Annotated in this window: 54 protein-coding genes (1 of these 54 cut by a window edge); 47 read left to right on the top strand and 7 right to left on the bottom strand. The window is 74.1% G+C overall.

Translation table 11 applies throughout. The features are described from left to right. On the top strand, positions 1 to 2,832 hold the 3' portion of the coding sequence (locus tag R2737_16870; GenBank protein ID MEZ5117937.1) for a PAS domain S-box protein. 6 nt of this gene lie to the left of the window's left edge; only the last 2,832 of its 2,838 coding nucleotides appear in the window; its start codon lies beyond the left edge, outside the window; its stop codon occupies positions 2,830 to 2,832. Positions 2,833 to 2,862: 30 nt separating this feature from the next. On the opposite strand, the gene R2737_16875 is transcribed toward R2737_16870, so the two are convergent. Beyond that, entirely contained in the window at positions 2,863 to 3,606 is a 744-nt protein-coding gene (locus R2737_16875; GenBank protein ID MEZ5117938.1) for a hypothetical protein, read from the bottom strand. Between the two features lie 41 nt (positions 3,607 to 3,647). Here R2737_16875 and R2737_16880 point away from each other — a divergent pair, with 41 nt between their 5' ends. The 12 genes from R2737_16880 to R2737_16935 all read left to right on the top strand — a co-directional run bounded on the left by R2737_16880 (position 3,648) and on the right by R2737_16935 (position 15,180). Continuing rightward, the gene (locus R2737_16880; protein MEZ5117939.1) at positions 3,648 to 4,577 is read left to right on the top strand and encodes a Ppx/GppA phosphatase family protein; all 930 of its coding nucleotides are present in this window, start codon (positions 3,648 to 3,650) and stop codon (positions 4,575 to 4,577) included. Then, positions 4,574 to 6,919, top strand: coding sequence for an HAD-IC family P-type ATPase (locus R2737_16885; GenBank protein ID MEZ5117940.1), 2,346 nt, complete (start codon positions 4,574 to 4,576; stop codon positions 6,917 to 6,919). The genes R2737_16880 and R2737_16885 overlap by 4 nt, the downstream gene beginning before the upstream one ends. Next, positions 6,916 to 7,719, top strand: a complete 804-nt coding sequence (locus R2737_16890; GenBank protein MEZ5117941.1) for a sugar phosphate isomerase/epimerase — start codon at positions 6,916 to 6,918, stop codon at positions 7,717 to 7,719. Before R2737_16885 ends, R2737_16890 begins: the two co-directional genes overlap by 4 nt. A 10-nt stretch (positions 7,720 to 7,729) precedes the next feature. Then, the gene (locus tag R2737_16895) at positions 7,730 to 8,311 is read left to right on the top strand and encodes a TetR family transcriptional regulator (GenBank protein ID MEZ5117942.1); all 582 of its coding nucleotides are present in this window, start codon (positions 7,730 to 7,732) and stop codon (positions 8,309 to 8,311) included. 9 nt (positions 8,312 to 8,320) lie between these two features. Further along, positions 8,321 to 9,250, top strand: a complete 930-nt coding sequence (locus R2737_16900) for a proline dehydrogenase family protein (protein MEZ5117943.1) — start codon at positions 8,321 to 8,323, stop codon at positions 9,248 to 9,250. Further along, positions 9,247 to 10,086 (top strand): pyrroline-5-carboxylate reductase, encoded by an 840-nt coding sequence (gene proC / locus R2737_16905; GenBank protein ID MEZ5117944.1) that lies wholly within the window; start codon positions 9,247 to 9,249, stop codon positions 10,084 to 10,086. The genes R2737_16900 and proC overlap by 4 nt, the downstream gene beginning before the upstream one ends. A gap of 46 nt (positions 10,087 to 10,132) precedes the next feature. Beyond that, positions 10,133 to 11,329, top strand: a complete 1,197-nt coding sequence (locus R2737_16910) for an acetoin utilization protein AcuC (GenBank protein MEZ5117945.1) — start codon at positions 10,133 to 10,135, stop codon at positions 11,327 to 11,329. 302 nt (positions 11,330 to 11,631) lie between these two features. Further along, the gene (locus tag R2737_16915; GenBank protein ID MEZ5117946.1) at positions 11,632 to 11,838 is read left to right on the top strand and encodes a helix-turn-helix domain-containing protein; all 207 of its coding nucleotides are present in this window, start codon (positions 11,632 to 11,634) and stop codon (positions 11,836 to 11,838) included. Positions 11,839 to 12,032: 194 nt separating this feature from the next. Continuing rightward, positions 12,033 to 12,131, top strand: coding sequence for an AURKAIP1/COX24 domain-containing protein (locus R2737_16920; protein ID MEZ5117947.1), 99 nt, complete (start codon positions 12,033 to 12,035; stop codon positions 12,129 to 12,131). Positions 12,132 to 12,136: 5 nt separating this feature from the next. After that, on the top strand, positions 12,137 to 13,204 hold the full coding sequence (locus tag R2737_16925) for an NAD-dependent epimerase/dehydratase family protein (GenBank protein ID MEZ5117948.1): 1,068 nt from the start codon (positions 12,137 to 12,139) through the stop codon (positions 13,202 to 13,204). Then, complete coding sequence (locus R2737_16930) at positions 13,197 to 14,342, top strand: lysophospholipid acyltransferase family protein (protein MEZ5117949.1); 1,146 nt, start codon at positions 13,197 to 13,199, stop codon at positions 14,340 to 14,342. Before R2737_16925 ends, R2737_16930 begins: the two co-directional genes overlap by 8 nt. A 97-nt stretch (positions 14,343 to 14,439) precedes the next feature. Beyond that, positions 14,440 to 15,180, top strand: a complete 741-nt coding sequence (locus R2737_16935) for a hypothetical protein (protein ID MEZ5117950.1) — start codon at positions 14,440 to 14,442, stop codon at positions 15,178 to 15,180. A gap of 79 nt (positions 15,181 to 15,259) precedes the next feature. Here the strand turns inward: R2737_16935 and R2737_16940 are convergent, their stop codons facing one another. Then, positions 15,260 to 16,135, bottom strand: coding sequence for an HAD-IB family hydrolase (locus R2737_16940; GenBank protein MEZ5117951.1), 876 nt, complete (start codon positions 16,133 to 16,135; stop codon positions 15,260 to 15,262). A 92-nt stretch (positions 16,136 to 16,227) separates the two neighbouring features. On the opposite strand from R2737_16940, the gene R2737_16945 reads away from it, so the two are divergent. From R2737_16945 to ccsB, 13 genes are all read left to right on the top strand, one after another. After that, complete coding sequence (locus R2737_16945) at positions 16,228 to 17,769, top strand: AMP-binding protein (protein ID MEZ5117952.1); 1,542 nt, start codon at positions 16,228 to 16,230, stop codon at positions 17,767 to 17,769. After that, positions 17,766 to 18,014, top strand: a complete 249-nt coding sequence (locus R2737_16950; protein MEZ5117953.1) for a glutaredoxin family protein — start codon at positions 17,766 to 17,768, stop codon at positions 18,012 to 18,014. Before R2737_16945 ends, R2737_16950 begins: the two co-directional genes overlap by 4 nt. 133 nt (positions 18,015 to 18,147) lie before the next feature. Then, the gene (locus R2737_16955; protein ID MEZ5117954.1) at positions 18,148 to 18,861 is read left to right on the top strand and encodes a redox-sensing transcriptional repressor Rex; all 714 of its coding nucleotides are present in this window, start codon (positions 18,148 to 18,150) and stop codon (positions 18,859 to 18,861) included. Beyond that, positions 18,858 to 20,180 carry a glutamyl-tRNA reductase gene (locus R2737_16960; GenBank protein ID MEZ5117955.1) on the top strand — a complete coding sequence of 441 codons (1,323 nt, stop codon included), beginning with the start codon at positions 18,858 to 18,860 and terminating at the stop codon, positions 20,178 to 20,180. Before R2737_16955 ends, R2737_16960 begins: the two co-directional genes overlap by 4 nt. After that, entirely contained in the window at positions 20,177 to 21,148 is a 972-nt protein-coding gene (hemC, locus tag R2737_16965; protein ID MEZ5117956.1) for a hydroxymethylbilane synthase, read from the top strand. The genes R2737_16960 and hemC overlap by 4 nt, the downstream gene beginning before the upstream one ends. Beyond that, on the top strand, positions 21,145 to 22,752 hold the full coding sequence (locus R2737_16970; protein ID MEZ5117957.1) for a bifunctional uroporphyrinogen-III C-methyltransferase/uroporphyrinogen-III synthase: 1,608 nt from the start codon (positions 21,145 to 21,147) through the stop codon (positions 22,750 to 22,752). The genes hemC and R2737_16970 overlap by 4 nt, the downstream gene beginning before the upstream one ends. A 1-nt stretch (position 22,753) precedes the next feature. Further along, positions 22,754 to 23,752: a porphobilinogen synthase gene (gene hemB / locus R2737_16975; GenBank protein ID MEZ5117958.1), complete on the top strand. Its 999-nt coding sequence runs from the start codon at positions 22,754 to 22,756 to the stop codon at positions 23,750 to 23,752. Positions 23,753 to 23,754: 2 nt separating this feature from the next. Next, entirely contained in the window at positions 23,755 to 25,107 is a 1,353-nt protein-coding gene (gene hemL / locus R2737_16980; GenBank protein ID MEZ5117959.1) for a glutamate-1-semialdehyde 2,1-aminomutase, read from the top strand. Next, entirely contained in the window at positions 25,108 to 25,749 is a 642-nt protein-coding gene (locus tag R2737_16985; protein ID MEZ5117960.1) for a histidine phosphatase family protein, read from the top strand. 2 nt (positions 25,750 to 25,751) lie between these two features. Further along, entirely contained in the window at positions 25,752 to 26,345 is a 594-nt protein-coding gene (locus R2737_16990) for a TlpA disulfide reductase family protein (protein MEZ5117961.1), read from the top strand. After that, positions 26,342 to 27,175 (top strand): cytochrome c biogenesis protein CcdA, encoded by an 834-nt coding sequence (locus tag R2737_16995; protein ID MEZ5117962.1) that lies wholly within the window; start codon positions 26,342 to 26,344, stop codon positions 27,173 to 27,175. The genes R2737_16990 and R2737_16995 overlap by 4 nt, the downstream gene beginning before the upstream one ends. Continuing rightward, a complete protein-coding gene (locus R2737_17000) occupies positions 27,172 to 28,749 on the top strand; it encodes a cytochrome c biogenesis protein ResB (GenBank protein MEZ5117963.1) in 1,578 nt (525 codons plus the stop codon). The genes R2737_16995 and R2737_17000 overlap by 4 nt, the downstream gene beginning before the upstream one ends. A 26-nt stretch (positions 28,750 to 28,775) precedes the next feature. Then, a complete protein-coding gene (gene ccsB / locus R2737_17005) occupies positions 28,776 to 29,780 on the top strand; it encodes a c-type cytochrome biogenesis protein CcsB (protein ID MEZ5117964.1) in 1,005 nt (334 codons plus the stop codon). Between the two features lie 30 nt (positions 29,781 to 29,810). Here ccsB and R2737_17010 read toward each other — a convergent pair whose 3' ends face one another. Beyond that, positions 29,811 to 30,245 (bottom strand): VOC family protein, encoded by a 435-nt coding sequence (locus R2737_17010; GenBank protein MEZ5117965.1) that lies wholly within the window; start codon positions 30,243 to 30,245, stop codon positions 29,811 to 29,813. Positions 30,246 to 30,256: 11 nt separating this feature from the next. Continuing rightward, positions 30,257 to 30,751: a PLD nuclease N-terminal domain-containing protein gene (locus R2737_17015; GenBank protein ID MEZ5117966.1), complete on the bottom strand. Its 495-nt coding sequence runs from the start codon at positions 30,749 to 30,751 to the stop codon at positions 30,257 to 30,259. Between the two features lie 671 nt (positions 30,752 to 31,422). Between R2737_17015 and R2737_17020 the strand changes: the two genes are divergently transcribed. Beyond that, positions 31,423 to 31,995 (top strand): Lrp/AsnC family transcriptional regulator, encoded by a 573-nt coding sequence (locus tag R2737_17020; protein ID MEZ5117967.1) that lies wholly within the window; start codon positions 31,423 to 31,425, stop codon positions 31,993 to 31,995. A 20-nt stretch (positions 31,996 to 32,015) separates the two neighbouring features. After that, positions 32,016 to 32,363, top strand: coding sequence for a DUF4229 domain-containing protein (locus tag R2737_17025; protein MEZ5117968.1), 348 nt, complete (start codon positions 32,016 to 32,018; stop codon positions 32,361 to 32,363). 18 nt (positions 32,364 to 32,381) lie between these two features. Here R2737_17025 and R2737_17030 read toward each other — a convergent pair whose 3' ends face one another. Next, positions 32,382 to 33,257: a 1,4-dihydroxy-2-naphthoate polyprenyltransferase gene (locus R2737_17030; protein MEZ5117969.1), complete on the bottom strand. Its 876-nt coding sequence runs from the start codon at positions 33,255 to 33,257 to the stop codon at positions 32,382 to 32,384. A 25-nt stretch (positions 33,258 to 33,282) separates the two neighbouring features. Next, on the bottom strand, positions 33,283 to 34,470 hold the full coding sequence (locus R2737_17035) for an AMP-binding protein (protein ID MEZ5117970.1): 1,188 nt from the start codon (positions 34,468 to 34,470) through the stop codon (positions 33,283 to 33,285). A gap of 60 nt (positions 34,471 to 34,530) precedes the next feature. On the opposite strand from R2737_17035, the gene menB reads away from it, so the two are divergent. From menB to R2737_17055, 4 genes are all read left to right on the top strand, one after another. Then, the gene (menB, locus tag R2737_17040) at positions 34,531 to 35,451 is read left to right on the top strand and encodes a 1,4-dihydroxy-2-naphthoyl-CoA synthase (protein ID MEZ5117971.1); all 921 of its coding nucleotides are present in this window, start codon (positions 34,531 to 34,533) and stop codon (positions 35,449 to 35,451) included. Between the two features lie 17 nt (positions 35,452 to 35,468). Continuing rightward, positions 35,469 to 36,545, top strand: a complete 1,077-nt coding sequence (locus R2737_17045) for an o-succinylbenzoate synthase (GenBank protein ID MEZ5117972.1) — start codon at positions 35,469 to 35,471, stop codon at positions 36,543 to 36,545. Then, the gene (gene menD / locus R2737_17050) at positions 36,542 to 38,383 is read left to right on the top strand and encodes a 2-succinyl-5-enolpyruvyl-6-hydroxy-3-cyclohexene-1-carboxylic-acid synthase (GenBank protein MEZ5117973.1); all 1,842 of its coding nucleotides are present in this window, start codon (positions 36,542 to 36,544) and stop codon (positions 38,381 to 38,383) included. The genes R2737_17045 and menD overlap by 4 nt, the downstream gene beginning before the upstream one ends. Positions 38,384 to 38,485: 102 nt before the next feature. Then, complete coding sequence (locus R2737_17055) at positions 38,486 to 40,126, top strand: GNAT family N-acetyltransferase (GenBank protein ID MEZ5117974.1); 1,641 nt, start codon at positions 38,486 to 38,488, stop codon at positions 40,124 to 40,126. Positions 40,127 to 40,348: 222 nt separating this feature from the next. Here the strand turns inward: R2737_17055 and R2737_17060 are convergent, their stop codons facing one another. Continuing rightward, complete coding sequence (locus R2737_17060; GenBank protein MEZ5117975.1) at positions 40,349 to 41,623, bottom strand: isochorismate synthase; 1,275 nt, start codon at positions 41,621 to 41,623, stop codon at positions 40,349 to 40,351. Positions 41,624 to 42,113: 490 nt separating this feature from the next. Here R2737_17060 and R2737_17065 point away from each other — a divergent pair, with 490 nt between their 5' ends. The 15 genes from R2737_17065 to R2737_17135 all read left to right on the top strand — a co-directional run. Continuing rightward, the gene (locus R2737_17065) at positions 42,114 to 42,809 is read left to right on the top strand and encodes a demethylmenaquinone methyltransferase (GenBank protein MEZ5117976.1); all 696 of its coding nucleotides are present in this window, start codon (positions 42,114 to 42,116) and stop codon (positions 42,807 to 42,809) included. Further along, on the top strand, positions 42,806 to 44,119 hold the full coding sequence (locus R2737_17070; GenBank protein ID MEZ5117977.1) for a geranylgeranyl reductase family protein: 1,314 nt from the start codon (positions 42,806 to 42,808) through the stop codon (positions 44,117 to 44,119). The genes R2737_17065 and R2737_17070 overlap by 4 nt, the downstream gene beginning before the upstream one ends. A 131-nt stretch (positions 44,120 to 44,250) precedes the next feature. Further along, positions 44,251 to 44,610, top strand: coding sequence for an NADH-quinone oxidoreductase subunit A (locus R2737_17075; protein MEZ5117978.1), 360 nt, complete (start codon positions 44,251 to 44,253; stop codon positions 44,608 to 44,610). A 32-nt stretch (positions 44,611 to 44,642) separates the two neighbouring features. Further along, on the top strand, positions 44,643 to 45,197 hold the full coding sequence (locus tag R2737_17080; GenBank protein MEZ5117979.1) for an NADH-quinone oxidoreductase subunit B family protein: 555 nt from the start codon (positions 44,643 to 44,645) through the stop codon (positions 45,195 to 45,197). After that, entirely contained in the window at positions 45,194 to 45,922 is a 729-nt protein-coding gene (locus R2737_17085; protein ID MEZ5117980.1) for an NADH-quinone oxidoreductase subunit C, read from the top strand. Before R2737_17080 ends, R2737_17085 begins: the two co-directional genes overlap by 4 nt. After that, the gene (locus R2737_17090; protein ID MEZ5117981.1) at positions 45,922 to 47,286 is read left to right on the top strand and encodes an NADH-quinone oxidoreductase subunit D; all 1,365 of its coding nucleotides are present in this window, start codon (positions 45,922 to 45,924) and stop codon (positions 47,284 to 47,286) included. The genes R2737_17085 and R2737_17090 overlap by 1 nt, the downstream gene beginning before the upstream one ends. Before the next feature lie 91 nt (positions 47,287 to 47,377). After that, positions 47,378 to 48,052 (top strand): NAD(P)H-dependent oxidoreductase subunit E, encoded by a 675-nt coding sequence (locus tag R2737_17095; GenBank protein ID MEZ5117982.1) that lies wholly within the window; start codon positions 47,378 to 47,380, stop codon positions 48,050 to 48,052. A 4-nt stretch (positions 48,053 to 48,056) separates the two neighbouring features. After that, complete coding sequence (gene nuoF, locus R2737_17100) at positions 48,057 to 49,358, top strand: NADH-quinone oxidoreductase subunit NuoF (GenBank protein ID MEZ5117983.1); 1,302 nt, start codon at positions 48,057 to 48,059, stop codon at positions 49,356 to 49,358. Then, a complete protein-coding gene (locus R2737_17105; protein ID MEZ5117984.1) occupies positions 49,355 to 51,862 on the top strand; it encodes an NADH-quinone oxidoreductase subunit G in 2,508 nt (835 codons plus the stop codon). Before nuoF ends, R2737_17105 begins: the two co-directional genes overlap by 4 nt. Next, positions 51,859 to 53,274, top strand: coding sequence for an NADH-quinone oxidoreductase subunit NuoH (gene nuoH, locus R2737_17110; protein MEZ5117985.1), 1,416 nt, complete (start codon positions 51,859 to 51,861; stop codon positions 53,272 to 53,274). The genes R2737_17105 and nuoH overlap by 4 nt, the downstream gene beginning before the upstream one ends. Continuing rightward, positions 53,267 to 53,854, top strand: coding sequence for an NADH-quinone oxidoreductase subunit NuoI (nuoI, locus tag R2737_17115; GenBank protein ID MEZ5117986.1), 588 nt, complete (start codon positions 53,267 to 53,269; stop codon positions 53,852 to 53,854). Before nuoH ends, nuoI begins: the two co-directional genes overlap by 8 nt. Next, a complete protein-coding gene (locus R2737_17120) occupies positions 53,851 to 54,732 on the top strand; it encodes an NADH-quinone oxidoreductase subunit J (protein MEZ5117987.1) in 882 nt (293 codons plus the stop codon). The genes nuoI and R2737_17120 overlap by 4 nt, the downstream gene beginning before the upstream one ends. Then, a complete protein-coding gene (nuoK, locus tag R2737_17125) occupies positions 54,729 to 55,028 on the top strand; it encodes an NADH-quinone oxidoreductase subunit NuoK (protein MEZ5117988.1) in 300 nt (99 codons plus the stop codon). Before R2737_17120 ends, nuoK begins: the two co-directional genes overlap by 4 nt. A gap of 65 nt (positions 55,029 to 55,093) precedes the next feature. Further along, the gene (nuoL, locus tag R2737_17130) at positions 55,094 to 57,025 is read left to right on the top strand and encodes an NADH-quinone oxidoreductase subunit L (protein MEZ5117989.1); all 1,932 of its coding nucleotides are present in this window, start codon (positions 55,094 to 55,096) and stop codon (positions 57,023 to 57,025) included. After that, positions 57,022 to 57,327, top strand: a 306-nt coding sequence (locus R2737_17135; protein MEZ5117990.1) for an NADH-quinone oxidoreductase subunit M, incomplete at its 3' end; no start/stop codon positions are given. The genes nuoL and R2737_17135, both read left to right, overlap by 4 nt.

Here is a 57,327-nt window from a genome sequence, read left to right on the forward strand (position 1 = left end):
CAAGGGCCGTCGTCGGGGGGCGACGCCTCGCTGCGCGCGGCGGTGGAGTCGCTGCTCGACCCTTGGGTGCTGCTCGCGCCGGTGCGCGACGACGCGGGCACCGTCGTCGACTTCGAGTTCGCCGACGCGAACGCCGCGGCGTGCGACTACAACCGCAAGCCCCGGGCCGAGCTGGTGGGGGCCCGGCTGCTCGACCTGCTGCCCGGCCACGCGGCCACCGGACTGCTGGGCCAGTACGCCGCCGCAGTGGAGACGGGGCAGGCCCTCGACCTCGACGATCTGACGTACGCCCAGGAGCTGCTCGGCAGTCTGCCGCGCCGCTATCTGGTGCGGGCGGTCCCGGTCGAAGACGCGCTCAGCTGTACCTGGCGTGACGTCACCGGACGGTACGAGGAGCAGGAACGGCTGGCCGCGAGCGAGGAGCGCTTCCGCCGCGCGTTCTCGGAGTCCGCGATCGGGATGTGCCTGGTGTCGCCGGACGGGCGGTTCCTGGAGGTCAACGCGGCCCTGTGCGCCCTGTTCGACCGCGACATCGACGAGATGGCCTCGCTCACCTGGCAGGAGCTGACCCATCCGGACGACCTGGACGACGACCTCGCCCTGGTCGCCTCCGTGGTGGCCGGGGAGCGGGACCACTACCACCTGCGCAAGCGCTTCCTGCGGCCCGACGGGACCGTGGTGCACGGTGTCCTCACCGTCAGCGGGATCCGCGATCACAGCAGCCGACTGGCCTACTTCGTCTCCCAGATCGTCGACGTCACCGAGGAGGTGCTGGCCCAAACCGCGCTGGAGCGCGCGTTGTGGGAGCGTCGTCGGCTCCTCGACCAGCTCCCGGTCGGCGTCTACGCGATGCGGATGACCGCGCAGGGGGACGTGGGGTTCGACTACGTCAGCCCTGCGCTGTGCCGCCTCGTCGGCATCAGCGAGGAGGCGCTGATGGCCGACGTCCGGCTGGCCTTCGACGTCGCCCACCCCGACGACCGGCCCGGACTCCTGGCGGCGAACGAGGCAGCGGTCGCCGCCGTCGAGCCGTTCACCTGGGAGGGCCGGTTCCTGGTGTCGGGGCAGGATCGGTGGGTGCGCCTGCACTCGGTGCCGGACCGCGAGCGGTCCGGGGACCTGGTCTGGCACGGAGTCATCAGCGACGTCACGGACGAGGTCCGGGCCCGGGAGCAGGCCGTCGACGCGGCCCGGGAGTTCCGCCTGCTGGCGGAGAACTCGTCCGACGTGGTCTACCGGACCGGGCCGGACGGCCGGTGCGTGTGGGTGTCGCCCTCGGTGCGGGAGGTCCTCGGCTGGGAGGCCGCGGACTGGGTCGGCCGCAGGATGGCCACCCTCGTGCACCCGGACGACCTCGCCGAGGCCGAGCGCCTGCGGGCCGCCGCTGTCAGCGACCCCGAGGCGTACGTGCCGAGCCGGATCGAGCTGCGCTACGCCGACGTGGATGCGCACTGGCGCTGGATGTCGGCACGAGGCCGCCCCGTCACCGGGGCGGAGGGCACCGTCACCGGCGGTGTCACCGCGCTGCGCGACGTGCACGACGAGGTCACCGCCCGCGAGGCGCTGCGCGAGCGGGAGGAGCAGTACCGCGCGGTTGCCGAGCACTCGTCGGACGTGGTCCTGCGCAGTCGGTCAGGGATCGCCGACTGGGTGTCGCCGTCAGCGGTCGACGTCCTGGGGCTGGAGCCCGAGGAGCTGGTCGGGACCGACCTGACCCGGCGGGTCCACCCCGAGGACCTGGACCGGCTGCTGGCCGCTCGGTCCGAGCTCGAGCCGGGGTCGGTCAGCGTGCTGCGGTTCCGGGTCCTGCGCGGGGACCGGTCCTGGCGCTGGTTCGAGGCGCAGACCCGGCTGTGGATCGATGCCGACGGGGAGGCCCAGGGAGCGGTCATGGCCCTGCGGGACGTCGACGAGGCCGTCGTCGCGCAGCAGCAGCTCGAGGAGTCCCGGCAGCTGCTGCGCACCACCCTCGACGCGATGGTCGACCCGTGGGTCCTGCTGGCCGCCGTGCGCGCGGACGACGGCCGGATCGTCGACTTCGAGTACGCCGACGCCAACCCCGCGGCCTGCGCTGCCAACGGGCTGCCCCGTGAGCGGCTGCTCGGCCGGCGGCTGCTGGACCTGTTCCCCGAGCACGGGCCGAGCGGTCTGCTCGCCTCCTACGTGCGCGTGCTCGACACCGGCGAGCCGCTCTCGATGGACGACGTGCCGTTCCCCTCCCGCCTGCACGGAGGCGCGACCCGGTGGTTCGACAACCGCGCGGTCCAGGTCGGGCCGGATCGCCTCAGTTTCACCTGGCGGGACGTCACCGAGCGCTACGAGCTGCGCCAGCGCGACGCGCTTGCGGCCCGGCGTGACTCGCTCACCGGGCTGCCCAACCGGATCGAACTGGTCGAGCGGATCCAGGGCTTCCTGGCCCGCGCCGCGCGCACCGGCACCGAGCGAGCGGTCCTGTACTGCGACGTCGACCACTTCAAGCAGGTCAACGACCGCTACGGGCATGCGATGGGTGACCAGGTGCTGCGGACCGTCGCGCTGCGGATCGCCGGCTCGGTGCGCGCCCAGGACCTGGTGGCGCGCATGGGCGGCGACGAGTTCGTCGTCGTGCTCGACGGGGTGCACGACCGGGACGAGGCGGCCGCGGTGGCCGAGAAGGTGCGACGGGCGGTCGGAACCCCACTCCCGATGTGGGACGACGAGACCACCGTGACGATGAGCATCGGCGTGACCCTGGTCAGCGACTGCGGGGACCCCGAGTCGTGCCTGCACGCAGCCGACGTCGCGCTGTACCGGGCGAAGGCGGAGGGCCGGGACCGCGTCGCCGTTGCGTGAGACGGAACCGCTCGCCGACGGTGCCGGACGCTACCGGGGGTCCGCCGGGTGTGGCGCCGTCCGTCGCCCGCGGCGCTCGTGCGCCCGGCAGTGCCGCACCAGCTCGTCGTACCCCGGCTCGCCCATCAGCTCGACCAGCTCGTCGCGGTTGGTCACGTAGACCGGGTCGGTGCCGACGTGCGCCTCGGTGTTGCCGCTGCAGTACCAGTCCAGGTCGTGCCCCCCGGGACCCCAGCCGCTGCGGTCGTACTCCTCGATCGTGACGACGAGGACCTCGGTCTCGTCCGGGCGGGTGACGTGGTGGTACGAGCGCCGCAGGGGGAGCTGCCAGCACACGTCCGGCTTGGTCTGCACGAACGACACGCCCTCGCGCTCCGCGAGCCCGTGCAGCGCGCAGCCCTCGCCGCCGGCGAACCCGGGCCGGTTGAGGAAGATGCAGGCGCCGTCGACCACCCGGGTCTTGCGGCGCCCCTCCTCGTCCTTCTCGGTGAACCCGCGCTTGCGGGCCTCGCGGCGGTGCTGCCAGGTCTCCTTCGTCAGCTTCTCGGCCCACCGCGCGACCCGCTTCTCGTCCGCCTTGTCCGCGTAGTGGGCGCCGAGCGTGCAGCAGCCGTCGTGCGGCCGGTCGGCGTAGATCCCCTGGCAGCCGCGGCCGAACACGCAGGTCCAGCGGGAGGTCAGCCAGGTGAGGTCGCAGCGGAAGACCTGACCCTCGTGGGCGGGGTCGGGGAACTCCACCCAGGCGCGGGGGAAACCGAGGTCGACTTCGGGCACCGGCGAAGCCTAGGGGCACCGGTGCAGGTACCTTCAACCGCGTGCGCCTCGCAGTGCTGGACATCGGGTCCAACACGGTCCACCTGCTCGTGGTGGACGCCCACTACGGCGCCGCCCCGCTGCCGGCCGAGTCGATGAAGACCCCGCTGCGGCTGGCGGAGCACCTGACCCCCGACGGCGACCTCGACTCGCGCGCCGTGCGCGCGCTGGTCGACTTCGTCCGCCGCTCGCTGGCCCGCGCCGAGGACCTGGGGGTCACCGACGTGATGGCGTTCGCCACGTCGGCGATCCGCGAGGCCGGCAACGGCGACGAGGTGCTCGACCGGGTCCGCGAGCTCGCCGGGGTGCAGCCGCAGGTGCTGTCCGGGGACGACGAGGCCCGGCTGACGTTCCTCGCCGTGCGCCGCTGGTTCGGCTGGTCCGCCGGCCGGGTGCTGGTGCTCGACATCGGCGGCGGCTCGCTGGAGATCGCGGTCGGCTCCGACGAGGAGCCCGACGCGGCCGTGTCCGTACCCCTCGGCGCCGGCCGCGTGACCCGTGCGTTCCTGCCCGGCGACCCGCCCGACCCCGACGCCGTACGGGCGTTGCGCCGGCACGCGCGTGCCACCATCGCCGACGTGGCCGGCAGGGTGCTCCGGGTGGGCGAACCGCGGATCGCGGTCGCGACGTCCAAGACATTCCGCCAGCTCGCGCGGATCTGCGGCGCCGCGCCGAGCAGCGAGGGCTTCCACGTGCCGCGCGCCCTGACGCGGGAGGACCTCGGCGAGTGGGTCCCCCGGCTGGCCGCGATGACCCGCAAGGAGCGCGCCAAGCTGCCCGGGGTGTCCGATGCGCGCGCCGGCCAGATCCTGGGGGGAGCGATCGTGGCGGAGGCGGCGATGGACCTCTTCTCGCAGGATCGGCTGGAGATCTGCCCGTGGGCCCTGCGCGAGGGAGTCATCCTGCGCCGGCTGGACGGGCTCGAGCGGTGACGGTCACGACCGAGGTCGACCCCCGGGTCGGCCTGACTGCGGCACAGGTCGCGGAGCGCATCGCCCGCGGGCAGACCAACGACGCCCCCGACCCGCGCAGCCGCAGCCTCGGCGACATCGTCCGGACCAACACGTTCACCTGGTTCAACGGGCTGATCGGCACGCTGTGGGTCCTGATGATGCTGGTGGCGCCCTGGCAGGACGCCCTGTTCGGCATCGTCGTCGTCGCCAACACCGGCATCGGGATCGTCCAGGAGTACCGCGCCGCCCGGGCGCTGGCCAAGCTGTCCGTGATCGGGGAGGCCAAGCCGGTCGTACGCCGCGACGGGGTCGACGCAGAGGTACGACCCAGCGAGGTGGTGCTCGACGACGTCGTCGTCCTGCGCCCCGGCGACCAGCTCGTCGTCGACGGCGTCGTCCTGGAGGGGCAGAGCCTGGAGATCGACGAGAGCCTGCTGACGGGCGAGGCGGACCCGGTCGACAAGTCCGTCGGCGACGAGGCGATGTCGGGGTCGTTCGTCGTGGCGGGCTCGGGCCTCTACCAGGCCACCCGCGTCGGCAAGGACTCGTTCGCATCAGGGCTGACGGCGGAGGCGAAGAAGTACTCGCTCACCAACTCCGAGCTGCGCGACTCGATCATGCGGTTCATCCGCTTCGTGTCGTGGTTCCTCATCCCGATCGGCGTCCTGCTGATCGTCTCCCAGCTGCGCGCAGACATCCCCCTCAAGGACGCGATCCGCGGGTCGATCGCCGGCGTGGTCACGATGGTGCCCGAGGGCCTGGTACTGCTCACCAGCATCGCGATGGCGGTCGCCGTGGTCCGGCTGGCGCAGAAGAAGACGCTGGTCCAGGAGATGCCGGCGGTCGAGGTCCTGGCCCGCGTCGACGTGGTCTGCGTCGACAAGACCGGCACCCTTACCCAGCCGGGCATGGCGGTGCGCGACGTGGTCGTGCTGGACCCGGAGGCCCCGGTCGACCAGGCGCTCGGGGCGATGGGCGCCAGCGAGGAGAGCCCCAACCCCACGCTGCAGGCGGTGGCCGCGGCGTACGCCTCGCCCGGCTGGCGGATGACCGACGGGATCGCGTTCTCCTCGGCCCGCAAGTGGTCGGCCGCCACGTTCGAGGGCCAGGGCACCTGGCTGCTCGGCGCCCCCGAGATCCTGCTGCCGGACGGGGACCCGGCCCGGGCCACCTCCGACGAGATCGCCGCGCGCGGCTCCCGGGTGCTGCTGCTGGCCCGCTCGACCGCCGGACCGGGCGCCGGACCGGACGCCGATGGCGATGCCGGTCCGGTGGCCGCGGCCGCGCTGGTCGTGATCGAGCAGCTGCTGCGCCCCGACGTCGCGGACACGATGCGCTACTTCCTCGACCAGGACGTCGAGATCAAGGTGATCTCCGGGGACAACCCGACGACGGTGGGTGCCATCGCGGTGCAGGCCGGGATCCCGCGCGCCGAGGACCCGGTGGACGCACGCACGCTGCCGGAGGACGTCGCCGAGCTGGCCGAGGTGATGGAGGGGCACTCGGTCTTCGGCCGCGTCACCCCGGCGCAGAAGCAGCAGATGGTGGAGGCGCTGCATCTGAAGGGCCACACGGTCGCCATGACCGGCGACGGCGTCAACGACGTGCTGGCGCTCAAGAAGGCCGACCTCGGCATCGCGATGGGGTCCGGGTCCGCTGCCACCCGCGCCGTCGCGCAGATCGTGCTGCTGGACAACAAGTTCTCCGTCATGCCCTCGGTCGTGGCGGAGGGCCGGCGGGTGCTCGGCAACATCGAGCGGGTGTCCGACGTCTTCCTGACCAAGAGCATCTACGCCGCGATCATCTCCCTCATGACCGGCGTGTTCGCGGTCGCGTTCCCGTTCCTGCCCCGTCACCTGTCGGTGATCAGCTCGCTCACCATCGGCATCCCCGGCTTCTTCCTGGCGCTGATGCCCAACACCGAGCGCTTCCGGCCGGGCTTCTTCCGCCGGGTCCTGCTGTTCGCCGTCCCCGCGGGTGTCATCGCCGCCGCCTCGGCCTTCACCAGCTACCTGATCGCCAGCAGGGTCACCGACGACGCCTCGGCCAAGACGTCCGCCACGGTCACGCTGTTCATCGTCGCGCTCGCGGTCCTGCTGCAGTCCGCCCGGCCGCTGAACCCGATCCGCTGGGCGATCGTGGGGCTGATGGCCGCGATGTTCCTGGCGATCCTCTACATCCCGCCGCTGTCGCGATTCTTCGCCCTGGACCTGTCCGCCGACGCCGACAGTCTGGTGGCGGTCGGCATCGGACTCGTCGGCGGGGCGCTGGTCCTGCTCGCCACCCGGATCACGGACAAGTGGCGCCGGGCTCCCGCATGAGCATCCGCATCCCGGACGCGAAGGTGGCCCTGTCCACCACCTCGGTCTACCCGGAGTCGACCGCGGCCGGGTTCGAGATCGCCAGCAAGCTCGGCTACGACGGCGTCGAGGTCATGGTGATGACCGAGGCGGTCAGCCAGGACCCCGACGCGCTGCGGCGGCTGTCGGACCACTACGCGATCCCGATCCTGTCGGTGCATTCGCCGTGCCTGCTGCTGACGCAGCGGGTGTGGGGGACCGACCCGTGGGTGAAGCTGATGCGGGCCCGCCGCGCCGCCGAGTCCCTGGGCGCGCCCACCGTGGTGGTCCACCCGCCCTTCCGCTGGCAGCGCGACTACGCCCGCGACTTCGTCCTGGGCCTCGACCGGCTGTCGCGGGACACCGACATCCGGTTCGCGGTCGAGAACATGTACCCGTGGCGGGCCCGCAACCGCGAGCTGGCCGCGTACTCCCCCGGGTGGGACGTTCGCACGGAGGACTACCCGCACACCACCCTGGACCTGTCGCACACGGCCGTGTCCGGGTCCGACGCGGTCGAGTACGCCGCGGACCTCGGTGAGCGGCTGGCGCACGTCCACCTCGCCGACGGGTCGGGCTCCGCGCGGGACGAGCACCTCATCCCCGGCCGGGGCAACCAGCGCTGCGGCGAGGTGCTCGAGGGGCTGGCCCGCAACGGGTTCGCCGGGACGGTCGTCGTGGAGGTCAGCACGCGCGGGGCCACCTCCCGCGCGGAGCGCGAGGCGGACCTGGCCGAGGCGCTCGCCTTCGCCCGACTGCACCTGGCCGCCGCCAGCCCCTAAGGTGACGCCCATGGCCACGGACGAGGTGCGGGACGCAGTCCTGGACGCCGCCCGCGCGGCCTTCCACGCGCGTGGGTACGTCGGGACCACGATGAAGGGCGTGGCCGCCGCCGCCGGCGTCGCGCCGACCGTGGTGCGCAAGTACTACGCCAGCAAGGACCGCCTGTTCGCCGCCGCGATGCGACTGCCGTTCGACCCCGCGTCCGCGGTGCCGGAGCTGCTGGCCCCGGGGCTGGACGGCATGGGCGAGCGGCTGGTCCGGGCGACCTTCGACGTGCTGGGCGACGAGGAGTCCCGGCAGGACCTGATCGCCCTGTTCCAGGCCGGCGCCTCGGCCGGCAGGGCCGCGCAGTCCGTCCGGGACTTCCTCGAGGACAGCCTCATCGACCGGATCGCCGCCGGCGTCGGCATCCCGGACGCCCGGATGCGGGCGGCCCTCATCTCCGCCCAGCTCGTCGGCCTGGCGGTCACCCGCTACGTGATCAAGCTCGAGCCGCTGGCCTCGGCGCCCGAGGAGCAGGTCGTCCGGCTCTACGCCCCCGCGATCCAGGACCTGCTCGACCCGTCCAAGCCCCTGCCGGGCGCGAAATAGGAGGACCCCGTGATCCGCCGGGCCCTGCTCACCGTCTCCAACATCACCGCGATCCGCGACGTCGCGGTGGCGGCGCCGATCACCCGCGACGTGGTCCGGCGGTTCATCGCCGGTGAGCGCACCCCCGACGCGGTCTCCGTCGCCGCGGCGCTGGCCGCCCAGGGGCTCGCGGTGACCATCGACCGGCTCGGCGAGGACACCCTGGAGGTCCGGCAGGCCGACGAGACGCGGGACGCCTACCTCGAGCTGCTGACGGCGCTGGCCGAGGTCGGCCTGACCGGCGCGACCGAGGTCTCGGTGAAGCTGTCCGCGGTCGGCCAGGCGCTGCCCGGCGACGGGGAGAAGATGGCGCTGGAGAACGCCCGGGCCATCTGCGCGAAGGCGCACGAGGTCGGCACCACGGTGACCCTCGACATGGAGGACCACACCACCACCGACTCGACGCTGGGCATCCTGCGCGACCTGCGGGTCGACTTCCCCGAGACCGGCGCGGTGCTGCAGGCCTACCTGCGCCGGACCGAGGCCGACTGCCGGGACCTCGCGTACGCGGGCTCGCGGGTCCGCCTGTGCAAGGGCGCGTACAAGGAGCCGGAGACCGTCGCGTACACGTCGCGGCAGGAGATCGACAAGGCGTACGTCCGCTGTCTGAAGATCCTGATGGCCGGGGACGGCTACCCGATGATCGCCAGCCACGACCCGCGGCTGATCGAGATCGCCGGGGCGCTCGCGGTCCGCAACGACCGCGCGAAGGGGACGTACGAGTACCAGATGCTCTACGGCATCCGGCCGGACGAGCAGCGTCGCCTCACGGGCCAGGGCGAGACCATGCGCGTCTACGTCCCGTACGGCGAGGACTGGTACGGCTACATGGTCCGCCGGATGGCCGAGAAGCCGGCCAACCTCGGACTCTTCCTGCGCTCGTTGACGTCCACGTCGTGAGCGCCGACCGCGACGACCCGGGAGGGGTTCAGGTGGCACAGGTCGCCGTCCTCGGCGCTGGCGTGATGGGGGAGACCCTGCTGTCCGGGCTGCTGCGCGCCGGCCGGCCCACCTCGGACCTGCTCATCACCGAGCGACGCCCGGACCGGGCCGCCGAGCTGCACGAGCGCTACGGCGTCGACGTGGTGGACAACGTGACGGCCGCCCAGCGCGCGCACACGCTCGCGCTGGTGGTCAAGCCCCAGGACATGGGCGCGCTGCTCGACGAGATCGGGCCGCACCTGCGGGAGGGCGCGCTGGTCGTGTCGCTGGCCGCGGGCATCACCACCGCGTTCCTGGAGTCCCGGCTGCCCGCCGGCGTCGCGGTGGTGCGGGTGATGCCCAACACCCCCGCGCTGGTGGACCAGGGGATGGCCGCGGTGTCCCCCGGCACGCACTGCGACACCCGGCACCTGGAGGAGGCCGAGTCGCTGCTGGGCTCGGTGGGCAAGGTGCTGCGGGTGCCGGAGTCCCAGCAGGACGCGGTCACCGCCATCTCCGGCAGCGGCCCGGCGTACGTGTTCTACGTCGTCGAGGCCATGATCGAGGCCGGGGTCATGCTCGGGATGCCGCGCGCCACCGCCCACGAGTTGGTCATCCAGACCGTGTATGGCGCGGCCGCCATGCTCAAGGAGACCGGCGAGCACCCGACGGTGCTGCGGGAGAACGTCACGTCGCCGGCGGGGACGACGGTCGCCGCGCTGCGCGAGCTGGACGACCACAAGGTCCGGGCGGCGTTCCTCACCGCGATGGAGGCGGCACGCGACCGCAGCCGCGAGCTGGCCGCCGGTTCCTGACCGGGCCATCCCGCGCGGCCCGGGCCCGCGGGGCTAGCGTGGCCCCATGAGCGAGCGGGTCGCGGTCGTCTGGGACGAGGACCTCCGCGAGTACGACTTCGGTGCCGGGCACCCGCTCGCCCCGATCCGGGTGCAGCTGGCCATGCGGCTGGCGGTGGACTTCGGCCTGCTCGACCTCGCCCAGGTGCAGGTGCTCGGCCCGGTGGCCCCGGTCGACGACGCGCTGCTGCTGCGGGTGCACGAGCCGGCGTACGTGGAGGCGGTCCGGGCGGCGTCCGACGACCCGTCGTTCGTGGACGCGGCGCGCGGTCTGGGGACCCCGGACGACCCGGTCTTCCCGGGAATGCACCGGGCAGCGGCCCGGGTCGCGGGGGCCAGCCTGCTGGCCGCCCGGGCGGTGCACGAGGGGACGGTGGAGCACGCGGTCAACCTCGCCGGTGGGCTGCACCACGCGATGCCCGGCGCGGCGGAGGGCTTCTGCGTCTACAACGACATCTCGGTGGCGATCGCCTGGCTGCTGGACCAGGGCGTGGAGCGGGTGGCCTACATCGACGTCGACGTCCACCACGGCGACGGGGTGCAGACGTCCTTCTGGGACGACCCGCGGGTGCTCACCATCTCCATCCACGAGTCCCCGCGGACGCTGTTCCCCGGGACCGGCTACCCGCACGAGGTCGGCGGGCCCGGCGCGGAGGGCTCCGCGGTCAACATCGCGCTGCCGCCGGGCACCGGCGACCAGGGCTGGCTGCGCGCCTTCCACGCGGTCGTCCCGCACCTACTGGAGGAGTGGAAGCCGACGGTGATCGTCAGCCAGCACGGCTGCGACACCCACTTCGACGACCCGCTGGCGCACCTGACCAAGTCCCTCGACGGCCAGCGGCTGGCCTACCAGGCGGTGCACCGGTGGGCGCACCGGTACGCCGGCGGCCGGTGGGTCGCGCTCGGCGGCGGGGGGTACGAGTGGGTGGACGTGGTCCCGCGGGCCTGGACCCACCTCATCGCGGAGGCGGCCGGCGCCCCGATCCCGCCGCGGACGGAGACCCCCGAGGCCTTCCGCGCGTACGTGATGGAGGCCCTCGGCCGGCCGGCGCCGTTCCACATGACCGACGGCCGGGACCCGTGGCCCAAGCCGTTCGAGTCCGGGTTCGACCCGGACGACCCGATCGACGCGACCGTGCTGGCCACCCGGCGGGCGGTCTTCCCGCTGCACGGCCTCACCGTCGAGCCGCACCACTGGTTCTGACCCCGACTGGTTCTGACCCGCCCGTTCGCCCGTTCCGACTGGTTCCCACTGGTGCCACGTCCGACCAGCTCCGGTGCCCCCGAGGGTGGTCGTACGTTCCACCGCCCGCGACAGGTGGCACGTACGACCGGTGCTGGCGGTGCTCGCGGTGGCTGTACGTGCCACCGGGGGCGGGGAGGGAGGAACCTCGCGGAACATCTTCCCCACGGGCCCCAACCTTCACTAGTCTGGGTCGTCAGCACGCGGACCGTGCGCGCCGGAGGGGAAGCCGGCGCCGCCGTGTGCGGAAGGTCCGGTGTGTCATGTCGTCGACTCCTGAGCGGCCCCTGTCGGAGGTCCGCTTCCTCACCGTCGCCGAGGTCGCCTCGCTCATGCGGGTCTCGAAGATGACGGTCTACCGCCTGGTCCACAACGGCGACCTGCCCGCGGTGCGGGTGGGGCGGTCGTTCCGGGTCCCCGAGCAGGCGGTCCACGACTACCTGCGCGAGTCGTTCATCGAGGCGGGCTGACGGTTCCTCGAGGCCGGCCGGGCCCGCGGCACCCGGCGGCGGAGCCCCGCGCCCCGGCCGGTCGCAGCAGGGTCCGCGGCGGGTAGGCTCGGACCCGCTCCAACGTCCGCGGGCCGGGTGCCCCCGGAACGTTCGTCCCGACGTCAGTCCGCCCACCGCGGCCGCGCCGTCGCCGACCCTGAACGAGGTCCCGCATGGGTTCCGTGATCAAGAAGCGCCGCAAGCGGATGGCGAAGAAGAAGCACCGCAAGCTGCTCAAGCGCACGCGCGTCCAGCGCCGCAACAAGAAGTAAGGCCGATGGGCCGGGTCGTCCTCGTCACCGGCGTCTCCCGCCACCTCGGCGGGCGCATGGCCCGCATCCTCACCGCCGACCCCGCGGTCGACCGGGTGGTGGGCGTCGACGTCGTCCCTCCGCGCACCGACATCGGCGGCGCGGAGTTCGTCCGGGCCGACATCCGCAACCCGATCATCGCGAAGGTGATGGCGGCGGCCGAGGTCGACACCGTCGTGCACATGGGCGTCATCTCCACGCCGCTGCAGGCCGGGGGCCGGGCGTCGATGAAGGAGATCAACGTCATCGGCACCATGCAGCTGCTGGCGGCCTGCCAGAAGGCGCCCTCGGTGTCGACGCTGGTGGTCAAGTCGACGACCTCGGTCTACGGCTCGGGTCCCAAGGACCCGGCCATGTTCACCGAGAAGATGGAGCCCAAGCACTCCCCGGCCTCCGGGTGGGCCAAGGACTCCGTCGAGGTGGAGGGCTACGTCCGCGGCTTCGCCCGTCGGCGCCCGGACGTCGCCGTCACGACCCTGCGGTTCGCGAACTTCATCGGCCCCTGGGTCGACACCGCGATGACGGCGTACTTCTCGCTACCGGTCGTCCCGACCGTGATGGGGTACGACGCCCGGCTTCAGTTCATCCACGAGGACGACGGGCTGGAGGCGCTGCGGCGGGTGACGGTCGACCCGAAGCCGGGCACGTTCAACGTCGCCGGCGACGGGATCATCATGCTCAGCCAGGCGATCCGCCGGGCGGGCCGCGCCTGGCTGGCGGTCCCGCCGCCGCTGGTCGGGCTGGTCGGCCGGGGCATGGTCCGCGCTGGCCTGGCGGACTTCTCCCCCGAGCAGGTCCGGTTCCTCACCTTCGGACGCGGGGTCGACACCACGCTGATGCGCACCCGGCTCGGGTTCGAGCCGCGCTACACCAGCGAGGCGGCGTTCGACGACTTCGTCGCCGCCCGCCGCCTCAACGCGCTGCTGGCGCCGGAGCGGGTGGCCGGGGTGGAGCGACGGGCGCTGCGGCTGCTCACCGGCGCCGTGCCGGCGACGGCCGCTGCCCCGTCGGGAGGAGGAACGGCGGATGCCTGACGCGCAGATCATCCCGATGGACGGCCAGCCGGGTCGGAGGCTGACCGCGTCGCAGGCGGCCCGCGCCGCCGGGGCCACCGGCTCGGCCCGACGCCGCTCCTCCGGTGACCAGCGGGCGACTACCCGGCGCCGTACCGGCGACAAGGACGGTGTCGACGCCACGGCTGCCGACGCGAGCGGTGCCGAGTCCGCAGCCGACGACGTCACCGCGGCGGATCCGGCCTCCGGGTCGGGCCCGGACGCCGAGGTGCACCCCATCTCGACGGGGTCGGCCCCGGAGGGGACGCCGTCCGGCCCGTCGGAGTGGGACCGCCGGTTGACCGAGACGCTGGACTTCCTGCGCCGTCGGGTCACCGGCGACTACGAGGTGGACGAGTACGGCTTCGACCCGGACCTGCTCGACCACGTGCTGATGGCACCGGTCCGCCCGCTGTACGACCGGTGGTTCCGGGTCGAGGCCCGCGGCCTCGAACGGGTCCCCGACACCGGGGGCGCGCTGCTGGTGGCCAACCACTCCGGCACCGTGGCCTGGGACGCCGTGATGACCCAGCTGGCGCTGCTGGACCACCACCCCGCCCACCGCACGCTGCGCATGCTCGGGGCCAACCTGGTCTTCCAGCTGCCGTTCGTCGGCGAGCTGTCGCGCAAGGGCGGCCACACGCTGGCCTGCAACCCCGACGCCGAGCGGCTGCTGTCCAGCGGCGAGCTGGTCGGCGTCTGGCCCGAGGGCTACAAGGGCATCGGGAAGCCGTACCGGGAGCGCTACAAGCTGCAGCGCTTCGGCCGCGGGGGCTTCGTGGCGGCCGCGCTGCGGTCGCGGGTGCCGATCATCCCGACGTCCATCGTCGGTGCCGAGGAGATCCACCCCATCATCGGCAACGTGAAGGTGCTGGCCCGGCTGTTCGGACTGCCGTACTTCCCCATCACCCCGACGTTCCCCTGGCTGGGCCCGCTGGGGATGGTGCCGCTGCCGAGCAAGTGGATCATCGAGTTCGGGGAGCCGATCCCGACCGACCAGCTCCCCGAGGGATCCGCCGACGACCCGATGCTGGTGTTCAACCTGACCGACCAGGTCCGCGAGACGATCCAGCAGACGCTCTACCGGTTGCTCGTGCAGCGTCGCTCGGTCTTCTTCTAGCCCGGGACCGGGCCGGTCCGGTCGATGCCCGCAGAGACCTTCGGCCCGGGCCGGGTGCCGGTGGTGGGTGCCAGGCTGTCGTCCGGGGGTGACAGTCATGTCGAGCGCATGGCGGGTGTGGAGGTTCTCCCTCGTCCTGGTGACCGGTCTGGCGCTGGCGGCACCGGTGGGTGCAGCGGCCACCACCAGCGCCCCGGTCGATGCGGACATCGCATCCGCCCGGGCGGGACTCCTGCTCCGGTCGGTACCGCCGAAGCTCAAGCCCGGCGCGGTCGCCGGGTACCTGCGGTCGGTCAAGGCCTTGGACCAGTCGCTGCAGACCGGCCTCGCGGGGTCGGCCGAGGCGCACCTGACGCTGATGGCGGACCTGCAGGCCGAGATCGTGTCACTGCTGAATCAGGGGGCCAGCGCCGACGCGGTCGACGCTCAGTTGCAGACCGCGAAGGCCGACGGCGACGCCGTGGGGCGGCTGCTCGCGGCGTTCCCTCCCATGCGTCGGGGGCTGCTCGCGACGATCGACGGGTTGAAGTCGGACTGCGCAAACATCCCCTGTCGCACGATGCTCGCGACGCAGCGCGCGGCGTTGGCCCCTGAGCTGACCCGGTACGCGACGCAGGTGCTGCCCTCCGTCCAACGGGCCTTCTACGCCCTGGCCGCGAAGGACTTCGGGCTGTACAACACCCACGTCGAGGCCGCGTACGACGCGATCAGCGCCCGCAAGCTCGCCTTCCACGCGGTCACGGTGGCGCTGGCGAAGCCGACCCGCTGGCGGCCGACCAAGCCGACGGTCACCCCGCCGCCGCCGCTCGCGCCGGTGACCCCGGGCGGTTCCGGCTGACGCGGAGGTGCCGGCGCGTGCCGCCGGTGGTCGGCCGCAGGTGCCGTCGCCGGAGGGGAGCCCCCCGCCCGGGTCAGCGTCAGCGCCGGGCCAGGCGGCCCAGCGCGTAGCCCGCGGCCGCGCCGGCGGCCAGCCCCGCGATGCCCGCGATCGGCGCCGCCCGGCGCCGGACCGAGGCCCGGCGCCGGTAGTCCCGGACCCGCCAGTGGTTGTCCGCGGCGTACGCCCGCAGCTCGGGGTCGGGGTTGACCGCGACCGGCGTCCCGACCAGGGACAGCATCGGGATGTCGTTGGCGGAGTCGGAGTACGCCGCGCACCGGGCCAGGTCCAGGTTCTCCCGGTCGGCCAGCGCGCGGACCGCCTCCGCCTTGGCCAGCCCGTGCAACGGGCGTCCCCTCAGGCGGCCGGTGTAGACGCCGTCGACGACCTCGGACACGGTGCCCAGCGCCCCGGTGAAGCCCAGCCGCTTGGCGATGATCGTGGCCAGCTCGACCGGGGTCGCGGTGACCAGCCAGACCCGCTGGCCGGCGTCGAGGTGCCCCTGGGCCAGCGCCAGCGTCCCCGGGACGAGCTTGTCCACCATGACGTCGTCGAAGATCTCCTCGCCGAGGGTGACGATCTCCTCGACCCGGCGGTTGCGGACGAAGGACAGCGCCGCCTCGGTGGCCGACTCCATGTCCTCGAGGTCCTCGGAGCCGCTGAGCACGAACTTCAGCTGCTTGGCGGCGAAGTCGGAGATCTCCGCCACGGTGAAGAACCGGCGCTTGGCCAGCCCCACCGCCAGGTGGAAGATGCTGGCCCCCTTCATGATCGTGTTGTCCACGTCGAAGAACGCGGCGGCCTGGGGGTCGGGCGGCACCTCCATCCCGCTCTCGACCTCGGCGGCGGCGGCCGACGCCTCCCCGGCGAGGCGGTAGGCGTGCAGCAGGTCCAGGGTCCGGTCCCGATCGCTCACGGCACGACAGCGTAGGCGCCGCACCGGTGCAGCGCCCCTGTGCCAGACTCCACGTCCGTGAGCAGCAGCCGCAGCGGCGCCGGGACGGACCGGTGAGCGAGGGGGTCCCGCGTGACGTCGCGGACCTGGTGCGTCAGGCGGCCCACCGGCGCCCGTCCGCCACCGCGCTGGTCGCCGGGACCCGTCGGCTGGGCTGGGCGGCGCTGGACGCGCAGGTCGACGCCTGCGCCGCCGGGCTGCTGGACCGGGGGCTGGCCGCCGGGGACCGGGTGGCCCTGATGCTCGGCAACACCCCGGAGTTCGTCATCGCCTACTTCGGCATCCTGCGGGCCGGGCTGGTCGCGGTCCCGCTCAACACCGCCTCCACCCCGGTCGAGGTCGAGTGGCTTCTCGGGCAGTCCGGGGCGCGGCTGGTGGTGTGCGACCCGGTCACCGGGCGGGTCGTGCGCGAGGCGATCCCCGCCGGCAGCACCTGCGAGCTGGTCGACGTCACCCTCGGCGCCTGGGAGGACCTGCTGCGCCGGGGCCGGGAGGCCGACGCCGCCCCCGCCGCGGTCGACCCGGAGTCGCTGGCGGTGCTGCTCTTCACGGCGGGCACCAGCGGCCGGCCCAAGGGCGCGATGCTCACGCACCGGGCGCTGCTGGCGGACCTCGCGATGGTGCGCGACTCCACCGACCCGCCGGCGGCGGTCGAGGGCGACGTCGTGCTGGCCGTGCTCCCGCTGTTCCACGTGTACGGGATGAACGCCGTCCTGGGCCTGGCCGCGTCGGTCGCGGCCACCTGCGTCCTGGTCGACCGCTTCGACCCGGGCGAGACGCTGGCGCTGATCCAGCGCGAGGGCGTCACCAACGTGCCGGGGGCGCCGCCGATGTACGTGGCCTGGGCCGGCCACCCGCGGCTGCGGGAGCGTGTCGCCGGCGTGCGGCTGTTCATCTGCGGCGGTGCCCCCCTGCCCGGGGACCTGTTCGACGCCTTCCAGGAGGCGTCCGGGCTCCCGATCTGGGAGGGCTACGGGATGACCGAGTGCGCCCCGGTCGTCGCGACCACGCTGGTCTCCGGGGCCCCCAAGCGTGGCTCGGTGGGCCGCCCGCTGCCGGGTCTCGATGTCCGGCTGCTCGACCCGGGCGGGGTCGACGAGGACGACGACGGGGACGACCAGCCGCCGGGGCACGGGGACCCGGGGGAGCTGTGGGTCCGCGGCCCGTCCCTGTTCAGCGGCTACTGGCCGGACGGTGCCGGCGGCCCGGACGCCGACGGCTGGTTCAACACCGGCGACGTCGTCTACGCCGACGCCGAGGGCGACCTGCACCTGGTGGACCGGCGGCGCGAGCTGATCCTGGTGAGCGGGTTCAACGTCTACCCGCGCGAGGTGGAACTGGTCATCGACGCCCTGGCGGAGGTGGCCGAGTGCGCCGTGGTCGGCCGCGACCACCCCTACACCGGGGAGACGGTCGTGGCGTTCGTGGTGCCCGTCCCCGGCGTGAGCCTGTCCAGCGAGCGGGTGCTGGCCCACTGCGAGGAGCGGCTGGCCCGGTTCAAGTGCCCCACGGTCGTGACGGTGGTGGACTCCCTGCCGCACTCCTCGACGGGGAAGGTCGCGAAGGGCCGGCTGCGCGAGGTCCACGGGGGATGAACCCGCATCCGCAGCCGCGGGTGGTGCTCGTGGGCAAGCCCGGCTGCCACTTGTGCGACGACGCCCGCGCCACGATCGTGCGGGTGTGCGCGGACCTCGGGGTGGCTTGGGCGGAGTGGTCGATCCTGGACGATCCCGAGCTCGCCGACCAGTACTCCGAGCAGATCCCGGTGACGCTGGTCGACGGCCGGCAGCACGACTTCTGGCGGGTCGACGAGGCCCGGCTACGCGCGGCGCTGGCCTGAGCCCGGCGACCGACCGTCCGATATCCGGGCGGTGACGTTCGGTCACGTTTCGGTCACATGGTCACAAGCAACCTACAGTGGCGCCGTCTCGAGCCCCCCGGACCCCTTCCGCCCGCGTCCGCCAAGGAGCGTCGTGCCCCTGCGCCGCACGTCCCCGAGCGATCGTGCGGGCGCGCGCGGCATCCCCGAGGCCACCGTCGCCCGGCTGCCCATCTACCACCGCGTCCTGGGTGCGCTGGCGGAGCGCGGGGTGGCGACGGTCTCCTCGGAGGAGCTCGCCACGGCCAGCGGCGTCACCAGCGCCAACCTGCGCAAGGACCTGTCCCACCTCGGCTCGTACGGCACCCGGGGCGTGGGCTACGACGTGCGCTACCTGCACTACCAGATCGCCCGGGAGCTCGGCATCACCCACGACTGGCCGCTAGTCATCGTCGGGCTCGGCCACCTCGGCCACGCGCTGGCCCACTACCGCGGCTTCGACTCCCGCGGGTTCCGGCTGGTCGGGCTGGTCGACAGCGACCCGGGCAAGGTCGGCGAGACGGTCGACACCGGCGCCGGAGCCCTGGTGGTCCACCCGCTGTCCGCACTGGAGGAGCTGGTGCGCGCCACCGGCACCCTGATCGCCGTCATCGCCACGCCGGCGCCCGCCGCGCAGGCGGTCTGCGACCGGCTGGTCGCCGCCGGGGTGCGCAGCATCCTCAACTTCGCCCCCGTCGTCCTCGCCGTGCCCGACGACGTCGAGGTCCGCCGCGTCGACCTCGCCGTCGAGTTGCAGATCCTCGCCTTCCACGAGCAGCGCCGCGGGCCGCTGGAGCCCGCCGGCCGCGAGGGGGTGTTGCAGCGATGACCGCCCTGGCCGTCGGGGTCAGCCACCGCAGCGCGCCGGTCGCGGTGCTCGACCGGGTCGCCCTCGACCCGCACGCCACGCTCGGGCTCCTGCGCGACGTCGCCGCCGGGGAGCACGTCACCGAGGCGATGGTGCTCTCGACCTGCAACCGGGTCGAGGTCTACGCCGACGTGACCCGCTTCCACGGCAGCGTCGACGAGGTGTCTGCGCTGGTGGCCAAGCACGCCGGCATCCCCCGCGACGACCTGGTGCCGCACCTGTTCGTGCACTACGACGAGCGGGCCGTGCAGCACCTGTACGAGGTGTCCTCCGGCCTGGACTCGATGGTCGTCGGGGAGCAGCAGATCCTCGGTCAGGTGCGGGCCGCCCTGCGGCTGGCGCAGGAGGCCGGCACCGCCGGGCGGCTGCTCAACGAGCTGGCGCAGAGCGCGCTGCGGGTGGGCAAGCGGGTGCACACCGAGACCGGCATCGACCGGGCCGGCGCGTCGGTGGTGTCGGTGGCCCTGGACGAGATGGCCGCGGCGCTGGGCCCCGGCGGGCTGTCCGGCCGGCGCGCCCTGGTCGTGGGGGCCGGTGCGATGAGCAGCCTGGCCGCCGCCAGCCTCGCCCGCGCCGGCGTGAGCGACCTGGTGATCTGCAACCGCACCGCGGCCCGGGCCCGGCACCTGGCCGAGCACGTCGGCGGACGCTGGGTCCCGTTCGAGGAGCTGACCGCCGCGCTCGCCGACACCGACGCGGTGGTCAGCTGCACGGGGGCCGCCGGGCTGGTGCTCCAGCTGCGCGACGTCGCCGCCGCGGTGGCGACCCGGCAGGGAGCGCCGTACGTCATCGCCGACCTGGCGCTGCCGCACGACACCGACCCCGAGGTCGTCGGCCTGCCCGGAGTCGTCCGGGTGGACCTAGCGGCGCTCGCCGAGCTGCCCGCGACCCGGGCCTCGGAGGCCGATGTCGCCGGCGCCCGCGCGATCGTGACGGAGGAGGTCGCGGCGTTCGCGGCCGGCCAGGCGGCGCTGCGGGTGGAGCCGGTCGTCGTGTCCCTGCGGGCCCGTGCCGCCCGCGTGGTCGAGGACGAGATCCGCCGGCTGCGGCTGCGGCTGCCGGGGATGACCGACCAGGAGCTGCACGAGGTGGAGCGGGCGATGCGCCGCGCCACCGCGACGCTGCTGCACGCCCCGACCGTGCGGGTGAAGCAGCGCGCCGCCGACCCCGACGGCTACCGCTACGCCGAGGTCCTGCACGAGCTGTTCGACCTCGACACCGCCGTCGTCGAGGCCATCACCGACCTGCAGGTGGATCCGCCCGCGGGGGGTGCGTCATGACCCCGCTGCGGCTGGGCACCCGCGGCTCGGCCCTGGCGCTCGCCCAGGCGGGCCAGGTGGCACAGGCCGTCACCGCGGCCGCCGGACGCCCGGTGGAGCTGGTCCCGGTGACCACCCGGGGCGACACCTCCGACCTCCCGCTGGAGCAGCTCGGCCGCGAGGCCACCGGAGTGTTCGTCGTCGCCGTGCGCCGGGCGCTGCTGACCGGCGAGGTGGACCTGGTCGTGCACTCGCTGAAGGACCTGCCCACCGCCCCGGCGGACGGGCTCACCGTCGCGGCGGTCCCTCCGCGCGAGGACCCGCGCGACGCGCTGTGCGCGCGGGACGGCCTGGACCTGGTGGGGCTGCCCGAGGGTGCCACGGTGGGCACCGGCGCGCCCCGCCGGGTGGCCCAGCTGCGCGCCCTGCGCCCCGACCTCACCCTCGTCCCGGTCCGCGGCAACGTGGACACCCGGCTGCGCCGGGTCGCCGACGGCGACCTCGACGCGGTGGTGCTCGCCCGCGCCGGCCTGGCCCGCCTGGGCCGGCTGGACGCGATCACCGAGGTGCTCGACCCGCTGCAGGTGCTGCCCGCCCCCGGGCAGGGCGCCCTCGCGGTCGAGTGCCGCACCCCAGACCCGGCCCGGTCGTCGTCCGCGGACCCGTCCGCCGACGCCGCCCTGGTCGAGACGCTCCGCACGCTCGACGACCCCGCCACCCGGGCGGCGGTCGAGGCGGAGCGGTCCCTGCTCGCGGCCCTCGAGGCCGGCTGTACCGCCCCCGTGGGGGCGTACGCCGACGTCGGCGAGGACCCGTACTGGGAGCCCGAGGTGTACCTGCGCGGTGCCGTCGTCGCGATCGACGGCTCGCACAGCGTGCGGATGTCCATGACCGGACCCGCCGCCGACGCCGCAGGACTCGGCCGCCGCCTGGCGGCCGACCTGCTCGCCGACGGTGCGGCCGACCTGTTGGGGGAGCGTGTCCCGTGAGCCCTACCCGTGCCCGCAAGAAGACCGTCCTCGGCCCCGTCGCGCTGGTCGCGGCCGGTCCCGGCGACCCCGAGCTGCTCACCGTGCGCGCCGCGGCGCTGCTGCGGGAGGCGGAGGTGGTCGTGACCGACCCGGCCTGCGCCGGCCTGGCGGAGGCCTACGCCCCGCCCGAGGCCGACGTGGTCCCGGCGGTCGACGACGACGGCCTGCCGCTGGACCACACCGCCCGGGCCCGGCTCGTGGTCGAGGCCGCCCGGGAGGGCCGCCGCACCGTACGCCTGCTCTCCGGCGACCCCGTGGTCGACGGCTCGCTGGCGGTCGAGGCTGCGGCGCTGCACCGGGCCAAGGTGCCGTTCGAGGTGGCCCCGGGCGTGAGCACGGTGACCGGCGTCGCGGCGTACGCCGGGTTCGCGCTCACCGGCGGCCGTACCCGCCGGGTGCACGTGGTCGACGCGCACGACCCCGACGTGGACTGGTCGACCCTGACCGACCCGCGCGCCACGGTGGTCGTCCTGGACGGCGCCGACCGGGCACCGCAGATCGCCGCGGAGCTGGTGGCCGCCGGCCGCTCGCCGGAGACCCCGGTCGCGATCACGCGCGCCGGCACCACCGTCGAGCAGCGCACCGTCGAGACCACGCTGGGCGGGGTCCCGGCCGCGGTGAAGGCGGCTCGCCAGGCGGGCCCGGGGATGCTGGTCGTCGGTGACGTCGTGGCGCAGCGGGACAAGCTGTCCTGGTTCGAGACCAAGCCGCTGTTCGGCTGGCGGGTGCTGGTGCCCCGCACCCAGGAGCAGGCCCCGGCGCTGTCGGAGCAGCTGCGCCGCTTCGGCGCGGTGCCGGTCGAGGTCCCCACGATCTCGGTGGAGCCGCCCCGGACCCCGCAGCAGATCGAGCGCGCCATCCACGGCCTGGTGTCGGGACGCTACGAGTGGGTCGGCTTCACCAGCGTCAACGCGGTGCGCGCCGTGCGCGAGCGGCTGGAGCAGTACGGCCTGGACGCCCGGTCCTTCGCGGGGCTGAAGATCGCGGCGGTCGGGCAGGCCACCGCGGCCGCCCTGGTGTCGTTCGGCGTCAAGCCGGACCTGGTGCCCAGCGGTGAGCAGAGCAGCCGCGGGCTGCTGGAGGACTGGCCGCCGTACGACCCGGTCGTCGACCCGATCAACCGGGTCTTCCTGCCGCGCGCCGACATCGCGACCGACACCCTCGTCGCCGGGCTGACCGAGATGGGCTGGGAGGTCGAGGACGTCACCGCCTACCGGACGGTGCGCGCCGCGCCGCCGCCGGCGGAGACCCGTGAGGCGATCAAGACCGGCGGGTTCGACGCGGTGCTGTTCACCTCGAGCAGCACCGTGCGCAACCTGGTCGGCATCGCCGGCAAGCCGCACGCGTCCACCGTGGTGGCCTGCATCGGCCCGCAGACGGCGAAGACCGCGGAGGAGCACGGGCTGCGGGTCGACGTGCTGGCCGACTCCCCGTCGATCGCGGTCCTGGCCGAGTGCCTGGCCGCGCACGGCGAGGCGATGCGGCAGGCCGCCGCGGACAACGGCGAGGCCATCTGGCGCCCGAGCCGTCGGCGCTCCGCCGCACGGCGCAAGGCGACCTGACGTGGCGGGGTTCCCCGCGCACCGGCCGCGACGGTTGCGGACCACTCCCGCGATGCGGCGGCTGGTGGCGGAGACCCGGCCGCACCCGGCCGACCTGATCCAGCCGCTGTTCGTCCGGGAGGGGCTGACCGAGCCGCGTCCGGTGACGAGCATGCCCGGCGTCGTCCAGCACACGCAGGACTCCCTGCGGCAGGCCGCCGCGGAGGCGGTCGAGGCAGGCGTCGGGGGTGTGATGTTGTTCGGCGTGCCGGCGGAGCGGGACGCCGTCGGAAGCTGCGGGTCGGACCCCGACGGGGTGCTCAACGTCGCGCTGCGCGGCGTCGTCGACGAGGTCGGCGACGCCACCGTCGTGATGGCGGACCTGTGCCTGGACGAGTTCACCGACCACGGGCACTGCGGGGTCCTCGACGCGGCGGGCCGCATCGACAACGACGCGACCCTGGCCCGCTACCGGGAGCTGGCGGTGGCGCAGGCCGCGGCGGGGGCGCACGTGGTGGGGACCAGCGGGATGATGGACGGTCAGGTCGCCGCAGTGCGCTCCGCCCTCGACGACGCCGGTCACGCCGACGTCGCCGTGCTCGCGTACGCCGCGAAGTACGCCTCCGCCTTCTACGGCCCCTTCCGCGAGGCGGTCGACTCCGCGCTGGTCGGGGACCGGCGCACCTACCAGCAGGACCCGGCCAACCGCCGGGAGGCGCTGCGGGAGGTGCGCCTCGACCTCGAGGAGGGCGCCGACCTGGTGATGGTCAAGCCGGCTCTGGGCTACCTCGACGTGCTGCGCGAGGTGGCCGACATCGCCGACGTGCCGGTGGCGGCGTACCAGGTCTCCGGCGAGTATGCGATGGTCGAGGCGGCCGCTGCTGCGGGCTGGCTGGACCGCGAGCGGGTCATCGTCGAGACGCTGACCTCGATCCGCCGCGCGGGTGCGGACCTGGTTCTCACCTACTGGGCCACCGAGGTGGCCCGCTGGTGGGCCGACGACCGGCTGGAGGGCCGCTGAGCATGGACGCCGCACCCCGCGTCGCCGGTGCGCCGCTGTACCCCGCGGACGCGCCCGCGTCGGGCGACCTGTTCGCGCGGGCCACGGCCGTCACGCCCGGCGGGGTGAACTCCCCGGTGCGGGCCTTTCGCGCGGTCGGCGGGACGCCGCGGTTCATGGTGCGCGGGCACGGTCCGTACGTCGTCGACGCGGACGGACGCGACTACGTCGACCTGGTCTGCTCCTGGGGCCCGCTCGTCCTCGGGCACGCCCACCCGCAGGTGGTCGAGGCGGTGCAGGTCGCTGCCGCCCGCGGCACCTCCTTCGGGGCGCCCGGCGAGGGCGAGGTCGCGCTGGCCGAGGAGATCGTCGCCCGGGTCGGGCCGGTGGAGCAGGTCCGGCTGGTCAACAGCGGCACCGAGGCGACCATGTCGGCCATCCGGCTGGCCCGGGGGTTCACCGGCCGGTCGAAGGTGGTCAAGTTCGCCGGCTGCTACCACGGTCACGTCGACGCGCTGCTCGCCGCTGCGGGCAGCGGGGTGGCCACCCTCGCCCTGCCCGAGTCGCCCGGCGTCACCGGCGCCTCCGCGGGCGACACGATCGTGCTGCCGTACAACGACCTCGCCGCCGTCGCACGCGCCTTCGAGGCGTACGGCGACGACATCGCCTGCGTCATCACCGAGGCGGCCGCGGCCAACATGGGCGTGGTGCCCCCGCACGAGGGCTTCAACGCCGGCCTGGCCGAGCTGTGCCGTCGGCACGGGGCCCTGTTCGTCAGCGACGAGGTCATGACCGGCTTCCGGGTGTCCCGGTCCGGGTGGTACGGGCTGGACGGCGTCCGGCCGGACCTGATGACGTTCGGCAAGGTCATGGGCGGCGGGCTGCCCGCGGCGGCGTTCGGCGGCCGGGCGGACGTGATGGCGTCGCTGGCTCCGGCCGGCCCGGTCTACCAGGCGGGCACGCTGTCGGGGAACCCGGTCGCCGCCGCCTGCGGGCTGGCGACGCTGCGCGCCTGCGACGACGACGTCTACGCCCGCCTCGACGCGACCGCCGCGACCGTCGGCGACCTGGTGTCCGAGGCACTGGCCGCTGAGGGGGTCGCGCACCGGCTGCAGCGGGCCGGAAACCTGTTCAGCGTCTTCTTCGTCGAGCGGGACGTGCCCGACTATGACACCGCCCGGACGCAGGAGTCGTTCCGGTTCGCGGCGTTCTTCCACGCGATGCTCGAGCGCGGGGTATCCCTGCCACCGTCGGCCTTCGAGGCCTGGTTCGTGTCCGCGGCGCACGACGACGTCGCCGTCGAGCGGATCGCCGCCGCCCTGCCTGCCGCCGCCCGCGCCGCCGCCGCGGCCGTCGACCCCGCCCTGGAGCGCTGAATGGCCGAGCGCACGATCGTCCACCTGCTGCGGCACGGCGAGGTCGACAACCCCGAGGGGGTCCTCTACGGCCGGCTGCCGGACTACCACCTGTCCGAGCTCGGCCAGCAGATGGCCGACCGGGCCGCCGACGCCCTCGCCGCCCGCGACGTCACCGTCGTCACGGCGTCGCCGATGGAGCGGGCCCAGGAGACGGCCGCGCCGATCGCGGCGCGGCACGGCCTGGTGGTCGGGACCGACGCGGACCTGATCGAGGCCGAGAACGTGTTCGAGGGCCAGCGGGTCGGCGTCGGCGACGGGGTGCTGCGCAGCCCGCGCGCCTGGAAGCACCTGTGGAACCCGTTCGAGCCGTCCTGGGGCGAGTCGTACGTCGATCTCGCGGCGCGGATGCGGCTGGCGGTGTCGCGTGCCCGCGAGCAGGCGCGCGGGCACGAGGCGGTGCTGGTGAGCCACCAGCTGCCCATCTGGGTGGCCCGGCTCGACGTGGAGGGCCGGCGCTTCTGGCACGACCCGCGCAAGCGGCAGTGCTCGCTGGCGTCGCTCACGTCCTTGACCTACGACGGCGACCGGCTGGCCGCCATCACCTACACCGAGCCGGCCCGCGACCTGCTCCCGAGGGCGAGCAAGGCCAAGGGGGCCTGACCGTGCGTCGAGCCGTCGCCGCCGCCGCGGCCGCGCTGCTGCTGGCCGGCTGCGGCAGCGCCACCGCCGGGACCAACGACGGGGACACCGGATTCGTGGCCGGCGACGGCTCGATCGTGCTGCTGGACGAGTCCGCCCGGCAGCCGGCGCCGGACCTGCGCGGGGAGACCCTCGACGGTCAGCCATTCGCGCTGGCGGACCACCTCGGCGACGTCGTCGTGCTGAACGTGTGGGCCTCGTGGTGCGCACCCTGCCGGGCGGAAGCGCCCACGCTGCAACGTGTCTGGACCGACGTGGAGGGCGATGGCGTGCTGTTCGTGGGCCTCGACACCCGCGACTCGGTGACCGCCGCGCAGGCCTTCGTCGAGCGCTACGGCCTGACCTACCCGCAGGTCCGAGACGAGGACGGCCGGCTGCAGCTGCTGTTCCGCGACACCCTGCCGCCGCAGGCGATCCCGTCCACCGTGGTCGTCGACCGCGAGGGGCGGGTCGCCGCCCGACTGCTCGGCCGGGTCAGCGAGTCGTCGCTGCGCGGCGTGATCGAGCCGCTGGTGGCTGAGTCGGCGGGCGCGACCCCGTCGGGCGGCGTGCCGTGATCGGCGCGTCGATCGGGGAGACCGTCGCCAGCGGGTCGCTGCTGCTGGCGCTGCCGCTGGCGTTCGCCGCGGGGGTCGTGTCGTTCCTGTCGCCGTGCGTGCTTCCGCTGGCTCCCGGCTACCTGTCGTACGTGACGGGGCTGACCGGCGCGGAGCTGGCCGGCGAGCAGGAGGACGGGCCGGGGGACGGGCCGGAACCGGCGGCTGAGGGGCGGGGCGGCGGCGGGACGGCCACGCTGACCGCGGTCCGGCGTCACAGCACGGTGCTGCTGGGCAGCGTGCTGTTCGTCCTCGGCTTCTCCGCGGTGTTCGTGTCGTACGGCGTGCTGTTCGGCGGGCTCGGCGGGACGCTGCTGGAGTACCAGGACGTGATCACCCGGGTGCTCGGCGTCCTGGTGATCGTGCTGGGGCTGGGCTTCATGGGGCTGATCCCCGGGCTGCAGCGGGAGTGGCGGCTGCACCGCGCGCCGTCGTACGGCGTGTGGGGCGCGCCGGTGCTGGGCGTGCTGTTCGGCCTGGGCTGGACGCCGTGCATCGGGCCGACGCTGACCGCGGTGCAGGGGCTGGCGTTCACCGAGGCGAGTGCCGCGCGGGGGGCGCTGCTGTCGCTGGCCTACAGCCTCGGCCTCGGCCTGCCGTTCGTGCTGCTGGGCCTGCTGTTCCGGCGGGCCGCCGGTGCGCTGGGCTGGGTGCGCCGGCACTACGCCTGGATCATGCGGCTGGGCGGCGCCCTGCTCGTGATCATCGGCCTGCTCCTCGTGACCGGGCTGTGGACGGACCTCACCATCTGGATGCGCACCGCGGTGCCCGGCTTCGAGACCGTGCTGTGAGCAGCGGCCCCGCGCTCGACGTGCGTCCGCCGGCGGCCCAGCCCCCGCCGATGGACGCGGGCGGCTGGGCGCGCTGGCTGTGGCGGCAGCTCACCAGCATGCGCACCGCGCTGGTGCTGCTGTTCCTGCTCGCGGTGGCGGCGATCCCCGGCTCGGTGTTCCCGCAGCGCGGCACCGACCCCCTCGCGGTCAACGCCTGGATCGAGCGCAACCCCGGCTGGGGCCCGGTGCTGGACCGGCTGGGCATGTTCGACGTGTACGCGTCGCCGTGGTTCGCGGCGACCTACCTGCTGCTGTTCGTCTCCCTCGTCGGCTGCGTGCTGCCCCGGGCGCGGCAGCACTGGCGCGCGGTGCGCGCCCGGCCACCCGCGGCGCCACGCCGGCTGTCCCGGCTGCCGGTGTACCGCACCGAGGTGCTGGATCTCCCGCCCGGGCCCGGGGCGCCGGCCGTTCTCTCGGCGGCGCGGGTCCGGCTGCGGTCGCAGCGGTGGCGGCTCGCCGAGTCCCCGTACGACGCCACGGTCGGCTCGGGCTGGGTGGCCGCGGAGAAGGGCTACGCGCGCGAGACGGGGAACCTGCTCTTCCACGTGGCGCTGGTCGCGCTGCTGGCGGCGGTCGCGTACGGCGGCCTGTTCGGCTGGAAGGGCAACGTCATCGTCAAGGAGGGTGCGGGGTTCTCCAACACCCTCACCCAGTACGACGCCTGGGGCGGCGGTCGCTTCGTCGACCCGCAGGCGCTGGCGCCGTTCTCCTTCACGCTGACCGACTTCGCGGTCGACTTCGAACGCGGCGAGGCGCAGCGAGGGGCGCCCCGCATGTTCGAGGCCACCCTCGCGGTTCGCGACGAGCCGACCGACCAGCCGCGCACCGAGGTCGTCGAGGTCAACGAGCCGCTCGTGGTCGACGGAGCGAAGGTGTTCCTGGTGGGGCACGGCTACGCGCCCACGTTCGTCGTCCGCGACGCCGACGGCCGGGTCGTGTTCGACGACGCGGTCGTGTTCCTGCCGCAGGACGGCAACTTCACCTCCACCGGGGTGGTGAAGGTGCCCGACGCCGCGCCGGCCCTGGGGCTGCAGGGGATCTTCTTGCCGACCGCGGCGGTCGACGACGTGCGCGGCCCGCACTCGACGTTCCCCGCGCCCGACGACCCGGCCGTGTTCCTGTCCGCCTGGGTCGGCGACCTCGGGCTGGACAGCGGTGTGCCGCAGAGCATCTTCCGGCTGGACACCACCGCGATGGAGCAGCTGGGGCTGCGGGCGCTGCGCCCGGGCGAGAGCTGGGAGCTGCCCGACGGTGCCGGGAGCGTGCAGTTCACCGGGTACGGGCGCTGGGCGTCGTTCCAGATCGCGCACGACCCGGGGAAGGAGGCCGCGCTTGCCGCGGCCGCCCTCGCGCTCGTGGGCCTCCTGCTGTCCCTGTTCGTGCGCCGCCGCCGGGTGTGGGTACGGGCCCGAGACGACGGGATGGGGCGTACCCTCATCGAGGTCGCGGGCCTGTCCCGGACCGAGGCGGGTGGACTGGACGAGGAGATCGACGAGCTGGCCGGCGCGCTGGCGGCCGTCGACGGGGACTGACGCGGAGCCGACGAGGAGGCCGGACGGTGGCATCGACGGACCTGGCGCAGGCCAGCAACGGGCTGATCTACGCCTCGATGGTGGTCTACACGCTGGCGATGATCGCCTTCGCGGTGTCGTTCGCGGCCGGCCGCGGACGGACCGCGTCGTCGGCCCGCTCCAGCGTGCCCGTCGCCGTGCCGGCGGGTGCCGGTGGCGTTGACGTCGTGACCGCAGAGCCGCCCGGTCCCGCGACCGGCGTCGAGCCTTCGGTGCCGGCGGAGCCGGTCCCGGGCCGCCGTGCCGGCAACGTGGGCATGGCGCTGACCTGGCTGGCGTTCGCGCTGCTGCTCGGCGGGGTCGTGCTGCGCGGGCTGTGGGCCGGCCGGGTGCCGTGGGGCAACATGTACGAGTTCTCGATCACCTCCGCCCTGGCGGTGACCGGGGTCTTCCTCGCGGTGTCGCTGCGCCGCGACGTGCGCTGGCTGGGCCTGTTCGTCGTCGTCCCGGTCCTGCTCACCCTCGGGCTCGCGGTGACGGTGCTCTACACCGAGGCCGCGCAGTTGGTCCCCGCGCTGAAGTCGTACTGGCTGGTGATCCACGTCTCGGCCGCGGTCATCTGCGGCGGCGCGTTCACCGTTGCCGCCGCGGTGACCACCCTGTACCTGGTGCGCTCGCGCGCGGAGCGCCGGGCCGGGCCGGACGGGGTGCCCACCGGGCCGGTGTCGTCGCACCTGCCCTCCGCGGAGCGGCTGGACACCCTGGCCTACCGGATCATCGCCTTCTCGTTCCCGCTGTGGACGTTCGCGGTCGTGGCCGGTGCGATCTGGGCCGAGAACGCCTGGGGCCGCTACTGGGGTTGGGACCCCAAGGAGACGTGGGCGTTCATCACCTGGGTCGTCTACGCCGGCTACCTGCACGCCCGCTCGACCGCCGGCTGGCGGGGGCGCAAGGCCGCGATCATCTCGCTGGTCGGGTTCGCCGCGTTCCTGGTCAACTACTTCGGCGTGAATCTGTTCGCCAGCGGCCTGCACTCGTACTCCGGCCTGTAGGGGGACGCGCCGCAGGCACGAGGGCGGCTCTCAGTCGAGGCAGAACTCGTTGCCCTCGACGTCCTTCATCACCAGGCACGACTCGTTCTCCTCGTCGGCCAGCAGCAGCCGCACGCGGGACGCCCCGAGCGACTCCAGCCGCGCGCACTCGGCCTCGAGGACGGCGACGCGCTCGGCACCCACCAGGCCGGTGCCGACGCGTACGTCGAGGTGCAGCCGGTTCTTCACGACCTTGCCCTCGGGGACCCGCTGGAAGAACAGCCTCGGGCGCCGCCCCTCCGGGTCGACGCAGGCGAACCACTGTCCGCGCCGCTGCTCCGGCAGCGAGCGCTGGTAGTCGTCCCAGGTGCTGAAACCGTCCGGCGGCGGCGGGACGACGTAGCCCAGCACCTCGCACCAGAACCGCGCGACCCGTTCGGGCTCGGCGCAGTCGAAGGTGACCTGGAACTGCGTGGGCGCCGCCATCGGCGGCGCGACTAGGCGGGGGACCGGCCCGGGTCGTCCGGGCCGGTGCGAGGGTCGCCCGCGGCGGCGTCGCCGGCGGTCGTGTCGTCCGGGCGGGGCGCCTCGGGTGCGCCGGCCGTGTCGCCCGTGTCGCCGGTGGCGCCCTGCGCGGTGCCCTCAGGCTCATGCGGGTGGGCGCGGCGCTTCTCCTCCATCTTGCGCGACCAGGCCTCGTCGCCGAGCCGGCGCAGGAACTCCGGGTCGTCGTCCGGGGCCACCGGGCCGCGCTTGCGCCCGCCGCCGAACGGCAGCCCGCCGGTGGCGGGACCGGCCGCCGCAGCACGCTTGGGCCGGGACGGTCGACCGAGGAACAGCCAGGCGACCGGGCCCATCACGGGGATGAACGCCGCGACGAACCACAGCAGCTTGGGCATGACGCGGATGTCGCCGCGGGGGGTGCGGCCGATGTCCAGCAGCGCGTAGATGGTCAGCCCGATCGCGACGAGCACGAGCAGCACGCGGGCCATGCGCCACGTCCTCCCTGTGCTCGGCTGCCATCCGGTGTCCGGCGAACGCGCGGACCGGATCCTCAGGGTAACCCGGGCCGGGTCGGGCCACCGCTCGGCGCCTGGCTGCCGTGACCGGGACCCGCCGGAGGTACGGGGCGCACGTACCCCTGCGGATCGGTTGGTTGCCCGCCCGTGGGGGTTTCGGGACCGTCCCGAAACCCCCACGGGCGAGCAATCGACGGTGGGGCAGGAACGGATCGCGACCGGGGGAGGGGTCCGGCGGGAGAAACGCCGAGGACCGGGACGCCACGGGGGCGTCCCGGTCCTCGGTCGGCAAGGGCCCGCCTCGGGGGAGGGTTGCGACGGCGGTCGAAGAACCTGTCCGTCGCGGGTCGCCGCAGCCTCGGGACGCGAGGGAGGGAGGGAGGTGCGCCCGAGGGGGCGCGGCGGGCCCAGGTCTGTGTGGAGTTGTGTGTCGTGCGCCGCGGGTCAGTGACCGTGGCGCCGCTCACCCCTCTCGAGGTTGCGCACGTACACGCGTGCGAGCTCGAGGGTGAACATCGGTATCGCCTCTATTCTCATTTTCAGGGGCGGCCGCCCCTGGACGCCTTGAATACTAAGGCCTAGTCTCGTCTTGAGCCACTTCACCCGAGGTGATACCAGCCACAGCCCCCCGATCCGGAGGTTCCGTGACACGCGGACCGCACGAGCACGACCCGGCAGCGCACCCGGCGGCCCCCGCGCACGGCGCCGCCCACGGTGACGCCGGCCCGCCCACCGGAGCGATCCCGCTGGTCGGCACCCGCCGGCTGGACGCGGTCGACCGCGCGCTGCTCGAGGAGCTGCAGCGCAACGGTCGGGCGACGTACGCCGACCTGTCCCGCCTGGTCGGCCTGTCCGCGCCGAGCGTGCAGGACCGGGTCAAGCGGCTGGAGGACCGCGGGGTCATCACCGGCTACCACGCCCGGGCCGCGGCCGACGTGCTCGGCTACGGGGTGACGGCCCTGGTCTCGGTGGAGCTGTCCGAGGGCGCCGACCCCGACGCGGTGGACCCGTACCTGCACGACCTGCCCGAGGTCGAGGACTGCTGGTTCCTCACCGGCGAGGCCAGCTACGTGCTGAAGGTCCGCGTCCCGGACGTGCCCGGCCTGTCGGCCACGCTGGTGGAGCTCCGGGGCATCCCCGGGGTGGCCCGGACCCGGACCAACCTGGTGCTGCGCACCGTGGTGGAGGGCCGCCCCCGGCTGGCGCCGGAGTGGTGACACCGACGTACCGTGACGGCATGACCGACGGCCCCGCGCCCGACACCCCGGCAGCGCCTGCCCCGGAGTCGTCCACCCCGGCGGCGCCCGACCCCCCGGAGGCACCGGCCCCGGCCCGCGGCGGGCACCCGGTCCTGCGCTACACGGCCTGGCGGGTGCTGCTGCTGGTGGCCGTCTGGGCGCCGCTGCAGTTCCTCACCCCGCTGCGCGGCGTGCTCGCGATCGTGCTGGCGTTCCTGATCTCGGGGGCCATCAGCCTGTTCGTCCTGGACCGCCAGCGGGAGCGGGCCGGTCGGTCGGTCGGCGGCTACTTCGGGCGCCTCAACGCCCGGATCGAGGAGAGCAAGCGCGCCGAGGACGTCGACTGACGCGCAGGCCCGGGCGGGTCACCCGGACAGCGCCAGCCCGACCGCGAGCAGCACGCCGTGGACCAGCAGCAGCGTCCCGGTGGCCTGCAGCACCGGGATGAGGTCCCGGCCGCGCGCCCCCGACGTGACCGCGCGCACCGGCGGGACCGCGAGCACGGCGGCCACCAGCGCCAGCGCAGCCCACGGCGCGACGACCACGATCCCGACCGTGACGGCGAAGGCCGCGCCGACCAGGGACACGTACATCACCCGGGTCCGGGCGTCGCCGAGCCGCACCGCGAGCGTGCGCTTCCCGACCGCCGCGTCGCCGGGGATGTCGCGCAGGTTGTTGGCGACCAGGACGTCGCAGATGAGCAGCCCCGTGGGCACTGAGGCGGTGACGGCGAGCCAGGTGATCGAGCCGGTCTGGACGTACGCGGTCCCGGTGACCGCCACCAGGCCGAAGAAGACGAACACGAACAGCTCGCCCAGGCCGGCGTAGCCGTAGGGCCGGGGGCCGCCGGTGTACAGCCAGGCCGCGACGACGCTCGCGGCGCCGACAGCCAGCAGCCACCAGGCCGCGGTCAGCACGACCAGGACCAGGCCCGCGACGGCCGCGACGGCGAACGACGCCAGCGCCGCGGTCCGGACCGCGCGCGGTGCCGCGAGCCGCTGCCCCACCAGCCGCACCGGTCCGACCCGGACCTCGTCGGTGCCACGGATCCCGTCGCTGTAGTCGTTGGCGTAGTTGGCGCCGACCTGCAGCGCGAGCGCCACCACGAGGGCGAGCGCGGCGCGACCGGCCTGCACCGAGCCCTCGTACGCCGCCACGCCGGTGCCGACGGCGACCGGGGTCACCGCCGCCGGGAGGGTGCGCGGCCGGGCGCCGGCGACCCACTGCGCGACGGTGGCCACGGGATCCTCTCGGGACGCGGTCGACTCAGGAGCGACGCCGCAGCGCCGCGCGGTCGATCTTGCCCGACGCCAGCAGCGGCAGCGACCCCACCGCGCACACCTCGCGCGGCACCGCGGCCGGACCGAGCCGGTCCCGGACCCGCCGCAGTGCCGCGTCCTCGCCCCCGGACAGGTCACCCGCCACGTAGGCCACCAGCCGGGAGCCGTCGGCCTCGTCGGGCACGGCCACCACGGCCGCGTCGGTCCACCCGGGAGCCTCCAGCAGCACCCGCTCGACCGCGCCCAGGGCCACGTTGACGCCCCGGACCTGCACCACGTCGTCGACCCGGCCGTCGACCGCCAGCCGACCGTCCGCGGTCAGCACCCCGAGGTCCCCGGTCCGGTAGCGCCCCCCGGCGAACGCCCGCGCGGTCTCCTCCGCCCGGTCCCGGTAGCCGCGCGCGACCATCGGGCCCCCGAGCAGCACCTCCCCGGCGTCCAGCGCGACGTCCACCCCGGGGAAGGGCACCCCGTCGTAGACGCAGCCGCCAGCCGTCTCCGTCATGCCGTACGTCGTCGTCACGGCGACGCCGGCATCCCGGGCCGCCACCAGCAGCGCGCGCGGGGCGGCGGCGCCGCCGAGCAGCAGCCGGTCCAGCCGGCACAGGGCCGCGGTGGCCGCCGGGTCGGCGAGCAGCCGCGACAGCTGGGCGGGCACCAGCGACGTCCGCAGCGGCAGGCCGTCCGCCTCGGCCGCGAGCCGGTCGACCGCCGCCGCGAACGCGCTCGCCGTGAACGGCTCCGCGCCGCCCAGGGACGGCAGCGCCTGCAGTGGCGTCCCGGCCAGCAGCGCGCGCACCACCACCTGCAGCCCGCCGACGGAGGTGACCGGCAGCGCGGCGAGCCAGGCCGCGGGCGACGAGACCGACGGCCCGCGGGCGGTGAACGCCAGTGCGGATGCCGTCAGCAGCACGCCCTTCGGGTCCCCGGTGGAGCCGCTGGTGGCGACCACGACGGCGACGTCGTCGTGCTCCAGCGGCCGGTGCGGGTCCTCCGGTCGCAGCGCGCGCAGCACGGAGTCGACGTACGCCGACGAGACGGTCGCGGAGACCACGGGAACGGGGGCGAGCGCGGGCCCGGTGCCGTCCAGCGCACCCGGCAGTGCCGCGCGGACCGCCGCCACGCCCGCCGGGCCCGGCGGCACCGGGAGGCGGACCAGGGGACGGTGCGGCATCGTGGCTAGCCTAGGCCGGCCCCCTCACGACCGCGCCCGCCGCACCGCCAGGAGCCCCGCATGGACACCCGCACCCGCTACCCGCTGCCGCCCGTGGTCCCCGAGGGCAGCCCGGCGCTGACGGACCCGGCGTACTCCAGCATCGAGCCCGGCGCGGACTGGGTGTCCCGCGGCGACTACCGCGACATCCGGTTCGAGACCGCCGAGGGCATCGCCAAGATCACCATCAACCGGCCGCACAAGCGCAACGCGTTCCGGCCGCAGACCCTGTTCGAGCTGCAGGAGGCGTTCACCCTCGCCCGCGACGACGACGGCATCGGCGTGATCATCCTGACCGGGCAGGGCGACTGGGCGTTCTGCTCCGGCGGGGACCAGGTCATCCGCGGCGACGACGGCTACATCGGCGACGACGCGGTGGCGCAGAAGGGGATCGGCCGGCTCAACGTGCTGGACCTGCAGGTGCAGATCCGGCGCACGCCGAAGCCGGTGATCGCGATGGTGGCCGGCTACGCGATCGGCGGCGGCCACGTCCTGCACGTCGTCTGCGACCTCACCATCGCCGCGGACAACGCCCGCTTCGGGCAGACCGGCCCGAAGGTGGGCTCGTTCGACGGCGGGTACGGCTCCGGCCTGCTGGCGCGCGAGATCGGGCAGAAGCGCGCGCGCGAGGTCTGGTACCTGTGCCGCCAGTACGGGGCCGCCCAGGCCTACGACTGGGGCCTGGTCAACCAGGTCGTCCCGCTGGCCGACCTGGAGCGGGAGACGGTCGCCTGGGCGCGGGAGATGCTGCAGCTGTCGCCGCTGGCGCTGCGGATGCTGAAGGCGTCCCACAACGCGGCCGACGACGGCCTGGCCGGCATCCAGCAGCTCGCCGGCGACGCGACCCTGCTGTTCTACATGACCGAGGAGGCGCAGGAGGGCCGCGACGCCTACAAGGAGCGGCGGCAGCCCGACTTCGGCCAGTTCCCCAAGCGGCCGTAGGGCGTACGCGGGTGCCCATGTTCGCGGGCCTGCAGGCGTGGTTCCGCGGGGACCCGGCCGGCGGCGACGACGTGCGACGGCTGCTGGACGGCGCGCTGACGTACGCGCTGCCGCTGACCCGGCGTTTCCGCGGCACCGAGGTGCGCGAGGGCATGCTGCTGCGCGGGCCGTCGGGGTGGGGTGAGTTCGCGCCGTTCCCGGAGTACGACGCCCCGACGTCCGCCCGGTGGCTGGCGGCCGCGGTGGAGGCGGCGTACGGCAGCTGGCCGGACCCGGTGCGCACCGAGGTCCCCGTCAACGCCATCGTCCCCGCCGTCGGGCCGGAGGACGCCGCGGCGCTGACCCGCGCCGCGGTCGAGCGGGACGGCTGCGGCACGGTGAAGGTCAAGGTGGCCGAGCCGGGTCAGTCGCTGGCCGAGGACGAGGCCCGGGTGGCCGCGGTGCGCGCGGCGCTGGACCAGGCCCTGGGGACCGCGGACGGCCGGATCCGCTTGGACGCCAACGGGGCGTGGCCCCTGGACGTGGCGCAGTCGGCGCTGAGAGTGCTGGACCGCTACGGGCTGGAGTACGTCGAGCAGCCCTGCGCGACGCTGGCGGAGATGGCCGAGCTGCGGCGCCGGGTGCCGGTCCCGCTGGCCGTGGACGAGGGGATCCGGCGGGCGGAGGACCCGTACGCCGTGGACCTCTCCGAGGCGGCCGACGTCGCGGTGGTGAAGGTGCCGCCGCTGGGCGGCGTCGCCCGTGCGCTCGAGCTGGCCTCGCACCTGCCGGTGCCGGTCGTCGTCTCCGGTGCGCTGGACAGCTCGGTCGGGCTGTCCGCCGGCCTCGCGCTGGCGGGCGCGCTGCCGTCGCTGCCGTTCGCCTGCGGCCTGGGCACCGGCGCGCTGCTGGCCGCCGACGTGGTTGCCACCCCGGTGCGCCCGGTCCACGGCAGACTGCCGGTCGTGCGCACCGATCCCGACCTCGAGCCGCTGCTCGCCGCCCGGGGCCGGCTGTCCGACTCCCGCTCGCGGTGGTGGCGCCGACGGCTGAGCGACGCGTGGGAGGCCGGCGGCCGCGAGGCGGTCGGCCACCTGGTGCGGGCGGCGCGGTGAACCCGTCCACGGCCTGCGCCCGGGTGCTGGTCGACGAGCTGGTGCGTGGCGGCGTGCGCGACGTGGTGCTGGCGCCGGGCTCGCGCAGCGCGCCCCTGGCCATCGCGCTGGCGGAGGCGGAGGCGCGCGACGAGCTGCACCTGCACGTCCGCGTCGACGAGCGCAGCGCGGGCTTCCTGGCCCTCGGCCTGGCCCGGGTCAACCTCGGCCTGCCGGTGGCGGTCATGACGACGTCGGGGACCGCGGTGGCCAACCTGCACCCGGCCGTCACCGAGGCGTCGTACGCCGGGGTGCCGCTGGTCGTCGTCTCGGCGGACCGGCCGCCCCGGCTGCGGGGGACCGGCGCGAACCAGACCGTCGACCAGGTGAAGGTCTTCGGCGACGACGTGCGCTGGTTCGCCGACCTCGCAGTCCCGGTGCGCGAGCCCGGGCAGGTGCGCTACTGGCGGTCGGTCGTCAGCCGGGCCTGCGCCGTGGCCGCGGACATGATGGACCCGGGGCCGGTGCACCTGAACGTGCCGTTCGACGAGCCGCTGGTGCCCGACGGCGACGACGACTGGGTGGAGCCGCTCGCGGGCCGCGACGACGCCTGGGGCGAACCGCGGCCGTGGACGGTCGACGCCCGGCTCGCGGTCGGCATGTCGATCCCGATCGAGCAGGCGGTATCCCACGGCCTCGGGCGGACCGCGATCCCTGGCCGGGGGCTGATCGTGGTGGGGGACCACGCGGACCCGGACGCGCCCGAGCTCGTCGACGAGCTGTCCGACGCGCTGGGCTGGCCGGTGCTTTCCGAGCCCTCGGGCAACTGCCGCGACATGGACCTCGCTCTCGTGCACGGTCCGCTGCTGCTGGCCGACCCGGAGTTCGCCGACGCGCACGTCCCGGACCTGGTGCTGACGGTCGGACGGGTCGGACTGAGCCGCAGTGTGCTGCGGATGGTGGCCCGAGCGCCGCTGCACGTGGCGGTCGACTCCCGGCCCCCGAGCCGCACCGCCGACCCGACGCGGACCGCGGACCTGGTGCTCGCGGCGGTGCCGCTGCCGCCCGAGGCCGACGTCGACGTCGACCCGGAGTGGCTGCAGGAGTGGCACGCGGCAGACACCGCAGCCGCGACAGCGGTCGACTCGGTGCTGCACGAGGCCGCCAGGAAGGGGCTGACCGGCGCCGAGGTGGCCCGTACGGTCGCGGCCGCGATCCCGGCGGACGGCCTGCTGCTGGTCGGCTCGTCCTGGCCGGTGCGGCTGGTGGAGGCGTACGCCCCCGTCGTGGAGGCCAAGGTCCTGGGCAACCGGGGGGCGTCGGGGATCGACGGCCTGGTGTCCACCGCGTGGGGCGCGGCCGCGCGGCACCAGCGGCCCGGGCCGTCCTGGCGCGACCGGCTCGGGGACGACGGCGTGGCCGAGCTGCCCGCGGGGATCGACCCGGACGCGCCCCGGGCGGGCGGGATCGCGGTGGCCCTGCTGGGGGACCTGGCGTTCCTGCACGATCGGAACGGCCTGCTGGCCCCCGCCGACGAGGAGCGGCCGGACCTGATCGTCATCGTCATCGACAACGACGGCGGCGGCATCTTCTCGTCGCTGGAGCAGGGCGAGCCGCAGCACGCGGCCGTGTTCGAGCGGGTCTTCGGCACCCCGCACGGGCGCGACCTGGTCGCGATGGCGCGGGCGGACGGCGTCCCCGCCACCCGGGCCCGCGGCCGCCGTGCCCTGGTGGAGGCGCTGGAGCGCGCGGCTGCAGCCGGCGGGGTCCACGTGGTGGTCGCCGACGTGGGGGAGAGGGCGGCCGAGGCCGACCTGCTGCGCCGCCTGCAGGAGGCCGTGAGCCGCGCGCTACGGTGATCGCGGTCCGGTGACCGACGGTCGTCCGGCCGCCGGCGGGGGTGCCCCCGCCCCGCTCCCTCGGGAGGCGCGATCAGCAAGTCGGAGGACACGCGCCGGCGCATCCTCGACGGCGCGGCGGTGGAGTTCGCCCGCCGTGGCTACGGCGCCACCCATATCGGCGACGTGGCCGACGCGGCCGGGGTCTCCGTACGCACGGTCCGCCGCTACTTCGACGGGCGCACCGACCTGTTCGCGCACGTGGTCGCCGAGCGGGCCCGCTCGATCGTGGCCGACCGCATCGCCGACCAGGCGGCCCACCCCAACGAGCCGCCCGCGGCCGTGCTGGTCTGGGCGGCGCGGCAGATCTTCGCCCGGCCGGAGACGTCCTGGGGCCCGCTGGAGGTGGAGGCGTTCACCACCGCGCGGCGCCACCCGCAGGTCGCCGAGCTGATGCGCTCCCGGATGGCCAAGCGCTGGACGGCGATGGAGAAGGTGGCCGAGCAGTCGCGGGTCGCCGGCGCGGTCGACGCCACCGTCGACGACGACGCCCTGGTCCACTTCACCCTCGCGCTGTCGCTGGGCATGGCCCTGCTGGAGCCGGTCGTCCCCCCGCGGGCGACCGAGGAGAACTGGTCCGCGCTCATCCTGCGGATCATGACGGCGCTGGCCCCCGACGACATCGACGTGCTGTCCACCGGCCCGGACCGCCGGCCGTGGCGGCTGCGCGTGCAGGTGCCCGACGCCCCCGGGGCCATGGCCCGGCTGCTGCGCGCGCTCGCCGTGCTGCACGGGGAGGCCCTGGCGCTGTCGGTCTCCGACGCCGAGGACGGGTGGCGCTGGGCCGACGTCGTCCTCACCGCTCCCACGACGGTCGACCACGACGCGGTGCAGCGGGTGGGGCTGTCGGCGGGCCGGGCGGCCTTCGCCATCGAGGGGACCCCGGAGGACTCGCGGGACCCGACCACGCGGGTGCTCGACGTCGCCACCGAGCTGGCCACCAACCCCGGCTGGGCCCCGGCCGCCGTCGCCGGACTGGTCGGCGCGGACTCCTGGGAGGTCACCGCGGCCGTCAGCGGCGCGGACGCCTCCCAGCACGTGCTGCGGCTGCAGTGGACCCCGGAGCGCCACATCGTGCTGCGGCGCTCCGGCGCCCCGTTCACCCGTACCGATCGCTCGCGTGCCTCCGCGCTGCTGCGGCTGGTGGAGGCGATGGCGGACGCGGTCGGGCAGGGCGAGGAGATGGGCTGGGTCGAGACGCTGCCGACCGGCGCCACCGTCTACATCCGGCTGGCGGCGCCGGAGGACTCCGACGCCGTGGCGCAGATGCACGAACGGTGCAGCGAGCAGACGCTGTACCAGCGCTACTTCGCCCCGGTCAGCGCCTGGCGGGAGGACAACCTGCGGCGGCTGTCCGGGGGCCACCGCGGCTCGACCCTGGTGGTGCTGGACGAGTTCGGGATGGTGATCGGCCTGGGCAACGTGTTCCCGGCGTCCCCGGACGACACCACCAGCGCCGAGGTCGCGCTGCTGGTGGAGGACGACTACCAGGGCCGCGGCGTCGGGTCCCGCCTGCTCGCGCACCTGATCGACATGGCCCGGCGGCTCGGGTTCCGCGAGGTGGTCGCGCTGGTGCTCACCGAGAACACCGGCATGGTCCGGCTGCTGGAGCGCACCCGGCTGGAGTGGACCAAGACCCGCGACGAGGAGCTCGGCGCCTCGGTGGTCCGGCTGACCGCCCCGCTGGACCCCGCGGAGGACTGAGCCCGCCCCGCGCCGCCCTCCGCCCGCCCCCGGCGCCCCGCGCCCCCCTTCCCCCCCGCGTGCCCCCGCTGGTGGCACGTTCCGCCGCGTGGCCTTCGGCCCGCGGCGGTCATACGTTCCACCGGTGACGGGCCCGGGGAGCCGGGGAGCGGGAGTGGGACGGGGGGAGCGGGCGGTGCGGAGCGGGCGGTGCGGAGCGGGCGGTGCGGAGGGGGAAGCGGGTCAGTCGGACTCGAGGGCGTCGCGGACGGCGACCAGCTTGGCCGCGGACTCGGCGAGCTCGGCCGCGGGCTCGGACCCGGCCACGATGCCGCAGCCCGCGAACAGCCGCAGCCGGCCGCCGGCCGCGTCGACCTCGGCGCAGCGCAGCGCGATGCCGAACTCGCCGTCCCCGTGCGCGTCCAGCCAGCCCACCGGGCCGGCGTAGCGGCCGCGGTCCATGCCCTCGAGCTCCTCGATCAGCCCCAGCGCGCGCTCGGTCGGCGTCCCGCACACCGCGGCGGTCGGGTGCAGCGAGGCCGCCAGCGCGAGCACCGGCGCGTCGTCGGCCAGCCGGCCGGTCACGTCGGTCGCCAGGTGCTGCACGTTGGCCAGCGAGAGCACGTGCGGCCGCGCGGGCACGTCCAGGTCGGTGCAGTGCGCCGCCAGCGCCGACGCCACCGAGTGCACCGCGTACTCGTGCTCCTCCAGGTCCTTGCCGCTGCCCAGCAGCGCCTGCGCGAGCCCGGCGTCCACCAGGTCCTCGCCGCGCCGCCGCACCGTCCCGGCGAGCACGCGGGACGACACCACGTCCCCGCGGCGACGCACCAGCAGCTCCGGCGTCGCGCCGACCAGCCCGTCCACGCTGAACGTCCAGCACTCCGGGTAGCGCGCGGCCAGGCCCAGCAGCAGGTGCCGTACGTCGACCGGGCCGTCGGTCTGCGCCACGATGTCGCGGGCCAGCACCACCTTGTCCAGCTCGCCCCGGCCGATCCGCTCGATGGCCTCGGCCACCGCGGACTCCCACTCCGGCGCGGTCCGGCTGCCCTCGGCCCAGCGGACCCCGGTCGGGCGCTCGGGCACCGACACCGGGCGCACGGCGGCGCGAGGGTCGGGGTCGTCACCCACCACTGTGACCCAGGCCCGGCCGGCCCGGCGGCCGAGGACCACCCGCGGCACAAGGACCACCGAGTGGCCGGGTGACGCGGAGAACGCGAAGGAGGCGAACGCCACCGGGCCGGTCCCCGCGGCCCGCACCCGGTCGTCGACCTCGGCCGCGGCCACCCACTCCGACCACCAGCGCTGGGCCCGGCTGAAGCGCTCGGCCCCGCGGAACTCCGCCCGCGCGGCCTCGCCCCAGGCGACCAGGCCCTCACCGTCGCGCACCCAGGCCAGCGCCCCGTCGGCCGGCAGCCGGGCCAGCAGCTCGTCGGGGTCGGGGACGGGGACGGTCACGACCCGCACCGCGCCGGGGACGACCGCGACATCGGCGGCGCGTCGGGGCACGGCGGGATTCACGAGGGAAGGGTACGGCCCGGTGACGCCGCCGGCAGTCCGGCCGACCGCCGCGGGCCGGTCCGGCGGCGCGCGGCGTGACCGACGCCACGTCCCCGCCGTGTCGGCAGCGCACCCGCTGCGGACCCTGCCGCGGACCCTGCCGCGGACCCGGCCGCACAGCGGGCGGGTGCCGACGAGGGTGGACCGCAGGGCGGGACGCAGATCGGGACCAACGGCCCGGGAACCGCGGTCCTTCGACCGGGGCGCGAGGCGGCCGGCGACGGTCAGTCTGGGCGTCGCCACCACACGTCACGGGCCCGCCCGCGACGGGTGAGCCCCCCGGGCACGGGGTCGGTCCCTCCTCCTCGTGCGATCCCTGTGCCCGTCGTCCGGCCCCGGACGCCGCGAGGTCCTCGCTGGCTCCGGGGCCGGAGTTCGTCGCGCACCCGGACGACGGCCGCGAGCACCGAGCCGGGTGCCGCCGCCCCCGGGTGCTGAGAGGATGCGCGCCGTGAGCCGCGCCGACCTGGACAAGCGACCCGACGAGGTCGCCGCCATGTTCGACCAGGTGGCCGACCGCTACGACCTCACCAACGACGTCCTCGCGCTCGGCCAGACCCGGCTGTGGCGGCGCGCGGTGGTCAACGCCGTGGACCCGCGTCCCGGTGAGCGGGTGCTCGACCTCGCCGCCGGCACCGGCACCAGCTCCGAGCCGTTCCGCCGCCGCGGCGCCACGGTCGTCCCCTGTGACTTCTCCCTCGGCATGCTGCGCGTCGGCCGCTCGCGGCTGCCGCACCTGCCCTTCGTCGCCGGCGACGGGCTGCGGCTGCCGTTCCGCGACGGCGCGTTCGACGCGGTCACGATCTCCTTCGGACTGCGCAACCTCACCGACACCGCGGCCGGACTGGCGGAGCTGCGCCGGGTCACCCGAGCCGGCGGCCGCCTGGTCGTGTGCGAGTTCTCCCACCCGGTCTGGTCACCGTTCCGCCGGGTCTACTCCGAGTACCTCATGGGCGCCCTGCCGGGCATCGCCCGGCGCACGTCGAGCAACCCCGAGGCGTACGTCTACCTGGCCGAGTCGATCCGGGCCTGGCCGGACCAGCCCGGGCTGGCCCGGCTGCTGCAGCAGGCGGGGTGGACCGGGGTGGAGTGGCTCGACCTCACCGGCGGCATCGTCGCCCTGCACCGCGGCCGCAACCCGGGATGACCGCGGCGGCGCTCCCCGACGACGGGCCCCTGCCGGACGAGGTGGACGTCGTTGTGGTGGGCGCCGGCCCCTCCGGGTCGGCCACCGCCCACCACCTGGCCCGCCGGGGTCGCCGGGTGCTGCTGCTGGAGAAGACCGGCTTCCCGCGGGAGAAGGTGTGCGGCGACGGCCTCACCCCGCGCGCGGTCGCCGCGCTCGCCGACCTCGGGGTCGACACCGCGGCCACCGACGGGTGGGCCCGCAACGCCGGCCTGCGGGTCGTCTCCGGCGGCCGCGCGGTCGAGGTCCCGTGGCCCGAGCATTCCCGCTTCCCGTCGTACGGACTGACCCGCACCCGGGCCGACCTCGACGGGCTGCTGGCCGACCGGGCCGCGGCGGCGGGGGCGGACCTGCGGGTGCGCACCCCGGTCGTCGGGCCGCTGCGGGACGAGCGCACCGGCCGGGTGGCGGGGGTGCTCGCCGAGCCCCGGGACCCCGACGGCCGCCCCCTCGGACCTCCGCGGCCGGTCCGCGCCCGGGTCGTGGTGGCCGCGGACGGGGCCGCCAGCCGGCTGTCCGGTGCGGTCGGCCGGCCCCGGCGCCCCGACCGCCCGATCGGTGTGGCGGTGCGCACCTACCACGGCGGCCCGGGTGACGACGACCCGTGGCTGGAGACCTGGCTGGAGGTCCCCGACGGCGACCGGCTGCTGCCCGGCTACGCCTGGGTGTTCGGGCTCGGCGACGGCACCCGCAACGTCGGCATCGGGCTGCTGGACGCCTCGGCCGCCGGCGCCGCCGACGCCCGCGGCCTGCTGCGGGGCTGGACGGCGTCCCTGCCCGCGGACCGGGAGCTCGACGAGGGCACCCGCACCGCGCCCGTCCGTGGGGCCGCGCTGGCGATGGGCCTGAACCGCACCCCCCACTACGCCCGCGGCCTGCTGCTCGTCGGGGACGCCGGGGGTCTGGTGAACCCGTTCAACGGGGAGGGGATCTCCTACGCCCTGGAGTCCGGGGCGCTGGCCGCCGATGCGGTGGACGATGCCCTCACCCGGCCCCGGGCCGAGGGGCGCGAGGCCGCGCTGCACCGCTACCCGCGGCGCCTGGCCGAGGAGTACGGCGGCTACTACGCCGCGGGCCGGGCCTTCCTCCGCCTGATCGGCGACCCCCGGGTCATGCGCGCGGCCACCACGCACGGCCCGCGGCACCCGCGCGCCCTCGCCTTCACCGTCCGGGTGCTGGCCAACCTCACCGACGCCGGCCGGCACGGCGGCCCGGACCGGGCGGTCGACGCCGTGGTCGCGGCCCTGGGCCGGGCCCGCCGGGTGACCTGACCCACTCCGGACCGGCCCGGATCGACGGCCGGGGCAGCGCGGCCGCGCGACGGCCCTAGGATGGGCGCGCCCGGACGCTCGTGACCCGGGCACACGACTGTGCGTAACGAGCACCAGGGAGCGTGGCGTCGGTGAACGTCTACATGCCGATCCTGCTGCTCGGCATCCTCGGGTTCGCCTTCGCCGTCTTCTCGGTCGGCATGGCGACCTTGACGGGGCCGAAGCGGTACAACCGGGCGAAGGTCGACGCCTACGAGTGCGGGATCGAGCCGACCCCCCAGCCGGTGGGTGGGGGCCGCTTCCCGGTGAAGTACTACCTGACGGCGATGCTGTTCATCGTCTTCGACATCGAGATCGTGTTCCTCTACCCGTGGGCGGTCGCGTTCGACCAGCTGGCCCTCTTCGGGCTGATCGAGATGGTGCTGTTCATCCTCACGGTCCTCGTCGTCTACGTGTACGTGTGGCGGCGCAAGGGCCTGGAGTGGGACTGAGGGCTCGGGCCGCGGACGGGAGTAGCTGACACATGGGTCTGGAAGAGAAGCTGCCGTCGGGCGTCCTGCTCACGACCGTCGAGAAGGTCGCGGGCTACGCGCGCAAGGGGTCGCTGTGGCCGGCCACGTTCGGCCTGGCCTGCTGCGCCATCGAGATGATGGCCGCCGGCGGACCCCGGTTCGACATCGCGCGCTACGGCATGGAGGTGTTCCGCGCGTCGCCGCGGCAGGCCGACCTCATGGTCGTCGCCGGCCGCGTCAGCCAGAAGATGGCGCCGGTGCTGCGGCAGATCTACGACCAGATGCCCAACCCCAAGTGGGTGCTGTCGATGGGCGCCTGCGCCTCCAGCGGCGGGATGTTCAACAACTACGCGATCGTGCAGGGCGTCGACCACGTCGTGCCCGTCGACATCTACCTGCCCGGCTGCCCGCCGCGCCCGGAGATGCTGTTCGACGCGATCCTCAAGCTGCACGCCGAGATCCAGGACATGAAGCTCGGCGCGCACCGCGAGGCCCAGGTGGTCGACCTCGAGCGGCTGGCCCTCGCGGCCGAGCCCACGTCGCAGATGAAGGGCCTGCTGCGGTGAGCGACGAGTCCCCCCGCTACCCCGACATCATCGGCGACCAGGTCGTCCCGGTCGGCGCCCCCGGCCTGGAGGTGGTCGAGGTCCGGCACGGCTCGTTCGGCGTGCACGGCTCCGGCGACACCTCCGGCTACGGCGGGCTGGTGGAGCCGATCGTGCTGCCGCCGGCCACCCCGCGCCCGTACGGCGGCTGGTTCGACGAGGTCGCCGACGAGCTGGACCTGGCCCTGGCCGACGCCGGCCTGCCGGCCACGACCGCGGTCGAGAAGGTCGTGGTGGACCGCGGCGAGATCACGTTCCACGTCCGGCGCGAGCACCTGGTGCCGTTCGTCACCGCGCTGCGCGACGAACCGGGCCTGCGCTACGAGTACTGCAGCGGCGTGAGCGGGGTGCACTACCCCGGCGACGAGGGCCGCGAGCTGCACGCCGTCTACCACTTCGTCTCGATCACCCACAACCGCCGGGTCCGGGTCGAGGTGTCCTGCCCCGACGCCGACCCGCACATCCCGTCGATCGTCGCGGTCTACCCGACCTGCGACTGGCACGAGCGGGAGACCTGGGACTTCTTCGGCATCGTCTTCGACGGACACCCGGCGCTGACCCGCATCGAGATGCCGGACGACTGGCCGGGACACCCCCAGCGCAAGGACTACCCGCTGGGCGGGATCCCGGTCGAGTACAAGGGCGCCACCATCCCGCCGCCGGACCAGCGGAGGTCGTACTCCTGATGTCCACCGACAACGTCACGTACGAGAGCGCCGACGTCGAGTCGGAGGACGACGCCTACGCCGGCTCGTACGACACCACCGAGGGGCGCGTCTACACCGTCTCCGGCCAGGACTGGGACACCGTGCTCCCGGCGGCCGAGGGCGAGAAGGAGCGCATCGTCGTCAACATGGGGCCGCAGCACCCGTCCACGCACGGCGTGCTCCGCCTCATCCTCGAGCTCGACGGCGAGACGGTGACCGAGGCCCGCTGCGGCATCGGCTACCTGCACACCGGCATCGAGAAGAACCTGGAGTACCGCACCTGGACCCAGGGGGTCACGTTCGTGACCCGGATGGACTACCTGGCGCCGTTCTTCAACGAGACCGCGTACTGCCTCGGCGTCGAGAAGCTGCTCGGCATCACCGACGAGATCCCCGACCGGGCCACCACCATCCGCGTGATCCTGATGGAGCTCAACCGGATCTCGTCCCACCTGGTCTGCCTGGCCACCGGCGGCATGGAGCTCGGCGCCCTCACCGCGATGATCTTCGGCTTCCGCGAGCGCGAGCTGATCCTCGACCTGTTCGAGCTCATCACCGGCCTGCGCATGAACCACGCGTTCGTGCGTCCGGGCGGTGTCGCGCAGGACCTCCCGCAGGGCGCCGAGCAGAAGATCCTCGACACCGTGGCCCTGCTGCGGAAGCGCCTGAAGGACACCGCTGACCTGCTGGTCGACAACACGATCTGGGTCGGCCGCACGCAGGGCATCGGCTACCTCGACCTCGCCGGCTGCATGGCGCTGGGCATGACCGGCCCGGTGCTGCGCGCGACCGGCCTGCCGCACGACCTGCGCAAGTCGCAGCCCTACTGCGGCTACGAGAACTACGAGTTCGACGTCCCCACCCAGACCACCTGTGACGCCTACGGCCGGTTCCTCATCCGGCTGGCCGAGATGCAGGAGTCGCTGAAGATCGTCGAGCAGGCCGTCGACCGGCTCACGCCGGGACCGGTGATGGTCGCGGACAAGAAGGTCGCCTGGCCGGCCCGGCTGGCCATCGGCAGCGACGGGCAGGGCAACTCCCTGGAGCACATCCGCGAGATCATGGGCACCTCGATGGAGGCCCTGATCCACCACTTCAAGATCGTCACCGAGGGCTTCCGGGTCCCGGCCGGCCAGGTCTACTCCGCGATCGAGTCCCCGCGCGGCGAACTCGGCGTCCACGTCGTCAGCACCGGCGGTACGCGGCCCTACCGCGTGCACTTCCGCGACCCGTCGTTCACCAACCTGCAGGCCGTGGCCGCGATGTGCGAGGGCGGCATGGTCGCCGACGTCATCGCCGCGGTCGCCAGCATCGACCCGGTGATGGGCGGGGTGGACCGATGACCGCCGCCCCCGCCAGCCTCGACGCTGCCAGCCCCGACCCGGCGCACTCCGCCGCAGCCCTGCCCCGCCCGTCCCTGGGAGGGGACGCCTGATGCCGCTGACCGACCAGACGCGCGCCGAGGCGCGCGATCTCGCCACCCGCTACCCCGACCCCCGTTCGGCGGTGCTGCCGATCCTGCACCTGGTGCAGTCGGAGGAGAACCGGGTGACGCCCGACGGGATCGCGCTGTGCGCGGACGTCCTCGGGCTGACCACCGCCGAGGTCGCCGCCGTCGCGACGTTCTACACGATGTACAAGCGCCGCCCGGTGGGCCGCCACCACATCGGTGTCTGCACCAACTCGCTGTGCGCGCTGCTCGGCGGCGACGAGGTCTACGCGGCCCTGTCGGAGAGCCTCGGCGCCGGGCACGACGAGTCCGACGAGGACGGCACGTTCTGGCTGGAGCGGATCGAGTGCCAGGCCGCGTGCACGCACGCACCCGTGATGACGGTGGACTGGGAGTACATGGACCGCGTCACCGTCCAGGGCGCCCTCGACATCATCGAGGCGCTGCGCCGTGGCGAGGAGGTCCGGTCCACCCGGGGCCCGGTGATCCGGGACTTCGACGCCACCGAGCGCACGCTGGCGTTCCCCGACGACGGCCTGGTCGGGGAGGGCCCGCAGGCCGACGACCTGATGCTGGCCGGGCTGCGGCTGGCGAAGGAACTGGGCGAGAGCGCACCGCCGCCGCCGGCGGCCGCCCCGGCGACCGGACAGGAGGGCTGACCCCGTGCCGCTGACCCCCGTCATCACGGCCCACTGGGACGACCCGGACTCCTACACCCTGGAGGGCTACCGCCGGCACGGCGGCTACGAGTCGCTGCGCGCCGCCCTGGGTCAGGCCCCCGACGACATCATCCAGCTGGTCAAGGACACCGGCCTGCGTGGCCGCGGTGGCGCGGGCTTCCCCACCGGCATGAAGTGGGGCTTCGTCCCCCAGGACGGCAACCCGCACTACCTCGTGGTCAACGCCGACGAGTCCGAGCCGGGGGCCTGCAAGGACATCCCGATCATGCTGGCCAACCCGCACGCGCTGGTCGAGGGCGTGATCATCACCTCCTACGCCATCCGCGCGCGGCACGCGTTCATCTACGTGCGCGGCGAGGTTCCGCACCCGATCCGCCGCGTGGCGGCCGCGGTGCGCGAGGCCTACGCCGCGGGCTTCATCGGCGAGAACGTGCTGGGCTCCGGCTTCGACCTCGACGTGGTCGTGCACGCGGGCGCGGGCGCCTACATCTGCGGCGAGGAGACCGCGCTGCTCGACTCGCTCGAGGGCCGCCGCGGCCAGCCGCGCCTGAAGCCGCCGTTCCCCGCGGTCGCCGGCCTCTACGCCGCCCCGACCGTCATCAACAACGTCGAGACCATCGCCAACATCCCGTACATCGTCGCGAACGGGTCGGACTGGTTCCGCCAGTTCGGCACCGAGAAGTCCCCGGGCTTCAAGGTCTTCGCGGTGGCCGGACACGTCGAGCGCCCCGGCATCTACGAGGCCCCGCTCGGCATCACGATGCGCGAGCTGCTCGACTACGCCGGCGGCATGCGTGGCGGAAAGCAGCTGAAGTTCTGGCTCCCGGGCGGCTCGTCCGTCCCGTTGCTCACCGAGGAGCACCTCGACGTCCCCATGACGTACGAGGACATCGCGGCCGCCGGCAGCATGCTCGGCACCGGCACGCCGATGGTGTTCGACGAGACGACCAGCGTGGTCAAGGCGATCACCCGCTGGCTGGAGTTCTACAAGCACGAGTCGTGCGGCAAGTGCACCCCCTGCCGGGAGGGCACCTACTGGATCACCGACCTGCTCAAGCGCTTCGAGCGGGGCACCGGGACCGACGCCGAGCTCGACACCCTGCAGGACCTGTGCGCCCAGATCTCCGGGCGCTCCTTCTGCGCGCTGGGCGACGCGGCCGCGACGCCGTACCCCGCGGCGATGAAGTACTTCCGCGACGAGTTCGTCGCGGGCACGCACACCCCGGCCGACCAGCTGTTCGACCCGGTCGCCTCCACCGTCTTCGCGGGAGCTGCTGCCCGATGACCGTGACCGCCAACGCCTCCACCGGCCAGCCGCCCGCGCGGCCGGACGACCTGGTGACCGTGACGATCGACGACGTCGACGTCGCGGTCCCCAAGGGCACGCTGATCATCCGCGCCGCGGAGCTCCTCGGCGTGCAGGTCCCGCGGTTCTGCGACCACCCGCTGCTCGACCCGGTCGCCGCCTGCCGGATGTGCCTGGTCGAGATCGACGGTATGCCCAAGCCGCAGCCCGCCTGCGCGGTCACCGTGTCCGACGGGATGAAGGTCCACACCCAACTGACGTCCGAGGTCGCCGACACGGCGCAGAAGGGCGTCATGGAGTTCCTGCTCATCAACCACCCGCTGGACTGCCCGATCTGCGATAAGGGCGGCGAGTGCCCGCTGCAGAACCAGGCGATGAGCAACGGCCGACCGCAGTCCCGCTTCGACGGGGTGAAGCGGACCTTCCCCAAGCCGATCAACATCAGCGCGCAGATCCTGCTCGACCGGGAGCGGTGCGTGTCCTGCGCTCGGTGCACCCGCTTCGCCGAGCAGATCGCGGGCGACCCGTTCATCGAGCTGCTCGAGCGAGGCGCCAAGCAGCAGGTCGGCATCGCCGAGGACACCCCGTTCCACTCGTACTTCTCGGGCAACACCGTCCAGATCTGCCCGGTGGGGGCGCTGACCAGCGCGCGCTACCGGTTCCGTGCCCGCCCGTTCGACCTGGTGTCGGTCCCGACGGCCTGCGAGCACTGCGCCTCCGGCTGCGCGCTGCGCACCGACTACCGCCGCACCACCGTGGTCCGCCGGCTGGCCTGGGACGACCCCCAGGTCAACGAGGAGTGGAACTGCGACAAGGGCCGGTTCGCCTTCCCCTACCTGGAGGACGACCGCATCGAGCGGCCGCTGGTCCGCGACGAGTCCGGTGACCTACGCCCGGCGTCGTGGCCGGAGGCCATCGACGCGGCCGCCCGCGGGCTGGCCGCGGCGCACGGCCGGGTCGGCGTGCTCACCGGCGGCCGGCTCACGGTGGAGGACGCCTACGCCTACGCCCGGTTCGCCCGCGGCGTCCTGGGCAGCGACGACATCGACTTCCGCGCCCGCCCCTCCTCGGCGGAGGAGGCCGAATTCCTGGCCGCCCGGATCGTCGGGCGCGCCTCGGCGACCTATGCCGACCTCGAGCGCGCCCCGGTGGTCCTGCTCGCCGGCCTGGAGCCGGAGGAGGAGTCCCCGATCGTGTTCCTGCGGCTGCGGAAGGCGGCGCGCCGCAACCGCACCGTCGTCGCCTCGGTCGCCGCGCTGGCGTCCGGGACGCTGGCCAAGACCGACGGCGTGCTGCTGCCGGCCGTGCCCGGGGGCGAGGCGGCGGTGCTGGACCGGCTGGCCGCCGGCGGCGACGCCGCTGGAGACGATGCCGACGGGGTCGGCGCGCTGCTGCGCCAGCCCGGGGCGGTGATCCTGGCCGGCGAGCGGCTGGCCACCTCGGCCGGCGCGCTCAGCGCGGCCGCGCGACTGGCGGACGCGACCGGCGCCCGGCTGGCGTGGGTGCCCCGCCGCGCGGGGGAGCGCGGGGCGCTCGAGGCCGGTGCCCTTCGGGGCCTGCTGCCCGGCGGCCGCCCGCTGTCCGACCCGGCCGCCCGGGCCGACGTGGCTGCGGCCTGGGGCGTGGACGCGTCCGCGCTGCCCGCCGAGCCCGGCCTGGACGGTGACGGGATCGTGGCCGCGGTGCTCGCCGACGCCCGCGCCCGCGCGGCCCATGCCGAGGCGGCGGACGACGCCGACGCCGAGGCGCCGGCCGAGCGGGTCGGCGCGCTGCTGGTCGCCGGCGTCGAGCCGGTGGACACCGCCGACCCGGCTGCGTTCCTCGCGGCCCTGGACGCGGTCCCGTTCCTGGTCTCGCTGGAGACCCGGCCCAGCGAGGTGACCGAGCGCGCCGACGTGGTGCTGCCGGTGGCCGTCGTGACCGAGAAGTCGGGCACGTTCGTCGACTGGGAGGGACGCGCCCGCGCGTTCGCCCAGGTGCTGCGCGACGCGCTGTCACTGCCCGACGGCCGGGTGCTCGCCATGGTCGCCGACGCGATGGACGCCGGGTTCGGCCGCGGTGACGTGGCGCAGCTGCGATCGGAACTGTCGGCGCTCGGCGCCTGGGCCGGCGACCGGCCTGCGGCACCGGACGTCCCGGGGACCACCCCGTCGGCCGTCGGCGCCGGGCAGGCCGTCCTGGCCAGTTGGCGGCTGCTGCTGGACCTCGGCCGCCTGCAGGAGGGCGAGCCCTACCTGGCCGCGACCCGGCGCGAGCCGGTGGCGCGGATGTCCGCCGCCACCGCGCAGGCTGCGGGGCTCGCGGACGGCCAGGTCGTGGCCGTGGCCACCGACGCCGGCCGGATCGACCTGCCCCTGGAGGTGGCGGACATGCCCGACGGAGTGGTCTGGGTCCCGGGCCACTCGCCCGGCTCCTCGGTCCACCGCGACCTCGGCGTCGTGGCCGGCACCGTCGTGCGCATCGGACCGGGAGGTGACGCGTGAGCGCCTGGGTGACGGCCGCGGCCCCCGCCGCGGAGGGTGACTTCGCCCCGTTCGGCACCGACCCGTGGTGGCTGGTGCTGCTCAAGGTCGTGGGCATCTTCGCCCTGCTGGTGCTGATGACCCTGTTCACGATCTGGGCCGAGCGCCGGGTCGTGGGCCGGATGCAGAACCGGATCGGGCCCAATCGGGTCGGCCCGCAGGGCCTGCTCCAGTCCCTGATGGACGGCTTCAAGCTGGCCTTCAAGGAGGAGATCCTCCCCAAGGCCATCCACCGGGCCGTGTACTGGGTCGCCCCGATCATCTCCGCGACCGCCGCGTTCCTGGCCTGGGCCGTGATCCCGCTCGGGCCGACCGTGTCCATCTTCGGCGTGGAGACGCCGCTGCAGCTGACCGACTTCCCGGTGTCGGTGCTCTACGTCCTCGCGATCGCCTCGATCGGCATCTACGGCATCGTGCTGTCGGGGTGGGCGTCCGGCTCCACCTACCCGCTGCTCGGCGGCCTGCGCTCCAGCGCCCAGATGATCTCCTATGAGATCGCGATGGGCCTGTCGTTCGTGGCGGTGTTCCTCTACGCGGGGACCATGTCCACGTCGGAGATCGTGACCGCGCAGGAGCCGATCTGGTACGCGGTGCTGCTGCTGCCCTCGTTCCTCATCTACGTCACGGCCATGGTGGGCGAGACCAACCGCGCCCCGTTCGACCTGCCCGAGGCCGAGGGGGAGCTCGTCGGCGGCTTCCACACCGAGTACTCGTCGCTGAAGTTCGCGATGTTCTTCCTGGCCGAGTACATCAACATGGTCACCGTCTCGGCGCTGGCGACCACCTTGTTCCTCGGCGGCTGGCGGGCCCCGTGGCCGCTGTCGCTGTGGGAGTCGGCCAACACCGGCTGGTGGCCGCTGCTGTGGTTCCTGGCCAAGGTGGCGCTGTTCATCTTCATGTTCATCTGGCTGCGCGGGACGCTGCCCCGACTGCGCTACGACCAGTTCATGCAGTTCGGCTGGAAGGTGCTCATCCCGGTCTCGATCGTCTGGATCCTCGTGGTCGCGACGATCCGCGCACTGCGCAACGAGTACGCGTTCACGACCCAGCAGCTGCTCATCGTCGGGGGAGTGTCGCTGGCGGTCGTGCTGGTGGCGGTCTACCTGGTCCAGCTGGCCCAGGCGCGCCGCGAGGAGCGCGAGCAGCGGGCGGCCGACGCCCAGGCGAACGCGCCGTTCGACGCCTTCGCCGGGGGCTACCCGGTGCCGCCGCTGCCCGGCCAGGAGGCGCACTTCCCCCGCCGCGCCAAGGCCACGGTGAGCGGCTCGGTCGCCACCGTCGAGGCGCCCGAGAGCCCGCCGGACGCCCCCGGCAGCCCCGACGACAGCGCCGGGGAAGGCGCCGGACCCGAGGAGGACCGCAGCGATGCCTGAGCTGCCCCAGGCGGTACGCGGCTTCGGGGTGACCTTCCGGACGATGTTCAAGAAGGTCGTCACCGAGCAGTACCCCGAGCAGAAGGACAAGTACCCGGTCAAGCCGCGGTTCCACGGCCGGCACCTGCTCAACCGGCACCCCGACGGGCTGGAGAAGTGCGTCGGCTGCGAGCTGTGCGCGTGGGCATGCCCCGCGGACGCGATCTACGTGGAGGGCGCGGACAACACCGAGAGCGAGCGCTTCTCCCCGGGCGAGCGCTACGGCCGCGTCTACCAGATCAACTACCTGCGCTGCATCTTCTGCGGCCTGTGCATCGAGGCCTGCCCGACCCGCGCGCTGACCATGGGGCACGAGTACGAACTGGCCGACGACAACCGCGCCGACCTGATCTACCAGAAGCAGGACCTGCTGGCGCCGCTGCTCCCGGGCATGGTGGCGCCGCCGCACTCGATGGTCTCGGGCACCACCGAGAAGGACTACTACGACGGCGCGGTGACCGGCGCCACCGACGAGCAGAAGGCCGAGGTGGCCGCCCGCGAGCAGGTCGCCGACGCCGTCGCCGAGAGCGAGGCCTCGTGAGCGACCTGACGACGCTGCTCGCCGCTGACGTCAACACCGGCGAGACCGTCACCTTCTGGATCTGCGCGATCCTCGCGGTGATCGGCGCGGTGGGCCTGGTGGCCTCCCGCAAGGCCGTGCACAGCGCGCTGTTCGTGGCCATGACGATGATCAGCCTGGCGATCCTCTACGTCGCCAACTCCGCGCCGTTCCTCGGGATGGTGCAGGTGATCGTCTACACCGGCGCGGTCATGATGCTGTTCCTGTTCGTCCTCATGATCGTGGGCGTCGACTCGTCGGACTCCCTGGTGGAGACGATCCGGGGCCAGCGCTGGGCCGCCATCGCCTTCGGCCTCGGCCTCGGCGTCATGCTGCTCGCCGCGATCGGCAACGGCATGGTCGGCGTACCCGAGGGAAGCCTGGACGCGGCCAACTCGGCCCAGGGCGGCAACGTCCAGGGGCTGGCGCAGGTGATCTTCACCGACTACCTGTTCGCCTTCGAGCTCACCTCCGCGCTGCTGATCACCGCCGCCATGGGGGCGATGATCCTGGCCCACCGCGAGCGCTGGATGCCGAGGGCGTCGCAGGAGCAGCAGTCGGTCGAGCGGTTCCGCTCCGGCGGCCACCCCGGCAACAAGCCCAACCCCGGCGTCTACGCCCGCCACAACGCGGTGGACACCCCGGCCCTGCTGCCGGACGGGTCGACCGCGGACATCTCCGTGCCCGAGCCGCTGCAGGTGCGGGGCGACGGGCGCGGGATCGACCGAGCGGCGCTGCGGGAGGTCGACCGGCTCGAGACGGGCGAGGCCGCGGTCGCGCCCGGGACCGTGGCCACCGACGAGGAGGTCGGGTCCGCCGACGACCGGCCCTCGGACGACTCGAAGGGAGCGGGCGCGTGAACCCCGCCAACTACATCGTGCTCTCGGCGATCCTGTTCACGATCGGGGCCGTCGGCGTGATGGTCCGGCGCAACGCCATCGTCGTGTTCATGAGCGTCGAGATGATGCTGAACGCGGCCAACCTGGCGTTCGTGTCGTTCGCGCGGACCAATGGCAACCTCCAAGGCCAGGCGGTCGCCTTCTTCGTGATGGTGGTGGCCGCGGCGGAGGTCGTGGTCGGCCTCGCGATCATCATGACGATCTTCCGGACCCGCAGGTCCGCGTCGGTCGACGAGCCCAACCTGCTGAAGTACTGAGCCCCGCACCCGACCGAAGACCTCTTCGACCTGATGGGACCTGACGTGACGACTCGGGACGCCTCGTGAGCGGCATCGCCGCCGAGGCCACACGGATCGTGCAGGAGGCGCAGCCCGCCGAGGGCGTGTTCTCCCTGATCTGGCTGCTGGTCTTGGCGCCGCTGGCCGGTGCCGTTCTCCTGCTGCTGGCCGGCCGGCGCAGCAACAAGTGGGGTCACCTGCTCGGCGTGCTGACGCCGCTGGTGTCGTTCGGCCTCGCGGTGGTGATGCTGTCGGCGATGCTCGCGCAGCCGGCCGAGGAGCGCACCTACGTCCAGTCGCTGTACGAGTGGGTGATCGTCGGCAACTTCAAGGTCCCGCTGGCCTTCCAGCTCGACCAGCTGTCGATGACGTTCGTCATGCTCATCACGTTCGTCGGGTCGCTGATCCACATCTACTCGGTGGGCTACATGGCCCACGACCCCGAGCGGCGCAAGTTCTTCGCGTTCCTGAACCTGTTCGTCGCGGCGATGCTGCTGCTCGTCCTCGCCGACAACTACCTGCTGCTGTACGTCGGCTGGGAGGGCGTCGGCCTGGCGTCGTACCTGCTCATCGGCTTCTGGCAGTACAAGCCCGAGGCGGCGGTCGCCGCCAAGAAGGCGTTCGTGATGAACCGGGTCGGCGACTTCGGCCTGTCCGTCGCGATCATGCTGATCTTCGTCACCTTCGGCACCGTCACCTTCCTGGGCGTGCAGGCGCTGGCCCCCGAGGCCAGCCAGACCGTCCTGCTGGTCACCGGCCTGCTGCTCCTGCTCGCGGCCTGCGGCAAGTCCGCCCAGGTGCCGCTGCAGGCCTGGATCCTGGATGCGATGGAGGGCCCGACCCCGGTGTCGGCGCTGATCCACGCCGCCACGATGGTGACCGCCGGCGTCTACCTGATCGTCCGGTCCAACTTCATCTTCGACCTGTCGACCGGCGCCCGCGCCGCGGTCATCGCGGTCGGTGTCATCACCCTGCTCTTCGGCGCGACCATCGGAATGGCGAAGGACGACATCAAGAAGGCGCTGGCCGGGTCGACCATGAGCCAGATCGGCTACATGGTCCTGGGAGCGGGCCTCGGCCCGAGCGGCTACGCGTTCGCCATCTTCATGCTGGTCGCGCACGGCTTCTACAAGGCCACGCTGTTCCTCGGGGCCGGCTCGGTCATGCACGGCATGGATGACGAGCTGGACATGAGACGTTACGGCGGCCTGGCCAAGTACATGAAGCTCACCATGATCACGTTCCTGGCCGGCTACCTCGCCATCATCGGCGTCCCACCATTCAGCGGCTTCTACACCAAGGACAAGATCATCGAGGCCGCGTTCGCCGAGCACTGGTTCGTCGGCCTGCTCGCGGCGTTCGGCGCGGCGCTGACGGCGTTCTACATGACCCGCATCGTGGCGATGACCTTCTTCGGCAAGCCGCGGTGGAAGGAGGGGACGCACCCGCACGAGTCCCCGGCCGTCATGACCGGGCCGATGATCCTGCTGGGCCTGTTCAGCCTCGGCTTCGGCCTGGTGCTGTCGATCAACAACGCGTTCGTCGACTGGCTCGCCCCGGTGACGGGCACCGGCGAGGAGGAGCTGCCACTGCCCGCCTGGGTCTACTCCGCCGGCACGCTGGTCCTGGTGCTGATCGCGGTGGCGCTGGCGTGGACGCAGTACGCCCGGCGTGAGGTGCCGCTGTCGCCGCCGCAGCAGGTGTCGCCGATGACGGTGGCGGCCCGCCGTGACCTGTACGGCGACGCGTTCAACGAGGCGGTCTTCATGCGCCCGGGCCAGTACCTCGACCGGTTCCTGGTCTGGTTCGACAACCGCGGTGTGGACGGCGCGGTGAACGGCCTCGCGGCCACGGTCGGTGGTCTGAGTGGACGGATGAGACGGCTGCAGACCGGGTTCGCCCGGTCGTACGCGCTGTCGATGGTGGGTGGCGCGGTCGTGGTGATCGTGGCCCTGGGCCTGGTGGTGCTGTCGTGAACGCGTTCCCCTGGCTGACGACGCTCGGCCTGATCCCGCTGGTCGGCGCGCTCGTCGTCATGCTGCTGCCGAAGGGCCGGCCCGCGCTGGCCAAGCAGGTGGCGCTGGTCTTCTCGCTGGCGACGCTGGTCCTGCTCATCGTGATGGCGCTGCAGTTCGACGCCACCTCCGGAGACCCCTTCCAGTTCGTCGAGCGCTACGACTGGATCCCCGCGTTCGGGATCTCGTACGCCGTCGGCGTGGACGGCATCGGCCTGGTGCTCATCGCGCTGGCGGCGGTGCTGGTGCCGATCGTGATGCTG

The sequence above is a fragment of the Candidatus Nanopelagicales bacterium genome (assembly GCA_041393815.1).
Taxonomy (GTDB): Bacteria; Actinomycetota; Actinomycetes; order S36-B12; family JAWKJK01; genus JAWKJK01.

Bases quoted from the DNA above. Each gene is read 5' to 3' on its own strand.
- R2737_16890 (MEZ5117941.1), top strand. From the start codon at position 6,916: ATGAGCATCCGCATCCCGGACGCGAAGGTGGCCCTGTCCACCACCTCG.
- R2737_16895 (MEZ5117942.1), top strand. From the start codon at position 7,730: ATGGCCACGGACGAGGTGCGGGACGCAGTCCTGGACGCCGCCCGCGCG.
- R2737_16910 (MEZ5117945.1), top strand. From the start codon at position 10,133: ATGAGCGAGCGGGTCGCGGTCGTCTGGGACGAGGACCTCCGCGAGTAC.
- R2737_16915 (MEZ5117946.1), top strand. From the start codon at position 11,632: ATGTCGTCGACTCCTGAGCGGCCCCTGTCGGAGGTCCGCTTCCTCACC.
- R2737_16920 (MEZ5117947.1), top strand. From the start codon at position 12,033: ATGGGTTCCGTGATCAAGAAGCGCCGCAAGCGGATGGCGAAGAAGAAG.
- R2737_16925 (MEZ5117948.1), top strand. From the start codon at position 12,137: ATGGGCCGGGTCGTCCTCGTCACCGGCGTCTCCCGCCACCTCGGCGGG.
- R2737_16930 (MEZ5117949.1), top strand. From the start codon at position 13,197: ATGCCTGACGCGCAGATCATCCCGATGGACGGCCAGCCGGGTCGGAGG.
- R2737_16935 (MEZ5117950.1), top strand. From the start codon at position 14,440: ATGTCGAGCGCATGGCGGGTGTGGAGGTTCTCCCTCGTCCTGGTGACC.
- R2737_16950 (MEZ5117953.1), top strand. From the start codon at position 17,766: ATGAACCCGCATCCGCAGCCGCGGGTGGTGCTCGTGGGCAAGCCCGGC.
- R2737_16960 (MEZ5117955.1), top strand. From the start codon at position 18,858: ATGACCGCCCTGGCCGTCGGGGTCAGCCACCGCAGCGCGCCGGTCGCG.
- hemC (MEZ5117956.1), top strand. From the start codon at position 20,177: ATGACCCCGCTGCGGCTGGGCACCCGCGGCTCGGCCCTGGCGCTCGCC.
- hemL (MEZ5117959.1), top strand. From the start codon at position 23,755: ATGGACGCCGCACCCCGCGTCGCCGGTGCGCCGCTGTACCCCGCGGAC.
- R2737_16985 (MEZ5117960.1), top strand. From the start codon at position 25,108: ATGGCCGAGCGCACGATCGTCCACCTGCTGCGGCACGGCGAGGTCGAC.
- R2737_17010 (MEZ5117965.1), bottom strand. From the start codon at position 30,245: ATGGCGGCGCCCACGCAGTTCCAGGTCACCTTCGACTGCGCCGAGCCC.
- R2737_17015 (MEZ5117966.1), bottom strand. From the start codon at position 30,751: ATGGCCCGCGTGCTGCTCGTGCTCGTCGCGATCGGGCTGACCATCTAC.
- R2737_17025 (MEZ5117968.1), top strand. From the start codon at position 32,016: ATGACCGACGGCCCCGCGCCCGACACCCCGGCAGCGCCTGCCCCGGAG.
- R2737_17035 (MEZ5117970.1), bottom strand. From the start codon at position 34,470: ATGCCGCACCGTCCCCTGGTCCGCCTCCCGGTGCCGCCGGGCCCGGCG.
- menB (MEZ5117971.1), top strand. From the start codon at position 34,531: ATGGACACCCGCACCCGCTACCCGCTGCCGCCCGTGGTCCCCGAGGGC.
- R2737_17045 (MEZ5117972.1), top strand. From the start codon at position 35,469: ATGTTCGCGGGCCTGCAGGCGTGGTTCCGCGGGGACCCGGCCGGCGGC.
- R2737_17070 (MEZ5117977.1), top strand. From the start codon at position 42,806: ATGACCGCGGCGGCGCTCCCCGACGACGGGCCCCTGCCGGACGAGGTG.
- R2737_17080 (MEZ5117979.1), top strand. From the start codon at position 44,643: ATGGGTCTGGAAGAGAAGCTGCCGTCGGGCGTCCTGCTCACGACCGTC.
- R2737_17090 (MEZ5117981.1), top strand. From the start codon at position 45,922: ATGTCCACCGACAACGTCACGTACGAGAGCGCCGACGTCGAGTCGGAG.
- R2737_17095 (MEZ5117982.1), top strand. From the start codon at position 47,378: ATGCCGCTGACCGACCAGACGCGCGCCGAGGCGCGCGATCTCGCCACC.
- R2737_17105 (MEZ5117984.1), top strand. From the start codon at position 49,355: ATGACCGTGACCGCCAACGCCTCCACCGGCCAGCCGCCCGCGCGGCCG.
- nuoI (MEZ5117986.1), top strand. From the start codon at position 53,267: ATGCCTGAGCTGCCCCAGGCGGTACGCGGCTTCGGGGTGACCTTCCGG.